The 56266-nt window shown below is 59.4% G+C and carries 60 protein-coding genes and 1 pseudogene (1 of these 61 running past the window's edge); 2 read left to right on the plus strand and 59 right to left on the minus strand.

Features of this window, described 5'->3' with window-relative positions; translation table 11 throughout:
• Positions 1–115 precede the first annotated feature (115 nt).
• From AC56DI_RS00950 to ccmA, 10 genes are read right to left on the minus strand one after another with little or no spacing between them, the layout of a single operon-like run.
• Positions 116–439: a hypothetical protein gene (locus AC56DI_RS00950; RefSeq protein ID WP_496344529.1), complete on the minus strand. Its 324-nt coding sequence runs from the start codon at positions 437–439 to the stop codon at positions 116–118.
• Positions 436–1644, minus strand: coding sequence for a c-type cytochrome biogenesis protein CcmI (gene ccmI / locus AC56DI_RS00955; protein ID WP_496344530.1), 1209 nt, complete (start codon positions 1642–1644; stop codon positions 436–438). Before ccmI ends, AC56DI_RS00950 begins: the two co-directional genes overlap by 4 nt.
• Positions 1641–2123, minus strand: a complete 483-nt coding sequence (locus AC56DI_RS00960) for a cytochrome c-type biogenesis protein (RefSeq protein ID WP_496344531.1) — start codon at positions 2121–2123, stop codon at positions 1641–1643. Before AC56DI_RS00960 ends, ccmI begins: the two co-directional genes overlap by 4 nt.
• Positions 2120–2665 (minus strand): DsbE family thiol:disulfide interchange protein, encoded by a 546-nt coding sequence (locus AC56DI_RS00965; protein WP_496344532.1) that lies wholly within the window; start codon positions 2663–2665, stop codon positions 2120–2122. Before AC56DI_RS00965 ends, AC56DI_RS00960 begins: the two co-directional genes overlap by 4 nt.
• Entirely contained in the window at positions 2662–4635 is a 1974-nt protein-coding gene (locus AC56DI_RS00970; protein WP_496344617.1) for a heme lyase CcmF/NrfE family subunit, read from the minus strand. Before AC56DI_RS00970 ends, AC56DI_RS00965 begins: the two co-directional genes overlap by 4 nt.
• Positions 4636–4652: 17 nt before the next feature.
• Entirely contained in the window at positions 4653–5123 is a 471-nt protein-coding gene (gene ccmE / locus AC56DI_RS00975; RefSeq protein WP_496344533.1) for a cytochrome c maturation protein CcmE, read from the minus strand.
• Entirely contained in the window at positions 5120–5296 is a 177-nt protein-coding gene (ccmD, locus tag AC56DI_RS00980; protein ID WP_496344534.1) for a heme exporter protein CcmD, read from the minus strand. Before ccmD ends, ccmE begins: the two co-directional genes overlap by 4 nt.
• Positions 5293–6048 carry a heme ABC transporter permease gene (locus tag AC56DI_RS00985; protein ID WP_496344535.1) on the minus strand — a complete coding sequence of 252 codons (756 nt, stop codon included), beginning with the start codon at positions 6046–6048 and terminating at the stop codon, positions 5293–5295. The genes ccmD and AC56DI_RS00985 overlap by 4 nt, the downstream gene beginning before the upstream one ends.
• A 16-nt stretch (positions 6049–6064) precedes the next feature.
• A complete protein-coding gene (ccmB, locus tag AC56DI_RS00990; protein ID WP_324519090.1) occupies positions 6065–6736 on the minus strand; it encodes a heme exporter protein CcmB in 672 nt (223 codons plus the stop codon).
• Complete coding sequence (gene ccmA, locus AC56DI_RS00995; RefSeq protein WP_496344618.1) at positions 6733–7362, minus strand: cytochrome c biogenesis heme-transporting ATPase CcmA; 630 nt, start codon at positions 7360–7362, stop codon at positions 6733–6735. The genes ccmB and ccmA overlap by 4 nt, the downstream gene beginning before the upstream one ends.
• 149 nt (positions 7363–7511) lie before the next feature.
• Here ccmA and fliK point away from each other — a divergent pair, with 149 nt between their 5' ends.
• Positions 7512–9071, plus strand: coding sequence for a flagellar hook-length control protein FliK (gene fliK, locus AC56DI_RS01000; RefSeq protein WP_496344536.1), 1560 nt, complete (start codon positions 7512–7514; stop codon positions 9069–9071).
• Positions 9068–9385 (plus strand): EscU/YscU/HrcU family type III secretion system export apparatus switch protein, encoded by a 318-nt coding sequence (locus AC56DI_RS01005; protein WP_496344537.1) that lies wholly within the window; start codon positions 9068–9070, stop codon positions 9383–9385. The genes fliK and AC56DI_RS01005 overlap by 4 nt, the downstream gene beginning before the upstream one ends.
• Positions 9386–9438: 53 nt before the next feature.
• Here the strand turns inward: AC56DI_RS01005 and AC56DI_RS01010 are convergent, their stop codons facing one another.
• From AC56DI_RS01010 to AC56DI_RS01250, 49 genes and pseudogenes are all read right to left on the minus strand, one after another.
• Entirely contained in the window at positions 9439–9843 is a 405-nt protein-coding gene (locus tag AC56DI_RS01010; protein ID WP_496344538.1) for a DUF2802 domain-containing protein, read from the minus strand.
• Positions 9844–9846: 3 nt separating this feature from the next.
• On the minus strand, positions 9847–10326 hold the full coding sequence (locus AC56DI_RS01015; protein ID WP_093985709.1) for a chemotaxis protein CheW: 480 nt from the start codon (positions 10324–10326) through the stop codon (positions 9847–9849).
• Positions 10327–10422: 96 nt separating this feature from the next.
• Positions 10423–11211: a CheW domain-containing protein gene (locus tag AC56DI_RS01020; RefSeq protein WP_496344539.1), complete on the minus strand. Its 789-nt coding sequence runs from the start codon at positions 11209–11211 to the stop codon at positions 10423–10425.
• 87 nt (positions 11212–11298) lie between these two features.
• The gene (locus tag AC56DI_RS01025) at positions 11299–12087 is read right to left on the minus strand and encodes a ParA family protein (RefSeq protein ID WP_496344540.1); all 789 of its coding nucleotides are present in this window, start codon (positions 12085–12087) and stop codon (positions 11299–11301) included.
• Between the two features lie 51 nt (positions 12088–12138).
• Positions 12139–13011, minus strand: coding sequence for a flagellar motor protein MotD (motD, locus tag AC56DI_RS01030; RefSeq protein WP_496344541.1), 873 nt, complete (start codon positions 13009–13011; stop codon positions 12139–12141).
• Between the two features lie 2 nt (positions 13012–13013).
• Complete coding sequence (locus AC56DI_RS01035) at positions 13014–13754, minus strand: flagellar motor protein (RefSeq protein ID WP_496344542.1); 741 nt, start codon at positions 13752–13754, stop codon at positions 13014–13016.
• Complete coding sequence (locus tag AC56DI_RS01040; protein WP_496344543.1) at positions 13754–14842, minus strand: protein-glutamate methylesterase/protein-glutamine glutaminase; 1089 nt, start codon at positions 14840–14842, stop codon at positions 13754–13756. The genes AC56DI_RS01035 and AC56DI_RS01040 overlap by 1 nt, the downstream gene beginning before the upstream one ends.
• Before the next feature lie 48 nt (positions 14843–14890).
• Positions 14891–17119: a chemotaxis protein CheA gene (locus AC56DI_RS01045; RefSeq protein ID WP_496344544.1), complete on the minus strand. Its 2229-nt coding sequence runs from the start codon at positions 17117–17119 to the stop codon at positions 14891–14893.
• A gap of 11 nt (positions 17120–17130) precedes the next feature.
• Complete coding sequence (locus AC56DI_RS01050; RefSeq protein WP_496344545.1) at positions 17131–17919, minus strand: protein phosphatase CheZ; 789 nt, start codon at positions 17917–17919, stop codon at positions 17131–17133.
• A 19-nt stretch (positions 17920–17938) separates the two neighbouring features.
• Positions 17939–18313: a chemotaxis response regulator CheY gene (locus AC56DI_RS01055; RefSeq protein WP_305651994.1), complete on the minus strand. Its 375-nt coding sequence runs from the start codon at positions 18311–18313 to the stop codon at positions 17939–17941.
• An 84-nt stretch (positions 18314–18397) separates the two neighbouring features.
• On the minus strand, positions 18398–19144 hold the full coding sequence (fliA, locus tag AC56DI_RS01060) for an RNA polymerase sigma factor FliA (RefSeq protein WP_496344546.1): 747 nt from the start codon (positions 19142–19144) through the stop codon (positions 18398–18400).
• Positions 19141–19977, minus strand: a complete 837-nt coding sequence (gene fleN / locus AC56DI_RS01065) for a flagellar synthesis regulator FleN (RefSeq protein ID WP_496344547.1) — start codon at positions 19975–19977, stop codon at positions 19141–19143. Before fleN ends, fliA begins: the two co-directional genes overlap by 4 nt.
• Positions 19978–20071: 94 nt before the next feature.
• Entirely contained in the window at positions 20072–21379 is a 1308-nt protein-coding gene (gene flhF / locus AC56DI_RS01070; protein WP_496344548.1) for a flagellar biosynthesis GTPase FlhF, read from the minus strand.
• Positions 21380–21390: 11 nt separating this feature from the next.
• The gene (gene flhA / locus AC56DI_RS01075) at positions 21391–23514 is read right to left on the minus strand and encodes a flagellar biosynthesis protein FlhA (RefSeq protein ID WP_496344619.1); all 2124 of its coding nucleotides are present in this window, start codon (positions 23512–23514) and stop codon (positions 21391–21393) included.
• A gap of 135 nt (positions 23515–23649) precedes the next feature.
• Positions 23650–24786: a flagellar biosynthesis protein FlhB gene (gene flhB, locus AC56DI_RS01080; RefSeq protein ID WP_496344549.1), complete on the minus strand. Its 1137-nt coding sequence runs from the start codon at positions 24784–24786 to the stop codon at positions 23650–23652.
• A 9-nt stretch (positions 24787–24795) separates the two neighbouring features.
• Positions 24796–25572 carry a flagellar biosynthetic protein FliR gene (fliR, locus tag AC56DI_RS01085; protein WP_496344550.1) on the minus strand — a complete coding sequence of 259 codons (777 nt, stop codon included), beginning with the start codon at positions 25570–25572 and terminating at the stop codon, positions 24796–24798.
• A 14-nt stretch (positions 25573–25586) separates the two neighbouring features.
• A complete protein-coding gene (fliQ, locus tag AC56DI_RS01090) occupies positions 25587–25856 on the minus strand; it encodes a flagellar biosynthesis protein FliQ (protein ID WP_324519074.1) in 270 nt (89 codons plus the stop codon).
• A 10-nt stretch (positions 25857–25866) separates the two neighbouring features.
• Positions 25867–26622 carry a flagellar type III secretion system pore protein FliP gene (gene fliP, locus AC56DI_RS01095; protein WP_496344551.1) on the minus strand — a complete coding sequence of 252 codons (756 nt, stop codon included), beginning with the start codon at positions 26620–26622 and terminating at the stop codon, positions 25867–25869.
• A complete protein-coding gene (fliO, locus tag AC56DI_RS01100; protein WP_496344552.1) occupies positions 26622–27059 on the minus strand; it encodes a flagellar biosynthetic protein FliO in 438 nt (145 codons plus the stop codon). The genes fliP and fliO overlap by 1 nt, the downstream gene beginning before the upstream one ends.
• Positions 27060–27063: 4 nt before the next feature.
• Positions 27064–27531 carry a flagellar motor switch protein FliN gene (gene fliN, locus AC56DI_RS01105; RefSeq protein WP_496344553.1) on the minus strand — a complete coding sequence of 156 codons (468 nt, stop codon included), beginning with the start codon at positions 27529–27531 and terminating at the stop codon, positions 27064–27066.
• Positions 27532–27576: 45 nt separating this feature from the next.
• Positions 27577–28548, minus strand: coding sequence for a flagellar motor switch protein FliM (fliM, locus tag AC56DI_RS01110; protein WP_496344554.1), 972 nt, complete (start codon positions 28546–28548; stop codon positions 27577–27579).
• 12 nt (positions 28549–28560) lie between these two features.
• Positions 28561–29100: a flagellar basal body-associated protein FliL gene (gene fliL, locus AC56DI_RS01115; protein WP_496344555.1), complete on the minus strand. Its 540-nt coding sequence runs from the start codon at positions 29098–29100 to the stop codon at positions 28561–28563.
• A gap of 200 nt (positions 29101–29300) precedes the next feature.
• Positions 29301–30653: a flagellar hook-length control protein FliK gene (locus AC56DI_RS01120; RefSeq protein ID WP_496344556.1), complete on the minus strand. Its 1353-nt coding sequence runs from the start codon at positions 30651–30653 to the stop codon at positions 29301–29303.
• A 92-nt stretch (positions 30654–30745) separates the two neighbouring features.
• Positions 30746–31096: an Hpt domain-containing protein gene (locus tag AC56DI_RS01125; RefSeq protein WP_496344557.1), complete on the minus strand. Its 351-nt coding sequence runs from the start codon at positions 31094–31096 to the stop codon at positions 30746–30748.
• Between the two features lie 7 nt (positions 31097–31103).
• Entirely contained in the window at positions 31104–32840 is a 1737-nt protein-coding gene (locus AC56DI_RS01130; RefSeq protein WP_496344620.1) for a SpoIIE family protein phosphatase, read from the minus strand.
• Complete coding sequence (locus tag AC56DI_RS01135) at positions 32837–33142, minus strand: STAS domain-containing protein (protein ID WP_496344558.1); 306 nt, start codon at positions 33140–33142, stop codon at positions 32837–32839. The genes AC56DI_RS01130 and AC56DI_RS01135 overlap by 4 nt, the downstream gene beginning before the upstream one ends.
• Positions 33143–33216: 74 nt before the next feature.
• Positions 33217–33666: a flagellar export protein FliJ gene (fliJ, locus tag AC56DI_RS01140; protein WP_496344559.1), complete on the minus strand. Its 450-nt coding sequence runs from the start codon at positions 33664–33666 to the stop codon at positions 33217–33219.
• A 3-nt stretch (positions 33667–33669) separates the two neighbouring features.
• Positions 33670–35031: a flagellar protein export ATPase FliI gene (gene fliI, locus AC56DI_RS01145; protein WP_496344621.1), complete on the minus strand. Its 1362-nt coding sequence runs from the start codon at positions 35029–35031 to the stop codon at positions 33670–33672.
• Positions 35021–35875: a flagellar assembly protein FliH gene (fliH, locus tag AC56DI_RS01150; RefSeq protein WP_496344560.1), complete on the minus strand. Its 855-nt coding sequence runs from the start codon at positions 35873–35875 to the stop codon at positions 35021–35023. The genes fliI and fliH overlap by 11 nt, the downstream gene beginning before the upstream one ends.
• A gap of 60 nt (positions 35876–35935) precedes the next feature.
• Positions 35936–36952, minus strand: a complete 1017-nt coding sequence (fliG, locus tag AC56DI_RS01155) for a flagellar motor switch protein FliG (RefSeq protein ID WP_496344561.1) — start codon at positions 36950–36952, stop codon at positions 35936–35938.
• Positions 36945–38744, minus strand: a complete 1800-nt coding sequence (gene fliF / locus AC56DI_RS01160) for a flagellar basal-body MS-ring/collar protein FliF (RefSeq protein ID WP_496344562.1) — start codon at positions 38742–38744, stop codon at positions 36945–36947. The genes fliG and fliF overlap by 8 nt, the downstream gene beginning before the upstream one ends.
• 15 nt (positions 38745–38759) lie before the next feature.
• Positions 38760–39089, minus strand: a complete 330-nt coding sequence (gene fliE, locus AC56DI_RS01165; protein ID WP_422588864.1) for a flagellar hook-basal body complex protein FliE — start codon at positions 39087–39089, stop codon at positions 38760–38762.
• A gap of 174 nt (positions 39090–39263) precedes the next feature.
• Complete coding sequence (locus tag AC56DI_RS01170; protein ID WP_496344563.1) at positions 39264–40673, minus strand: sigma-54-dependent transcriptional regulator; 1410 nt, start codon at positions 40671–40673, stop codon at positions 39264–39266.
• A gap of 5 nt (positions 40674–40678) precedes the next feature.
• The gene (locus AC56DI_RS01175) at positions 40679–41893 is read right to left on the minus strand and encodes a sensor histidine kinase (protein ID WP_496344564.1); all 1215 of its coding nucleotides are present in this window, start codon (positions 41891–41893) and stop codon (positions 40679–40681) included.
• Positions 41894–42012: 119 nt separating this feature from the next.
• Positions 42013–43488, minus strand: a complete 1476-nt coding sequence (locus AC56DI_RS01180; protein WP_496344565.1) for a sigma-54 dependent transcriptional regulator — start codon at positions 43486–43488, stop codon at positions 42013–42015.
• A 243-nt stretch (positions 43489–43731) separates the two neighbouring features.
• Positions 43732–44028 carry a flagellar protein FliT gene (locus AC56DI_RS01185; protein WP_496344566.1) on the minus strand — a complete coding sequence of 99 codons (297 nt, stop codon included), beginning with the start codon at positions 44026–44028 and terminating at the stop codon, positions 43732–43734.
• Between the two features lie 19 nt (positions 44029–44047).
• Positions 44048–44428, minus strand: coding sequence for a flagellar export chaperone FliS (gene fliS / locus AC56DI_RS01190; protein WP_496344567.1), 381 nt, complete (start codon positions 44426–44428; stop codon positions 44048–44050).
• Between the two features lie 71 nt (positions 44429–44499).
• Positions 44500–44889 carry a flagellar export chaperone FliS gene (gene fliS / locus AC56DI_RS01195; protein ID WP_496344568.1) on the minus strand — a complete coding sequence of 130 codons (390 nt, stop codon included), beginning with the start codon at positions 44887–44889 and terminating at the stop codon, positions 44500–44502.
• A 3-nt stretch (positions 44890–44892) separates the two neighbouring features.
• Entirely contained in the window at positions 44893–46656 is a 1764-nt protein-coding gene (gene fliD, locus AC56DI_RS01200; RefSeq protein ID WP_496344569.1) for a flagellar filament capping protein FliD, read from the minus strand.
• Between the two features lie 77 nt (positions 46657–46733).
• The gene (locus AC56DI_RS01205) at positions 46734–47108 is read right to left on the minus strand and encodes a flagellar protein FlaG (RefSeq protein ID WP_496344570.1); all 375 of its coding nucleotides are present in this window, start codon (positions 47106–47108) and stop codon (positions 46734–46736) included.
• A gap of 72 nt (positions 47109–47180) precedes the next feature.
• Positions 47181–48764, minus strand: coding sequence for a flagellin (locus AC56DI_RS01210; RefSeq protein ID WP_496344571.1), 1584 nt, complete (start codon positions 48762–48764; stop codon positions 47181–47183).
• Between the two features lie 332 nt (positions 48765–49096).
• A complete protein-coding gene (locus AC56DI_RS01215; RefSeq protein ID WP_496344622.1) occupies positions 49097–49660 on the minus strand; it encodes a flagellin in 564 nt (187 codons plus the stop codon).
• Positions 49661–49687: 27 nt separating this feature from the next.
• A pseudogene (locus AC56DI_RS01220) lies at positions 49688–50683 on the minus strand (flagellin N-terminal helical domain-containing protein); the annotation flags it as partial.
• A gap of 582 nt (positions 50684–51265) precedes the next feature.
• Positions 51266–52045 carry a cephalosporin hydroxylase family protein gene (locus AC56DI_RS01225; protein WP_496344572.1) on the minus strand — a complete coding sequence of 260 codons (780 nt, stop codon included), beginning with the start codon at positions 52043–52045 and terminating at the stop codon, positions 51266–51268.
• A gap of 154 nt (positions 52046–52199) precedes the next feature.
• The gene (locus AC56DI_RS01230) at positions 52200–53423 is read right to left on the minus strand and encodes a methyltransferase domain-containing protein (RefSeq protein WP_496344573.1); all 1224 of its coding nucleotides are present in this window, start codon (positions 53421–53423) and stop codon (positions 52200–52202) included.
• Complete coding sequence (locus AC56DI_RS01235; protein ID WP_496344574.1) at positions 53420–53971, minus strand: dTDP-4-dehydrorhamnose 3,5-epimerase family protein; 552 nt, start codon at positions 53969–53971, stop codon at positions 53420–53422. The genes AC56DI_RS01230 and AC56DI_RS01235 overlap by 4 nt, the downstream gene beginning before the upstream one ends.
• Positions 53968–55050, minus strand: a complete 1083-nt coding sequence (gene rfbG / locus AC56DI_RS01240; protein ID WP_496344575.1) for a CDP-glucose 4,6-dehydratase — start codon at positions 55048–55050, stop codon at positions 53968–53970. The genes AC56DI_RS01235 and rfbG overlap by 4 nt, the downstream gene beginning before the upstream one ends.
• Complete coding sequence (gene rfbF / locus AC56DI_RS01245) at positions 55032–55805, minus strand: glucose-1-phosphate cytidylyltransferase (protein WP_496344576.1); 774 nt, start codon at positions 55803–55805, stop codon at positions 55032–55034. The genes rfbG and rfbF overlap by 19 nt, the downstream gene beginning before the upstream one ends.
• Positions 55802–56266: the final stretch of a tetratricopeptide repeat protein gene (locus AC56DI_RS01250; protein WP_496344577.1), read on the minus strand. It continues 2361 nt past the right edge of the window; 465 of the gene's 2826 nt are visible here — the last part of the coding sequence; its start codon lies beyond the right edge, outside the window; its stop codon occupies positions 55802–55804. The genes rfbF and AC56DI_RS01250 overlap by 4 nt, the downstream gene beginning before the upstream one ends.

The following is a 56266-nucleotide window of genomic DNA, read 5'->3' on the forward strand; positions in this document are numbered from 1 at the left end:
ATGGCCCCCGCTGTTGTTGCAGGGCTTGGTAAGGGAATGCCATTACCTGCGTCCTGCGCCTAAACGGGGACCATTTCTCGCGGCAACGCAGCTCACGATGAAACGGCAACAGACCCTAATGATAGTGCCGACTCAACCCCGCCGGAACCTCGTCGCTGCCACACGCCCGCCAGGGCCCGGCCGCCTGGGTAGCCCAGCTCCAGCCCTGCTGCCAGCGGTAATAGGTCCGTTGGCGGTAATACAGCGGCGGACTGCCCTGCAACACGTACACCTGCAGTTGCGGGTCCCAGTGGCTGGGCCCATCCGGTGGTGGCGCGAAGTGGGCATGGGCCTTGACCGGCGCCTGCCCGCTTGCCACCGGTTGCGGCGGCTGCAGGCTGCACGCCGATATGCTTAGCAACAGGCCCACCAGCAGCGGCAGGCGTACGGCGGCGATCATTTATCAGGACTGTCGATGGTCAGCTGTTGCAGCTCGGTACTGCTGCTCGATACTGCCTGACCATGGGCTACCCACTCGCCGGCCGTAGCATTGCCGGCACGCGAGATGCGCGCCATCAACTGCACCTGAGGGAAGTTGGAGAGCTTCAGCTGCGGCATCATCGCGTCGCTGTCGGCCAGGGTGACCTCCACCGGCAAATCGGCCACGGTCAGACGCTTGACCGCCAACGGCATGGGCGGGCCGGCACTGGCCTTGGCAAAGATGAATACGCTGTCGCCTGGCTGCACCTGGTCTTTCAACTTGGCGGCCAGCTCGACTCGCACCTTGAGCTGCGCGCCGGTGGCGGCTGCCACGGCTACAGGCTCATCCGGCATGGTTTCGCCCTTGGCTGCCAGCTGCTCCAGCGCACGGTCGATACCGCCCTGCAGGGCGTCGCGCGACGGATCGTCGGCCGGCAGCACCGCAATCAGGCGGCGCCAGTAACTGACCGCTTCCTTGAAGCGCTGCCCCTCAAAGGCGGCAATGCCGAGCAGACCCAGACTGGTCACTTCCTGCGGATCGCGCTGCAAGGCTTCATCGGTGAGGCTCTGCAACTGCGCCGACCACTGTTTATTGCCGACAAAATACAGCGCCTGCGCCCACTGGCCGAGCAGCTCAGGCTCACGGGCTATGCCCACGGCCTTCTCGAACGCCTTGGCAGCATCAGCAGGACGGCTCTGGGCCATGTAAGTGCGGCCGAGGAAGTACCAGGCCTCGGCCGAGTCCGGCTGAACCTTGACCGCTTGTTCCAGGCGCGCGGTCATTTCCTCAACTGACTTCGGTGCCTGGGCGAACTGCTCGACCAAGGCCACCTTGTCACTGGCGCCCCAGTGCATATACAGCCCCAGGCCGAGCACCGGCACCAGCAACGCGGCGATCAACGGCAGCGCCTTGCCCAGGGAAGACACGCGCTCGACAGCGGCGCCCTCGGTATCGTCCAGCAGCTCACGGGCCGCTTCATCCTGGCCAGCTTGCAGTTGCTCGGCGGTCAGTGAGCCACTGGCGTGCTGGCCTTGCAGTTCGGCCAGGCGCTCCTGATACAGGGCAACGTTAAGTGCGGTACGGTCTTCCTCGGCCTGGGCCTTGCGTCCACGCAGCACGGGGATCAGCAGGAAAGCCAGGGCGACCAGCAACAACAGGCCGGCGGCGAGCCACAATTCGATCATTTTGAGTCCTGAGAATTTTGCTGGAGCAGCGCACTGAGGCGCTCACGCTCATTGACAGACAAGGCGGCCTGCACGGAATTGTTGGCGCCCTTGCGCCGGCGCAACACCAGCACGCCAAGGCCCAGGGCACCCAGGCCCAAGAGCACGAAGGGGCCGTACCAGAGCAGGTAGGTGCGCGCATTCACCGGCGGTTTGTAGAGCACAAAATCGCCATAGCGCAGCACCAGGAAATCGACGATCTGGGCGTTACTCTGCCCCTCTTCCAGCATGCGGAAGATCTCCCGACGCAGGTCGGTGGCAATCGGCGCATTGGAGTCGGCGATATTTTGGTTCTGGCACTTCGGGCAACGCAGCTCTTCGGTCAGGGTACGAAAACGCGCGCGCTCACCCTCGTCCTTGAACTCATAGGTGTCGATGGCAGCGTTGGCCATGCCGATCAGGCTTGCGCCAAACACGCAGGCTAGTAGTAAGCGTTTCATGGCTTCACCTCGCTCTCATCAACCAGTTGCTGGTAGATCGGCGCCAGGGTGCTGCTCCAGACCTGCTCGTCAACCACACCCACATACTTGTGGCGGATGATGCCTTTGGCATCCACGAAGAAGGTTTCCGGCGCGCCATAGACACCCAGATTCAAGCCCAGGGTTCCTGCGGCATCTTCGATATTCAACTGATAAGGATTGTGCAGATCGCGCAGCCACTTCTGTGCAGGCTCGCGCTGGTCCTTGTAGTTGACGCCGTGAATGGTCACGCCACTGGCCGCCAGCTTGTTCAGCACCGGATGCTCGGCCCGACACGAGGGGCACCAAGTGGCCCAGACGTTGACCAGCGAGGGCTTGCCCAACAGGTCAGCCTGAGTAATGGTCTTGCCGGGCTCAATGACCGACGGCAAGGAGAACGCCGGGAACGGCTTGCCGATCAGGGCCGACGGTAGCTCGGATGGGTCGAGAAACAGACCGCGGTAGAGAAACAGCGCAATACCGAGAAACAACGCCAGCGGCACCAGCAGTACGAGACGTCTCATGCTGCTACCCCATTCATACCCAGAGCATCACGCACCCGCGTTTTGACCTTGACCCGATAACGTTTGTCAAAGGCCGCCAGCAGACCGCCCAAGCCCATCATCAGGCCGCCAAACCAAATCCAGCGCACGTAAGGCTTGATGTGCACGCGCACGGCCCAGGCGCCATTTTCCAGCGGCTCGCCGAGGGCGACATACAGGTCACGGGTGACGCCGGCATCGATACCGGCCTCGGTCATTGGCATGCCCTGCACGGTGTACAGGCGTTTTTCCGGGTGCAGCACCGCCACTTCCTCGGCGCCGTCCAGCACGCGAATGGTGCCTTTATCGGAGGTGAAGTTAGGGCCTTCAAAATGCTTGGCCCCCTCGAACACGAAGCGGTAGCCGCCTAGCTCCAGGGACTCGCCCGGCGCCAGCTTGAGGTCACGCTCAGCGCTGCCCTGGCTGACCAGCACCACGCCGATGGCGCAAACGGCAATGCCCAAATGCGCCAACTGCATGCCCCAGTAGCTACCGGACAACCCAACCATGCCTTTGAGCAGGCCCTTGTGCCGAGTCTTGTCCAGCAGGTCACGGACCCCGGCCAACAGCACCCAGGCGGCCAGGCAGCAGACCGCCAGCACCGACCAATTGAAGTCGCCAAGGATCAAGGTCGCGGCCACACCCAGCGCGGCACTGCCCAGCAGTACCGGAGCCAGCATGCCGAGCAGCCATTTGACCGGCGTGTCTTTCCAGCGCACCAGCACGCCCACCGCCATCACCAGCATCAGCAGGCCCATCAGCGGTACGAACAGCGCGTTGAAATAGGGTGGACCCACCGACATCTTGGCGCCGCTGAGGGCATCCAGCACCAGCGGATACAGGGTGCCGAGCAGAATCATCGCCGCGGCCACCACCAGTACCAGGTTATTGGCCAGCAGCAGGGTTTCCCGTGACCACAGGGCAAAACCGACCCGGCTCTTAACCACCGGGGCGCGCACGGCGAACAGGGTCAGCGAGCCGCCGACCACCACCAGCAGGAAGGCGAGAATAAATACGCCGCGCTCGGGATCGGTAGCAAAGGCATGCACCGAGGTCAGCACGCCGGAACGGACCAGGAAGGTGCCGAGCAAGCTCAGGGAAAACGCGGCAATGGCCAGCAGCACAGTCCAACTCTTGAACACGCCGCGTTTCTCGGTCACTGCCAACGAATGAATCAGCGCCGTGCCCACCAGCCAGGGCATAAAGGAGGCGTTCTCCACCGGGTCCCAGAACCACCAGCCGCCCCAGCCGAGTTCGTAGTAAGCCCACCACGAGCCAAGGGCAATGCCCAGGCCGAGAAAGGCCCAGGCGATGATGGTCCACGGCCGCGACCAGCGCGCCCAGGCGGCATCCAGCTTGCCGCCAAGCAACGCAGCAATGGCGAAGGCGAAGGCCACAGAGAAGCCGACATAGCCCATATAGAGCATCGGCGGGTGGACGATCAGGCCAATGTCCTGCAGCAACGGATTAAGGTCACGGCCGTCTTGCGGCATGTCCGGCAGCAGGCGCTCAAAGGGGTTGGAGGTAACAATCAAAAACAGCAGGAAGCCGACGCTGATCATGCCCATGATCGCCAGCACGCGGGCCAGCATCACTTCCGGCAACTGCCGGGAGAAGACCGACACGGCAAAGGTCCAGCCCCCGAGAATCAGGGCCCAGAGCAACAACGAGCCTTCGTGGGCGCCCCAGACGGCACTGAACTTGTAGTACCAGGGCAAGGCACTGTTGGAGTTGCTGGCCACATAGGCGACGGAGAAATCGTCGACCATAAATGACCAGGTCAGGCACAGGAAGGCAAACAGCAAAAAGGCGAACTGCCCCCAGGCCGCCGGCACCGCCAGGCTCATCCACTGGCGGTCACCACGCCAGGCGCCAATCAGCGGCAACGTGGCCTGCACCAGTGCCAGGCACAGGGCGAGAATCATGGCCAAGTGGCCCAGCTCGGGAATGATCAGATTAAGGTTCATGTTCAACTTCCGCTCTTGCCAGGCTGCGACTGGCCGCCGCTCTGCAACTGGCCGCTCTCTTTCAGCGCTTTGGTCACTTCCGGCGGCATGTAGTTCTCGTCGTGCTTGGCCAGTACTTCATCGGCAATCAGCACGCCGTCGGCATTGAGTTTGCCAAGGGCGACAATGCCCTGGCCCTCGCGGAACAAGTCAGGAAGGATGCCGCGATAGCGGATGGTGACGTTCTTGGCGAAGTCGGTGACCACAAACTCGACGTCCAACGAATCACCCGTACGCTTCAGCGAGTCCTTGGCCACCATGCCACCAGCGCGGATGCGCGTGTCCTGCGGCGCATCGCCATTGGCGATCTGCGTCGGCGTATAGAACAGGTTGATGTTCTGCTGCAGGGCACTCAGGGCGAGGGCCACGGCGATGGCGACACCGGCGAGAATGGCCAGGATGATCAACAAACGTTTCTTGCGCAGCGGATTCACTTCAACTCCTCACGACGCAAACGACGCGCCTCGTCTTGCAGATAACGACGCCGCGCCAGGAGCGGCGCCGCCACATTGACCGCCAGCACCAGCAGGCTGATGCCATAGGCCGACCAGACATACAGGCCATGGTTGCCCATGGCGACAAACTCAGCGAAGGACGCAAAACTCATGACTGCTGCTCCACGGCACGTTTCACTTCGGCCTGCACCCAGCTGCTGCGCGACTCGCGCTTGAGCACTTCGAGGCGCATGCGCACCATCAGCACGCAGGCAAAAAAGCAGTAGAAACCGAGCACCATCACCAACAGCGGCATCCACATCTCGGCCGGCATGGCCGGGCGCTCGGTGAGTTTGAACGTGGCCACCTGGTGCAGGGAGTTCCACCACTCCACCGAGTACTTGATGATCGGGATGTTGATCACCCCAACAATCGCCAGCACGGCACAGGCCTTGGCCGAGCTGTCACGATTACTGATCGACTGGCCCAGCGCAATAATGCCGAAGTACAAGAACAGCAGGATCAGCATCGAGGTCAGGCGCGCATCCCAAACCCACCAGGTGCCCCAGGTCGGCTTGCCCCAGATGGCTCCGGTGAGCAAGGCGATAAAGGTCATCCAGGCGCCAATGGGCGCGGCGCACTGCAGGGCCACATCGGCCAGTTTCATCTTCCACACCAGCCCCACCACGCCAGCCACCGCCAGCATGATGTAGCAGGACTGAGCGAGCATGGCGGCCGGCACATGGATATAAATGATGCGAAAGCTGTTGCCCTGCTGGTAATCCGCCGGGGCGAAGGCCAGCCCCCAGACCAAGCCGGTGCCGATCAGCAATACGGCGGCCACGGCCAACCAGGGCAACCAGCGGCTGCTGATCTGGTAAAACCATTTCGGTGAGCCGAGCTTGTGAAACCAGGTCCAGTTCATAGGTCGATCAAATCCGTTATTCCGCCACGCTGATGGTCAAACCAGCAGCAATGGCAAAGGGCGTCAGGGTTATTGCCAGCGCCGTCAGGCTGGCCATCCACAGCAGGTAGCCAGCCGTCGGCAGGCCCTGCAGCGCCGCCTGCAATACGCCGCTGCCAAGAATCAGCACCGGGATATACAGCGGCAAAATCAGCAACGCGAGCAGCAAGCCGCCGCGTTTGAGGCCCACGGTCAGGGCCGCGCCCACCGCACCGAGCAAACTCAGCACTGGCGTGCCCAACAACAGGGACAGCAGCAGCGTCGGCACACAGCGCGCCGGCAAGCCGAGCATCAGCGCCAACAACGGCGAGAGCAAGACCAGCGCCAGGCCGGAAAACAGCCAGTGTGCCAGCACCTTGGCCAGCACCAGAAGCGCCAGGGGGTGCGGCGAAACGACCCACTGCTCGAGGGAGCCGTCTTCGAAGTCACTACGGAACAGGCCGTCCAGCGACAGCAACACCGCCAACAAGGCCGCCACCCAGAGCAAGCCGGGCGATAGAGTTTTCAACAATTCGGTTTCCGGGCCTACGGCCAGGGGAAACAGGGCGATGACGATGGCGAAGAACACCAGCGGGTTGGCCAGCTCCGCCGGGCGGCGAAACAGCAGGCGTGCCTCGCGGGCCAGCAGCAGGGTAAAGACGTTACTCATGCCGCCCCCAGCAACAGTTCGCGGTAGCCGGCGGGCTTGTGCGTGAGATGGTGATGGGTGGTGAGGATGACCATACCGCCCTGCTCACAATGGGCCGCCAGATGGGCCTCCAGTTCGGCCACCGCCTGTTTGTCTAGGGCGGTGAAGGGCTCATCGAGAATCCACAGCGGCGGCGCATCGAGGTGTAAGCGCGCCAGCGCGACGCGACGCTGCTGACCGGCAGACAGGGTATGGCAGGGCACATCTTCAAAGCCGCGCAGGCCAACGGCGGCCAACGCCTGCCAGATCGCCTCACGCGTCGCCGGACGTTGCAGGGCGCAGAGCCAGGCGAGGTTTTCCTCGGCGCTGAGCAGACCCTTGATCCCGGCAGCGTGGCCAATCCACAATAAATTTCGCGCCAATAGGCCACGCTGCTCGGCCAGGGGTTTACCCTGCAGCAGAATGGCGCCGGCGGTGGGCTGCATCAGGCCCGCCAATAAGCGCAGCAACGAGGTCTTGCCGCTGCCGTTGGGGCCGGCCACTTGGAGCATCTCGCCCGGAACCACCTGCACCTCGAGGCTTTCGAACAACATGCGCCAATCCCGCTCGCAGGCGAGCGCCACGGCTTGCAGAAATGGACTGGTCACGGCATGGCTACCTATAGGCACATTCAAGTCGACGCCGGGGGTGGCCGCTATACTGACGCGGGCCATGGCACAGCCGGCCCGGACGGGGCGGCATTATACATGCCCTACCCTTACCCCCGAAGCAGGCATTTTCGACAGGTTGTAACCCAATGACGGCTGAAATCAGCAGTTCCCGCCCCATCGCGCCGACCACCTCGGTGGCACGGCCGAGCGTGGCGTCCACGGAGCTGGCGATCAAGCTGCTGCAACCGCTGGCCGGCCTGCTCAGTGCCGGCGAAAGCGCCGAAGCCGAGGTGATTGCCCTCAAGGAGCAGGCACAGAGCTTTCAACTGGTGCTCAAACTGACCCTGGAAAACGGCCGGCAAACCACGCTGCTGGCCAATAGCAACCGAGCCCTGGCACAGGGGACCGCCCTGGCCGTTACCGCCCTGTCGCAAACCCGCTTGGCGGTCGCCCTTCAGGCAGCACCTACGCCGCTGAATAACCTCGACTTGGAGCAGTTACCGCTCGGCAGCCTGCTGCAGGCCAAGGTGCTGAGCAGCGAAGTCATGGCCCAAGGCAAAGCCCAGCAGACGCTCTACAAGGTAGTGGCCAGCCTGCTTAACACCCCCCTGGCAGGCCGCCAGCTGAGCTTAGAAACGCCACTGGCCCTGCCCGTCGGCAGCTTGCTTAGCGCTCAAGTCAAAGGTCAGCAGGCCCTGAGTTTTCTACCCCTGAGCGGCCGCTTGGATCAACTCGCCCTTGGCCAACAACTGCAGACTCAGCAAAGCCGTCAAGGCTCTATAGAAGGCTTGCTCAAGGCCCTGCAAGGGCTGGGCAGCAGCGCAGCGGGCCAACCCCTACCGACCGGCCTGCAAGGCAGTATCGACAAATTGCTTGGCGCCATGCCGGATGTTCGCCAGCTCGGCGACCCCAAAGCGCTGGCCAAGGCCCTGGAAGACAGCGGTTTTTTTTTCGAGGCCAAATTACTCAGCGGTCAGACCCAAGCCCTGCCACAGGACCTCAAGGCCAACCTACTGCGCCTGGTGGCACAACTCATGCCCGCCCTACCCAACGCCACCGCAGCCGCCCTCACCGGCGCCCAGAACGAAGCTGGCTTGGCTCAAGCGCTGCCACTCATGTTGCGCAACATGCTCGGTGGCGCCAGCCAGGCCAGCTCGAAACTGCAGGCGCTGAACTTTCCATTGCCGGCCCGCCTACTGCAAAACCTGGACGCCGATGCCGATCTGGAAACCCTGCTGCGCCTGGCCGCCGCCGCCGTATCGCGATTGCAAACCCACCAACTGTCGAGCCTGGCGCAAACCCAGGTCGGCCCGGAGGGCAACCTGCTAACCACCTGGCAGCTGGAAATCCCCATGCGCAACCAGCAGGAGCTAGTACCCCTGCAGGTCAAACTGCAACGCGACGAAAGCCCGAAGAAAAATCCCAAGGAAAGCGGTGAGACCCTCTGGCGCGTCGAACTGGCTTTCGATCTCTCCCCTCTGGGGCCGCTGCAAGTGCAGGCACAATTACTACGCGGCAGCCTTTCCAGCCAGCTTTGGGCGGAACGCCCAACGACCGCCGAACTGATTGATCGCGAGCTCGGCCACCTGCGTGAACGCTTGAGCGCCGCGGGCTTGGAGGTGGGTGAACTGGCCTGTCGCCAGGGCGTGCCGCCACAAGGTCAACGCACCACCCTGGAACAACGCTGGGTCGACGAAACCGCATGAAACGCCAAGCCCCACGCCAAGCCATCGCCCTCAGCTATGACGGCCAGAATGCCCCCAACCTCACCGCCAAGGGTGACGACGAACTGGCCGAAGCCATCCTCGCCATTGCTCGCGAATACAAGGTGCCGATTTACGAGAATGCCGAGCTGGTACGCCTATTGGCCAAGCTGGAATTGGGGGATGCGATCCCTGAGCCGCTTTACCGCAGCATCGCCGAGATCATTGCCTTTGCCTGGTACCTGAAAGGTAAGTGCCCAGAGGGTTTTGAAGCCAAGGATCAAGACTGGTCACCCCTTGGCCAACCGCCGCTGTAAGCAAACACAACGGCATGGGTTTACCGGCAAACCTGCGGGCTAGACGACAAGAATCAAGAGTTTGGATGTTGGGCCTGGTGCAGCTTGCTCACCAGTTCGGCTTCCGCCTTGCTCAAGCCGCAAGACTGGGTCAGGTCATCGACGCTGGCCCCCATGCCCGCCAGGCGCGCGGCCTGGGTAAAAGACAAACTACTGGGATCGCGCTGTTCGATTTGCGTCACTTTGTCCGGCAACGGCGCGACAACACGCCGCAACTCGTACAGCTCTTCACCCATGCGCACACTACCGGTCAGGTAGGTATCCAGGCGTTTGCTCAGCTCCTTGAGGCGCTGGTCGCGGACGGCATCGCGCTCGACCTGCAGCGCCGCTAAATGGCGCTGACTCAGGATCAGCCAGCCGCACGCAGCCGCCAGCAGAACCGAAAACACCGCCAACACGATGACCGCCACCTCGAGCATCAATCAGATACTCTCGAGTTCGGACCATTCTTCTTCGGACATCATCTTGTCCAACTCGACCAGAATCAGCAGTTCGCCGTTCTTGTTGCATACACCTTGGATGAACTTGGCCGACTCGTCGTTGCCAACGTTAGGCGCGGTTTCCACTTCAGACTGACGCAGATAAACCACTTCCGCCACGCTGTCGACCAATATACCGACTACTTGCTTGTCGGCTTCGATGATCACGATCCGGGTGTTATCGGTGACCGGCGCCGAGTCCAAGCCAAAGCGCTGGCGAGTGTCGATCACGGTAACCACGTTGCCGCGCAGGTTGATGATGCCCAGCACATAACTGGGAGCACCTGGCACGGGAGCAATCTCGGTGTAGCGCAGGACTTCCTGCACCTGCATCACGTTGATGCCGTAGGTTTCGTTGTCCAGGCGAAAGGTCACCCACTGCAGAATGGGATCTTCAGAACCTTGTGCGGAGCTTTTCTTCATGTTCCCAGCCTCATCAAGAACCGCCTTCGGCGGCGTACGCGGGTGCTCCCCGCTGTCATTACTATAGAGCCTCGCACGGCGAGGCGCCCCAATCTACTAATGCAGCTGGCCGCTGGCCATACGCTTGGCCGCACCACTGGCAATAAGTTCGGCCAACGCGGCCACGTCCAGCAAAGCACACATATGCTCAATCACCGTACCCGCCAGCCATGGCCGCTGAGTCCGCTGAGTGCGCCACTTGACCTCAGTGGGGTCCAGGCGAATCGAGCGACTGACCTGATGGACTGCCAGGCCCCACTCGTAGCCCTGCACCGAAATCACATATTGCAGACCCTGACGAAAATCATCGCGATAACGGTCCGGCATAACCCAGCGTGCGGTATCCAGCACCTTCAGGTTGCCGGATTGCGAAGGCAATATGCCCAGAAACCAGTCTGGCTGACCAAATAGCGGGGTCAATTCCTGATCATGCAACGGGTAGATCGTACCCAGGCAAACCAAGGGCACCGCCAGGGTCAGCCCCGCCACATCAAATAGCAAACACTCGAAAGGCTCTTCAGCCCAACTCGGCTGGCCATCGAATGCGAGTACCGCCGGTGGCGGCTCGACGGCGACGGCAGCCACAGACTCGGGAAGCGAAACCTCGGGCGCCAGAACCGGAGCGACCACCAACGGCTCCACAACCGGCCGCACCTCAACCTGGATTTCAACTTCTCGCGGCGCCAGCAAACGGGCATCGCGCACCTGCTCTTCCAGCACGGCGCTTTGAAACTCATCCAGGCTGACACTGTCGGCCAACTCGGCGGCAGCCTCCTGCAACAACGCATCCAGATAGGACTGCAAAGCCAGTTGTGGGCGTGTGGCAGTAGTGACCGTTCGACTCATAGTACGTTTCCGTGAAGACAGCCTTTACAGGCTATCGGCCAACCTAGGCTGCGACTTGAGCGCTGCTGTTGAGCATAGGCCAGCATATCAAGCTACCTGTGCCGTGGGCTGTAAGGAAAGCAGGTGTTTGAGCAGTGCGCGATAGGCCAGCACCGCTCGACAGTTCGAATCAAACTGTGACGGCGTCAGGCCAGCTCGACTGGCATCACGTAGACGCGTATCGACCGGAATATAAGCCGGCCAAAGCTGCTCGGGATAGCTATTGCGCAGAGCGCGCAAGGTGCTCATGGAGGCCTGGGTGCGGCGATCGAACAGCGTCGGCACAATCAGGTAAGGCAGCGCCTGCTTGCGCGAGCGGTTGATCATTGCCAGGGTGCTGACCATGCGTTCCAGGCCTTTAACTGCAAGAAACTCCGTTTGTACCGGAATCACCAACTGTTGGCTGGCGGCCAGGGCATTGACCATCAGAATCCCCAACAAGGGCGGACTGTCGATCACTGCATGATCAAACTCGCCCCACAGCTGCGCCAGGCTCTTGGCGATCACCAGACCCAGGCCACTCTGCCCCGGCGACTGGCGCTCCAGCGTGGCCAGCGCAGTACTTGCTGGCAGCAGTTTGATGCGTTCATGACTGGTAGGCAGCAACAAGCGCTGTGGCAACCCCTGGGGCACCGTGCCCTGATGCAGGAACAGATCGTAGGCACTGTGCTCCAGGGAATCCGGGTCCTGACCGAAATAGCTGGTCATTGACCCATGGGGATCGAGATCGACCACCACCACCCGCTTGCCGGCATCGGCCAGCAAACCGGCCAGGGCGATGGATGTGGTGGTCTTACCGACTCCACCTTTTTGATTGGCGACTGCCCAGACTCTCATGGTTTCTATCCTCCCGGCAGGCTCAAGCCACACCGAGATATGGCGCCAGCCTCATGGGGCTGGCGACTGGGAATTGACGGCATCCGACGGCGGAGCCACTGCTTCTGGCTGCGGTGCAGGTTGCATGCCAGCTCGCCGCAAAGCGCCATCGGGCTGTGCATTGGCACTGCCCACGCCACTGATACTGCGGCGCACGTCCAAGTTGCGAGAGACCACCAACACCACCCGCCGGTTGCGGGTGCGCCCTTCGGCAGTGGCGTTATCCGCCAGGGGCTGGAACTCGCCGTAGCCCACGGCTGCCAAGCGACCTGGATTAACCCCATCCATGGCCAGCATGCGCACAATACTGGCCGCCCGCGCCGTCGACAGTTCCCAATTGCTGGGGAACTGTGGGGTATTGATGGGCAAATTGTCAGTAAAGCCTTCGATATGCACCGGGTTCTCATAGGGTGCCAGAATCTTGGCGATTTTCTCGATAATGGTAAAGGCCCGGTCGGTCGGAATGGCGTCGCCACTAGGGAACAGCAAACTGGAGTTGAGCTCAATCTCGACCCACAGCTCATTGCCCCGCACCGTCATCTGATCACTCATGATCATGTCGCCGAAAGCATCACGCATCCCTTGGGCGATGTCCTGCAGCGGATCGGAGGGAGGCACAGTGGCACTGGGTTCCTCAACTTCCGACACATCTGGCGTGGTGGTGCGCGGGCGTTCTTCACCAATAGGGATGGGTTTGATTGCCCGATCGGGCTGATTGAACACCCCTGTCAGGCTGTCCGAGAGGACCTTGTACTTGCCCTCGTTGATTGAGGAAATCGAGTACATGACCACAAAAAAAGCGAACAACAGCGTAATGAAGTCGGCATAGGAAACTAGCCAACGCTCATGGTTTTCATGCTCTTCTTGATGGCGCCTGCGGGCCATGATCAGTCCATAAAGCCTTGCAGCTTCAATTCGATGGAGCGCGGGTTCTCGCCTTCGGCGATCGACAGAATGCCTTCCAGCAACATCTCCCGGTAGCGCGACTGGCGCATGGCAATGGCCTTGATCTTGTTGGCGATTGGCAGCAACAAGAGGTTGGCAAAGCCCACGCCGTAAATAGTGGCCACAAATGCCACCGCGATGCCACTGCCCAGCTTGCTGGGGTCGGCCAGATTGCCCATGACGTGAATCAGCCCCATCACGGCGCCAATAATGCCGATGGTGGGCGCATAACCACCCATGCTCTCAAACACCTTGGCCGCCTGGATATCGCGGCCCTCCTGGGTGTACAGATCCACTTCGAGAATACTGCGAATGGCTTCGGGCTCAGCGCCATCCACCAGTAGCTGCAAGCCTTTGCGCGCGTAGTTATCGGGCTCGATATCGGCCAGCGGCTCAAGGCCCAACAATCCCTCTTTGCGCGCGGTCATGCTCCAGCCAACCACACGAGCAATACCGCCGGCGAGATCAATAGCAGGCGGCATGATAATCCAGCGAATCACCACCCCCGAGCGCTTGAGCACATTCAGCGGGGCCTGCAAAAACGCTGCACCCAAGGTGCCGCCAATCACGATCAACGCCGCAGGGCCGTTAAGCAGGGCACCCGCGTGGCCGCCTTCGAGGTAGTTGCCGCCGAGAATGGCGACAAACGCAAGAATCACCCCGATAAGGCTGAGCAAATCCATCAGAGGCAGGCCTCCGCCAGATGCTTACCGATGTCATCCAGGCTGTAAACAGCGTCCGCCAAACTGGCTTTGACAATCGCCATCGGCATCCCATAGATCACACAACTGGCTTCATCCTGAGCCCACACCTGACTACCGCACTGTTTGAGCAACCGTGCGCCTTCTCGACCATCCGCCCCCATGCCGGTAAGAACCACGGCCAGGACCTTGTCGGCAAAGGATTTGGCTGCTGAACCAAACGTGATATCCACACACGGCTTGTAGTTCAGACGCTCATCACCCGGCAAGATTTTCACCATGCCGCGCGGATCGACCATCATCTGCTTTCCGCCTGGGGCCAGCAGCGCCAAGCCCGGACGCAGCATGTCACCGTCCTCAGCCTCTTTGACGGAGATGCGGCACAGCTTGTCGAGACGTTCGGCAAATGCCTTGGTGAACGCCGCTGGCATGTGCTGAATCAACACGATTGGCGCTGGAAAGTTGGCTGGTAACTGGGTCAGAACACGCTGCAGGGCGACCGGACCACCGGTGGAGGTGCCAATCGCTACCAACCGATAGGACTTGCGCTTGACCGCTGCCGCCGCGACTGCAGGACTGCTGGGTGCAGGGCTTGACGGACGAGCCAAGGTGCTGGCTGCCTGCAGAGGCGCGCTCGCCTGCACAGGTGCGACAACCGGTGCAGCACGTCGATTACTGCGCGCGATGGTGTGAACCTTCTCGCAAAGCATCTGCTTAACCTTTTCCGGGTTACGCGAGATGTCTTCAAAGTTCTTCGGCAAGAAATCAACTGCACCGGCGTCCAGCGCATCGAGTGTCACCCGAGCGCCCTCATGGGTCAGCGAGGAGAACATCAATACCGGTGTTGGGCAGCGCTGCATGATGTTTCGCACAGCTGTGATGCCATCCATCATGGGCATTTCATAGTCCATGGTGATCACATCTGGCTTCAGCGCCAGCGCCTGATCGATGGCTTCACGGCCATTGGTGGCAGTGCCCACTACTTGAATATTCGGGTCAGCGGAAAGAATTTCCGAAACACGGCGGCGGAAGAAACCGGAATCGTCCACCACCAGGACCTTAACAGCCATACACACTCCTAAGCAGGTGCGCGGTCAACTGACCAACGCACCAGAAAATCAGACGCGACGCGCGTAACGCTTGAGCATGCTCGGCACATCAAGGATCAGAGCGATACGCCCATCCCCTGTAATAGTGGCGCCGGACATGCCAGGAGTGCCCTGCAGCATTTTCCCCAAGGGTTTAATTACCACTTCTTCCTGGCCAACCAGTTGATCGACGACAAAGCCGATGCGCTGGGTACCCACGGAGAGAATCACCACATGTCCCTCGCGCTGTTCTTCATGCGCTGCCGAATGAATCAGCCAGCGCTTAAGGTAAAACAGCGGCAAGGCCTTGTCCCGCACGATAACCACTTCCTGGCCATCGACCACATTGGTACGCGAGAGATCCAAGTGGAAAATTTCATTGACGTTGACCAGCGGGAAGGCAAATGCCTGATCCCCGAGCATCACCATCAAGGTCGGCATAATCGCCAGGGTCAACGGCACCTTAATGACAATCTTGGTGCCCTGGCCCTTGGCTGAATAGATGTTGATGATGCCGTTGAGCTGGGAAATCTTGGTTTTCACCACGTCCATGCCCACACCACGACCGGACACGTCGGAAATCTCGGCTTTAGTTGAGAAGCCCGGCGCGAATATCAGGTTGTAGCATTCGGTCTCGCTTAAACGGTCTGCAGCATCTCGGTCCAGCACACCTTTCTCAACAGCCTTGGCCCGCAACACATCGGGGTCCATACCGTTGCCGTCGTCAGAGATCGACAACAAAATGTGATCGCCTTCCTGCTGGGCCGCCAGTACGATCTTGCCGCTACGGCTCTTGCCGTTGGCTTCGCGCTGCTCTGGCGACTCGATGCCATGGTCAACCGAGTTGCGCACCAAGTGCACCAACGGGTCGGCCAGGGCCTCAACCAAGTTCTTGTCGAGATCGGTTTCTTCACCGACCAGCTCCAAGTTGATTTCTTTTTTCAGGCTACGCGCCAAGTCACGTACCAATCGCGGAAAACGACCGAATACTTTCTTGATTGGCTGCATGCGGGTTTTCATTACCGCTGTTTGCAGATCCGCGGTCACCACATCCAGGTTGGATACAGCCTTGGCCATGGCCTCGTCGCCGCTATTGGAGCCCAAGCGCACCAAACGGTTACGCACCAGCACCAGCTCACCGACCATGTTCATGATTTCGTCGAGCCGCGCGGTATCCACACGTACAGTGGTTTCAGCCTCACTGGCCGCTGGTTTATCGGCAGCCGCGGCTGGTGCCGCAGACTTGGCGGGTTCAGCCTTGGCAGCGACTGGCGCTGGGGTCGGCTTGGCAACGGGTTTGCTCGGCGCTGATGCCGCTGGAGCGGGCACGGCAGCGACAGGTGCAGGTGCAGGTGCAGGTGCAGGTGCAGGTGCAGCAGGTTCAACGAACTTGCCCTTACCGTGCAACTGATCCAGCAACGCCTCAAACTCATCGTCGGTAATGTTTTCATTGGAGCTTGGCGCAACGCTGGGCGCGGCGACTGCCGCAGGCTCATCATTGCCAGCGGCAAACTGCCCCTTGCCGTGCAATTGATCAAGCAGCGCTTCAAATTCATCATCGGTGATTTCATCACCGGATGCCGGAGCAGCGGCTGGCGCCGGGGCTAGTGCAGCGGGCGCCGACTCTTCTGCCGGGGCAACAAACTGCCCCTTGCCATGCAGCTGATCCAGCAGGGCTTCGAATTCATCATCCGTAATTTCATCGCCCGACGTCGCCACCGGAGCGACCTCAGCAACCGCAGCGGGCTCAGCCAAGGCATCGAGCAACTGATCGAATTCGCTGTCGGTGATATCACCTTCGACTTCAGGCTCAGGCACGACTTCAGCCTGTGGTTCAGGAGCTGCTTCAGCAACCACCTCCACTGCTGAGGCAGGCTCAGCGAGGCGCGCCAAGGCGGCCAACAGTTGCGGAGTGGCGGGAGTCAGTTCGACGCGCTCACGCACTTCGGTAAACATGCCATTGACCGCATCCAGGGCCTCAAGCACCACATCCATGAGCTCGGAATCAACCCGACGCGAGCCTTTACGCAAAATGTCGAACACGTTTTCGGCGATATGGCAGCACTCCACCAGCTCATTGAGCTGAAGGAATCCGGCGCCGCCTTTGACGGTGTGAAACCCACGGAAAATCGCATTGAGCAAATTCATATCGTCCGGGCGGCTTTCCAGCTCAACCAACTGCTCGGACAATTGCTCAAGAATCTCGCCGGCCTCTACCAGGAAGTCCTGGAGAATCTCTTCATCGGCGCCGAAGCTCATTCGCGTGCTCCCTAAAATCCAAGGCTGGACAGCAGATCATCGACATCGACCTGACCGGATACGACGTCATCACGCTTATCGGCATGAATCTGCGGACCTTCACCCCGGGTTGGCTCTTTTTGTTGTTCTTGTTCGGCACGCAATGCGTCGTGATCGTGCTGAATGCCGGTATAGCGATCGATCTGCGAGGCCATGCACACCAGTTTGACCAGGTTGCGCTCGACCTCTGTTACCAGACTAGTGACCCGTTTGATCACCTGCCCAGTTAGATCCTGAAAATCTTGCGCCAGCAAAATGTCGTTGAGGTTGCCGGACAATTTGCTGCTGTCGCGCTCGCTACGCTCAAGGAACAACTCGATACGTTTAGCCAGTTCGCGAAACTCATCGGCACCGACCTCGCGACGCATAAAGCGCGCCCAATCAACCCCCAATGATCGCGACTCGCTGCTCAAATCATTGACCAGCGGCGCGCTCTCCTCCACCAGATCCATAGTGCGGTTAGCTGCTTTCTCGGTCATGCGCACAACGTAGTTGAGACGTTCGGTGGCATCACTGATCTGCGACACCTCCTCCGCATGGGAGCCGTGCAAATCGATTTGAAAGTTGACGATGGAGTTGTGCAGCTCACGAGTTAGCTTACCGACCTCGAAATACAGGCCTTGATCGCGTGCTTTGTTTAAATCGTGAATGACTTGTACAGCGTCGCCGAAATTGCCTCGTTCGAGGCTGTCCAGCAAATCTCGGGCGTGAGTTTTAAGGCTCGTTTCTAGATCGCCCATCTGCGGTTTTTCGTGCTCCATAGCGCCCTCGCGGCAGACATCAGCCGTTAACCCGCTCAAAGATCTTGTCGATCTTCTCTTTCAGCACTTGAGCAGTGAACGGCTTGACTACATAGCCATTCACCCCCGCCTGCGCCGCTTCAATAATCTGGTCGCGCTTGGCTTCTGCGGTCACCATCAACACCGGCAACTGCTTCAGGCGCTCGTCGGCACGCACCGCACGCAACAGGTCGATACCCGTCATGCCCGGCATGTTCCAGTCAGTGACCAGAAAGTCGAAACTGCCACTCTGCAACATCGGCAGTGCTGTAACGCCGTCATCGGCCTCGGCGGTATTGGTAAAACCCAAGTCACGCAAGAGGTTCTTGATGATCCGGCGCATCGTCGAGAAGTCATCGACGATGAGGATTTTCATATTCTTGTCCAAATCGACCTCCGTACAGTCCTAAACATGCCCAGCGCCTGGACATGCCGTGCAATCGTGAAACCAGCGTTGTGCTTAGTGCTCACGCCATTCGCCTAGCCGGGCCCGCAAACGTGCGGCGCACTGGCTGTGTAACTGGCTGACGCGAGATTCACTGACCCCCAGCACTTCGCCAATTTCCTTCAGATTCAGCTCTTCATCGTAATACAGGGCCAGGATCAAGCGCTCGCGCTCTGGCAAGTTGGCGATGGCATCAGCCAACGCCGCCTGGAAGCGTTCCTCTTCCAGATCACCAGAGGGCTCAAGCTGGGTAGTGCCCCTTTCTTCATGACTACCGCCCGGCTCGTTTTCCTGTAACAGGTCATCGAAGCTGAACAAACGGCTGCCCAAAGTGTCGCTCAGAATGCCGTAGTAATCCTCGAGACTCAATTGGAGTTCGGCCGCAACCTCTTGATCTTTAGCGTCTCGACCCGTTCTAGCCTCAACTTTTCGAATTGCATCGCTAACCATGCGACTGTTTCGATGCACCGAACGCGGTGCCCAATCGCCTTTACGCACGTCATCAAGCATGGCACCGCGGATGCGAATACCTGCGTAAGTTTCAAAACTGGCGCCCTTGGTGGCATCGTATTTGGTGGAAGCTTCGAGCAAGCCAATCATGCCCGCCTGGATCAAATCGTCCACCTGCACGTTAGCGGGTAACCGCGCCAACAGGTGATAAGCAATGCGTTTGACCAGAGGCGCATAGCGCTCGATCAACTGGTGCCGGGAGTCCTGCGCCTGCGCTTTGCTGTACATACGAAGTCCAGTGGCTGCTGTCATACGCCGATGTCCGCACTCGACTGCTGCTGCACCAGGCGCTCAACGAAAAACTCCAGATGTCCACGCGGGTTGGCCGGTAAAGGCCAGGCATCAACTTTCTGGGCGATTGCCTTGAATGCCAGCGCGCATTTCGAGCGCGGGAACGCTTCATACACCGCACGTTGCTTCTGCACGGCCTTGCGTACCGATTCGTCGTAGGGAATGGCCCCTACGTACTGCAAGGCCACGTCGAGGAAACGATCAGTGACCTTAGTCAGCTTAGCAAACAGATTGCGTCCTTCTTGCGGACTGTGGGCCATGTTGGCCAGCACCCGGAAACGACTCATGCCGTGATCGCGATTGAGCAGTTTGATCAGCGCGTAGGCGTCGGTGATCGAGGTGGGCTCATCGCACACCACCAGCAGGACTTCCTGGGCGGCGCGCACAAAACTCACCACGCCATCGCCAATGCCGGCGGCGGTATCGATGATCAACACATCAAGGTTGTCGCTGATCTCGCTGAACGCCTGAATCAAACCGGCGTGCTGCATCGGCGTCAGCTGCACCATGCTCTGGGTACCGGATGCGGCAGGCACAATGCGGATGCCGCCCGGCCCTTGCAGCAGCACGTCACGCAGTTCGCACTCACCACTGATCACGTCTTCCAGCGTACGTTTGGCGGTCAGCCCCAGCAGCACGTCGACGTTAGCCAACCCCAGGTCGGCGTCCATCAACATGACCCGCCGACCAAGGTCGGCCAGGGCCAGGGACAGGTTCACCGACACATTGGTCTTGCCGACGCCGCCCTTGCCGCCGGTCACCGCAATCACCTGAACGGGATGCATACTACCCATGTTCTCTACACACCTTGTCTTGCTTCAACTGGGATCGCCTGCCTGAGTTAACTCAGGAACGTCAGGCGATGCAAGGTACACACCTTCTCACAGGCTAGCCGACGCGCTGGGAGGGGTGCTGATATAAATCCGCAAACATATCGGCCATGGCATCTTCACTGGGCTCTTCGGGCGCCTGCAGACTCACGGCGCGACTGACCAGTTGATGGCTGCGCGGCACCTGCAAATCATCAGGAATCTTAGGCCCATCAGCCAGATAGGCTACCGGTAGGTGCTGGCTGATAGCCAGCCCTAAAACCTCACCGAGGCTGGTGGCTTCATCCAGTTTGGTCAAGATACAGCCGGACAATCCACAACGCTTGTAACTATGGTACGCCGCCTTGAGCACTTGGCTCTGGCTGGTGGCAGCTAAAACCAGATAATTCTTTGCCTTGACGCCACGGCTCGCCAGGGCCTCCAGCTGCATGCGCAGCTCAGGTGCGCTACCCGGCAGCCCGGCGGTATCGATCAACACCACACGCTTACGCACCAGCGGCGCCAGAGCCTGAGTCAAGGATTGGCCAGGATCAACCTGGGTCACCGAGACATTGAGAATGCGCCCCAGGGTTTTGAGCTGCTCCTGGGCGCCAATGCGATAGCTGTCCATGCTCACCAAGGCGATATTTTGCGCGCCGTACTTGAGCACATAGCGCGCGGCCAGCTTAGCCAAGGTGGTGGTTTTACCCATGCCCGCAGGCCCTACCAAGGCAATCACTCCGCCCTCTTCCAGCGGTTCAACCTGCGGCGTACGAATGGCGTGGGCCAGATGAGCCAGCAGCATGCGCCAGGCCTGGCGCGGCTCGGTCACCTTGGCAACCCGCTCCAGCAATGCCCGCGACAAATCGGCCGACAAGCCCATGCGCTGTAGCCGCCGCCACAGATTGGCTTGCTGCGGTTTGCGGGTTTGCAGCTGACCCCAGGCGATCGAGCCCAGCTGCACTTCGATCAATTCACGCAGGCCATGCAATTCAAAACGCATGGCATCCAGGGCGCTTTGCTCGGTGCCGGCAGAGGCTGCAGCGGCACTGCGTGGCAAGGCCGGACGAGGCGCCAGCGGTTTGGCAGCTGCCGCTGCAGCCGGGCCGAACAACTGGCCGTTCTGGCCGTTGTCCGCCTCCACCCGCGTGGTCAGTTCGGCATGGGCACTGGCGATCCGCGATTGGGTCTTGCGCAACTCAGCTTCCAGAGCCGGGTTGGCCTGACGCGCCGGCGCAGCAGGTACCTGATAGTCCAGGGCGGCCGTCAGCTCCACACCGCCAGCAACCCGGCGATTGGCGATGATCGAGGCGTCAGCGCCCAGCTCATCACGCACCAGTTTCATGGCTTGACGCATATCGGCGGCGAAAAAGCGTTTGACTTGCATGGCCTAGGACCTCAGTTCTGTCCCACCGTCGCAACGATGGTGACCTGCTTGTTATCCGGGATTTCCTGGTACGCCAGCACGTGCATATTCGGCACGGCCAGTCGAGCAAAGCGCGAGAGCATCGCCCGGACCGGACCGGCTACCAGCAGAATCGCTGGCTTGCCGAGCATTTCCTGGCGCTGCGCCGCATCCACCAGGGAACGCTGCAGCTTCTCGGCCATGCCAGGTTCAAGGAGGATGCCCTCCTCTGAGCCCTGACCGGCCTTCTGCAAGCTATTGAGCAAGATCTGTTCCAACCTTGGCTCAAGGGTGATCACAGGCAGCTCCGGCTCTAGTCCCACAACGCTTTGCACGATTGCGCGGGCCAAGGCCACACGGACCGCCACCACCATGGCGGCGGGATCTTGACTCTTGGTCGCGGTGTTGGCGATGGTCTCGGCGATGGTGCGGATGTCACGTACTGGCACCTGCTCCTGCAACAAGGCCTGCAACACCTTAAGCAGGGTCGACAGCGATACCGTGCCCGGCACCAGCTCTTCTGCCAGCTTGGGCGAGCTCTTGGCCAGCAACTGCAAGAGCTGCTGAACCTCTTCATGGCCCAGCAGCTCATGGGAATGCTTGTGCAGCACTTGGTTGAGGTGGGTAGCGACTACGGTACTGGCATCCACCACCGTATAACCCAGTGACTGCGCCTGATCACGCTGATTAACATCAATCCACACCGCTTCCAGGCCAAACGCCGGATCCTTGGCGGCAATGCCGTTGAGCGGGCCGAACACCTGGCCAGGGTTGATCGCCAGTTCGCGATCCGGATACACCTCGGCCTCGGCGACGCTGACACCCATTAGGGTCAGGCGATAGGCATTCGGCAACAGGTCCAGGTTGTCGCGGATATGCACCGACGGCATCAGAAAGCCCATTTCCTGGGACAGCTTCTTGCGTACACCCTTGATCCGCGCCAGTAACTGGCCGCCCTGGTTACGGTCCACCAGAGGAATCAAGCGATAGCCAACTTCCAGGCCAACCATGTCCACGGGCATCACATCATCCCAGCCCAACTCCTTGGTTTCCTGGGCACGCTGGGCCGGCAGCAGTTCCTGTTGGCGCTGGACTTCCTGCACCGCCTCTTCGCTGACCAGACGCTGCTTGTTGGCAATCCAATAAGCACCGCCTGCTGCCACCAGACCGAGGCTGATGAAGGAGAAGTGCGGCATGCCTGGCACCAGCCCCATGGCAATCATGATCGCCGCCGCCACGGCGAGCGCACGCGGCGAGGCAAACATCTGCCGATTGACCTGGGTGCCCATGTCTTCCGAACTGGAAACTCGCGTCACCATGATCGCCGCCGCCGTGGACAGCAACAGTGACGGAATCTGCGCCACCAGACCGTCACCAATGGTCAGCAGGGTGTAGATCTTCCCAGCCTCAGCAAACGCCAGGTCGTGCTGAAACACACCAATAGCGATGCCACCAATCAGGTTAATGAACAGAATCATCAGGCCGGCGATCGCATCGCCGCGTACAAACTTGCTGGCACCGTCCATGGAGCCGTAGAAGTCAGCTTCTTGGGACACTTCAGAGCGACGACGCTTAGCCTCCGCCTGCTCAATCAATCCAGCATTCAGGTCGGCATCAATCGCCATCTGTTTGCCCGGCATGGCATCCAGGGTGAAACGCGCACTGACCTCGGAAATTCGCCCAGCACCCTTGGTGACCACCACAAAGTTGATGATCATCAGGATCGCAAACACCACGATACCGACGACGTAGTTGCCGCCGATCACCACCTCACCAAACGCCTGAATCACCTGCCCTGCGGCCGCATGGCCATCCTGCCCGTGCAACAGCACCACCCGCGTGGACGCCACGTTGAGCGCAAGACGCAACAAGGTAGCCGCCAGCAGAATGGTGGGGAACACGGCAAAGTCGAGGGGGCGTAGGGCGTAGATGCTGACCAGCAAGACCACGATCGACAGGGCAATGCTGAAGGTAAACAACACATCGAGGAGAAACGGCGGAATCGGCAACATGACCATGCCGAGCATGATCAACAACATCAGCGGAATGCCGAGATTGCCCTCGCGCAGACCCGAAAGGTTGCTGCGCACGTTGCCGATCATTTGCGTGCGGTCCACTGCCACTGCCCTACTCCAGCCAATTCAATCTTTTGACGCGCGAAGCGTCGATGAACTGGCTAGTGCAAGAACCCGTCCAACTTGCCCAAGCGGTTGAGGACAAAGACAAAATAACCGCGCACGGGGCTGTTGCCGTTACTCATCACGGCGCAAGTCCGGCGGAATTGGCAAGTCAGGCAACGGTCCTGGTCGCTTACCCTTACCGGAGCGGAATTGCTTGAGCTGATAGACATAGGCCAGTACCTGAGCCACGGCCAAATACAAACCAGCAGGGATTTCCTGATCCAGCTCGGTGGAGAAATACACCGCCCGCGCCAACCCGGGCGACTCCAACACCATGACCTTGTGCTGCTGGGCGATCTCGCGAATCTTCAGCGCCATAAAGTCGCCACCCTTGGCCAACAACACGGGCGCCGTGCCTTTGGCTGGGTCGTACTTGAGCGCCACGGCAAAGTGGGTCGGGTTGGTGATAACCACGTCGGCAGTGGGGATCGCCGCCATCATCCGCCGCTCGGCCATCTCGCGCTGCATCTGCCGAATCCGCGACTTGACCTCGGGCTTGCCCTCGCTGTCCTTGTATTCGTCGCGCACTTCCTGCTTGGTCATCATCAGCTTCTGCTTGTGATCCCAGAGCTGGAACGGCACGTCCACGGCAGCAATCAGAATCAGCCCGCAGGCCATCCACAGCATGCTCCACCCCACCAGCTCGGCACTGTTGATGATCGCGGCTTCTAGAGGCTGATTGGCGATGGCCAGCAGATCGTCCTGGTCAGCCGAGAGCACCGCCAACGCCACCAGCAAAATTACCGTGAACTTGGCCAGAGCCTTGAGCAACTCCACCAAGGCGTGGGTGGAAAACATACGCTTGAGCCCGGAAGCCGGGTTCATCCGGCTGGCCTTGGGCGCCATGGCCTCGGGCGAAAACAGCCAACCGCCGAGGGCAATCGGGCCAAGAACGGCGGCGATCAGCAGGATCACCAGCAGCGGCATAATCGCTTCCAGGGCCATCTTGCCGGAGGCCAGCAGGTACAAGGCCATAGAGCGATCATCCAGCAATACATCGCGCGACAAGGCAAAGTTGCCGCGCATCAGTTCCAGCAAGGCCTGACCGAAATCCCCGCCGTACACCAATAGGCCGCCGATCCCGGCCATGGTCACCACCACGGTATTCAGCTCGCGGGAGCGGGCGATCTGGCCTTTCTTGCGCGACTCTTCGAGCCGCTTACTGGTGGGTTCCTCGCTTTTGTCGGCGCCACTTTCGCTTTCAGCCATGTCGCCTCCTCAGCGCGCCTGCGCCAGTTCGCGCAACAACTGCAGGCCTTCGCTGGCCAGCAATTGGTACTGAGCGAGAAAGTCCGCCAAGCCCAACCAGAAAATCACCAGGCCGATGACCAGGGTCATCGGAAAACCGATGGAGATGATGTTCAGCTGCGGCGCGGCGCGGGTCATGATGCCAAACGCCAGATTGACCACCAGCAACGCGGTGATCGCCGGCAGCACCAGCAGCAGCCCGGCGCCCAGTACCCAGCCCAGCTTGCCGGCCAGCTCCCAGTAATGATTAGTCGACAGACCAGTGCCCACGGGCAGGGTAATAAAACTCTCGGCCAGCACCTCGAACACCACCAGGTGGCCGTTCATGGCGAGAAACAGCAGGGTCACCAGCATCAGCAGCATCTGCGCCAGCACCGGCACGGAAACGCCGTTGGCCGGGTCGATCATGGAGGCAAAGCCCAGGCCCATCTGCACGGCAATGATCTGCCCTGCCACCGAAAACAGATGGAAGAACAGCTGTAGGGTAAAACCTAGCATCACCCCGATCAGCACTTCCTGAGTGATCAGCATGAGCGAGCGCACCGTCAGGGCATCGATCACCGGCATCGGCGGTAAGGTCGGCACCAACACTAGGGCGATGGCCATGGCCAGGTACAGACGCACCCGTACCGGCACCAGCTGGGTGCCGATGATCGGCATCACCATCAACAGCGACGCGATGCGAAACAGCGGCAAGAGAAAGCTACCGACCCAGGCGCCAATCTGCTCATTGCTCAGCTCCAGCATCAGACGAGCACCGGCTAGCCGATCAACAAGGGGATGTTCTGAATCAGGTTCTGGGTGTACTCCATCAGCTCGCGCACCAACCAGGGCCCTGCCCAGATCAACGTCAGCAGCATCACCAGCAAGCGCGGCACAAAGCTAAGGGTCTGTTCGTTGATCTGGGTGGCGGCCTGAAACATGGCCACGATGAGCCCCACCACCAGGCTGGGCAACACCACCAGGCCCACAATCACCGCAGTCAGCCAGAGCGCATCACGAATCAGGTCTACCGCCACTTCAGGAGTCATCAGCGTCGCTCTATAAAGTGCCGAAGCTGCCGGCCAGGGTGCCGATCACCAGGGCCCATCCATCAATCAGGACAAACAGCATGATCTTGAACGGCAGGGAAATGATCAGCGGCGAGAGCATCATCATGCCCATGGCCATGAGGATACTGGCCACCACCATGTCGATGATCAGGAACGGAATAAAGATCATGAAACCAATCTGGAACGCGGTTTTCAGCTCGGAAGTGACGAACGCCGGGACCAGAATGGTCAGCGGTGCCTGATCCGGCGACGCGATATCGGTGCGCTTGGACAGGCGCATAAACAGTTCGAGATCGGACGCCCGCGTCTGCGCCAGCATAAAGTTCTTCAGCGGCACCTCGGCCTTGAGGATCGCCTCCTGAGCCGGTAGCTGATTACTCAGGTACGGCTGCAGGGCCTCGCGGTTTATCTGATCGAAGACCGGCGCCATGATGAACAGCGTGAGGAACATCGCCAGGCCGATAAGTATCTGATTGGACGGCGTCTGCTGCAGGCCCAAGGCCTGACGCAAAATGGAAAAGACGATGATGATGCGGGTGAAGCTGGTCATCAGCATGACGAACGCTGGAATAAAACTCAGCGCCGTCATGATCAGCAGAATCTGCAGGCTGACCGAATACTCCTGCTGCCCGGCCGCATTGGTGGCCAGGGTAATGGCCGAAATCTTCAGCGGATCATCCGCACCCAGCGCCAGAGGTGCCACCAGCGCCAGTAATACGGCGAACACTATACGCAACGCGCCCATCAGGGTTTGTCCTTCTGATCCTTGCCCAGCAACTCCATCAGGCGTTGCGCAAATTCCGGCGTGGCCGGCTCGCCGTCTGCCAGGTGTACTGGCTCTTTCAGTGTGTGTAATGGGGTAATGCGCCCGGCACTCAGGCCCAGCAAAACCTGTTCGTTACCCACCTGCACCAGCACCAGACGCTCGCGCGGCCCAAGGGCCTGACTCGCAAGCAACTTGATCACCTGATTGCCACGCGGGCCGATCTGCTGCACGCGGCGCAGCAACCAGGCGAGGACGAAAATCAAGCCGATCACCAGCAGCAGGCCCAGCAACATCTGCCCCAGTTGCGCGCTCAGGTTGCCACTGCTGGCCAGCACCGGCGTAACGGCTGTGGTCGCCGGCTCGGCCGCCATGGCCGTCAGCGGCAACGCCAAGAAAACCCCAAGGAGTCGGCGCATGGATTCAGCGCAACTTCTTGATGCGTTCGCTCGGACTGATCACATCCGTCAGACGAATGCCGAACTTTTCGTTCACCACCACCACCTCGCCATGGGCGATCAGGGTGCCGTTGACCAATACATCCAGCGGCTCACCCGCCAGTCGATCCAGCTCGATCACCGAGCCCTGGTTGAGCTGCAAGAGGTTGCGGATGGTGATGTCGGTATTGCCCACTTCCATGGAGATCGACACGGGAATATCGAGAATCACGTCCAGGTTTGGCCCATCCAGACTCACCGGCCCGGTGGAGCGCGGCACACCGTCAAACTCCTGCATCATCGCCCGCGGTGCGGCCGGTTCAGCGGGAGCGCTTTGCGCCATCATCGCGTCGATATCGTCCTGACTGGCATCACCGGCCTCCGAGAGTGCCGCGGCCCATTCATCGGCCAGTGCCTGCTCCTCAGGGGAGGTGCCTTCTTCTTCGTCTGCCATCGGTTGTCCTCGGCGGGCTCTGTAGCAATAGTTTAAAAATGCGTACTAACGACTGCGTTCGATCGGGTCCAGCACCTGGAAGGCCAGCTTGCCTTTGTGTGCACCGAGCTTGACGCTGAACGCCGGTACACCGTTGGCGCGCATCACCACCTGGTCGGGCAGGTCCACCGGAATCACGTCACCCGGTTGCATGTGCAGAATGTCGCGCAAGCGCAACTGGCGGCTGGCCACGGTGGCACCCAAGGGCACACTGACATCCAGGATGTCTTCACGCAGGGCCTTGATCCAGCGTTCGTCCTGATCGTCAACATCAGACTGAAAACCGGCGTCGAGCATGTCGCGAATCGGCTCAATCATCGAATAAGGCATGGTGATGTGCAGATCGCCGCCACCGCCATCCAGTTCGATATGGAAGGTCGACACCACAATCACTTCGCTGGGGCTGACGATGTTGGCCAGGGCCGGGTTCACTTCCGAGTTGATGTACTCGAAATTGATGTCCATGACCGCATGCCAGGCCTCTTTTAAATCGACAAAGGCCTGGTCGATCACCATGCGCACCACGCGCAACTCGGTCGGGGTGAATTCACGGCCTTCAATCTTGGCATGGCGGCCGTCGCCGCCGAAAAAGTTGTCCACCAGCTTGAACACCAGTTTGGCGTCGAGAATGAACAGGCCGGTGCCACGCAGCGGCTTCATCTTCACCAGATTGAGGCTGGTGGGCACATACAGCGAGTGCACGTACTCGCCAAATTTCATCACCTGCACACCGCCCACGGCCACATCGGCGGAGCGGCGCAACAAGTTGAACATGCTGATGCGGGTGTAGCGGGCAAAACGCTCGTTGATCATTTCCAGGGTGGGCATGCGCCCACGGACGATACGGTCCTGGCTGGACAGATCGTAACTTTTGACCGTACCGGGCTCGGCGGCCTCTTCGGTTTCGACCGCGCCGTCATCGACCCCATGCAGCAGGGCATCGATTTCGTCTTGTGACAGCAGGTCTTGCACAGCCATTAGCGCACGCTCCTACTGCAACACAATATTGGTAAACAGCACTTGCTCGACCGCCATCTTGCCGGTCTCCTTCTGCGCCAGAGCCTGCACGCTGGCGGTGGTCTGCTGACGGAGCATTTCCTTGCCCACCGGCGTGCTCAAGGCTTCGAAGTCCTGACCAGAGAACAGCATGACCAGGTTATTGCGCAGCACCGGCATGTGCTCGTGCAGCGCATCCAGCTCAGCCTTATCGCGCCCCATCAGGGCCACGCTGACCTGCATGTAACGCTGGCGACCCTTGAAGTTGTAATTGACCACAAACGCGGGCGCCAACACCTCATAAATTGCCTGTTTCTTTACCGGTTTGCCGGCATCTTCAGTCTTGGCGTGCTCTTCGCTTTTGGCTTCTTCCTTCTTGTCGCCCTTGAGGAAGAACAAGGTCGCGCCCACCGACAGGCCGATGGCCAGCAACAGACCAACAACAATCAGGATGATCAGCTTCAACTTGCTCTTGCCAGCGGGTTTGCCGTCAGCATCTGCCGCTGGAGCTTTTGCTTCTTCTTTCTTAGCCATGCCAATAATCCGTCACTGATCGAAGTTCTGTCAGCGTTCAAGGGGTTGAGAGCAAGTGTTATGCCAGCTTGTGAAAAATCAGGCCTACGCAATGCTCGATGTGCGCAGCGGATATACCAGTATGACCGCGCCCTGTCACCCAAAAACGGCTTCGCCCGGCAAGCCGGGCGAAATCCAGTTTAGATCAATGCAGCAACGGCTTAGGCGTAGTAGTCCACCAGGCGCCTGGCGTTGCTCAGCGTAGTGCTGCGCACTTCACCGAGACTCTGGGGCTTTTCCTCTTCACTCAACGCCAAACCGGACGCCGACTCACCACGCCGCTGACTCTCGCCATCTTGCCCTTGACCCTGCCCCTGCCAACCACGGCTCAAGGACTGATCAGAGACATTCACATCCAGCAGGTTCATACCCTGCTGGGTGAACAGGTCACGCAGGCGCTGCATCTGCCCTTCGAGGGTATCGCGTACCCCGGCATTGGGGCTGGCGAACGTCACCTGGGTCTGGTCCTTGCTGATATCCACCCGCACTTCAAGACGTCCGAGCTCGGCCGGATCAAGCTGGATTTCCGCCGATTTGAGGTTCTGGCTGGACAGCCACATGACTTTGTCCACGACCGCCTCACTCCAACCGCCCTGCTGCATCGCCACCGGCTGTCCCGGCACCAGCACCGAACGGGCACTGGCCGAGGTCTGCTGAGCGATAGCCTGACTCAAGGCACTGAGGCGCCCGGCCAAGTTGTCACTGCGTAATTCAGTCGTGCCCTCGGCTAGCCCCTCCCCCTCCAGCGCAGACACATCCAACTCACCCAGTTCAAGGGCATTGTCAGCTTCACCCGCGCCCTCAGCCAGGACCGCCAGCGTACCGGCAAAAGCCTGGGCGCCATCACCACTAATAGCCGCCGTAACGGCGCCCGCTGTCGGGCCAGCCTGTTGCGCCGCTGTCTGGGCCTGGGCCTGGGCCTGGGCGCCAATTTCCAGCGCCAGGCGCACGCCAGGCAAGGTATTGAGTGCATCCAGGGTTGGGTCATGACTGGCATCGGTCATGGCAGCGGCCGAATTGCTAACCAGCCCCGCCACCGCAACTGCAGGCGCATTCAACAGGCTTGACTGCGCGTCTGCGGCGGCCTCCTCGGCTTGCGCAGCCGCGCCTTCCAGCGTTAGAGCCGTCTCTTCAGGCGTGAGCGGGACCTGGCCAGTCATGCCAAATAGCAACAGCGGATCAAGCTCGGCTTCTAAGGTTTCCGCGCCCTGCGTTGCAACCTCAGAGTCAACCGGCAAGTCATTGCCGCTATCGGCAACCACCGCAGCCTCAGCGCCTGGCAAGGCCTCAGCAGGCACCGCGTCGCTCGCAGCGTCAGACTTGTTCCGCGCGCTCTTGGCAGCAGCCTCATGACGCTCCACAGCGTTGGTTTGGCGCTCTTTGGCATACACCTGAGCAAAGCTGGAAGCCTCATTCTTGCGCGGTGGCTGCGCGTCCGCCGGTGGCTTGGGCGCGCTTTTACGCGGTTTGACCTCAGGGGCAGATTGCAGGAGTAGATCGGGGGCAACGGCCATGGGCACTCTCCGTTCAGGTGATTCGTAACGGAGCTATAGCAAAGCCCAGGCCAACTTCCAAAGCAGCGCTCGGACGGCGCTGCCGACACGGCTCAGCGGTGACGCTGCCGCTCGCCCTTGAACAGGATGCGCACTATGGCGAACTCGCGCTCGATATGCCCAAGTAAGGGAGCCACGCCATCGAGTTGCTCGCGGCGGGCGAGGTCTTCCAGCTCTTTGCATAAGCTGGCCAGCAACACTGCGCCCATATTGCTGCAACTGCCCTTGAAACTATGGGCAGCCATGCGCATAGCAACGGCATCCCCCTCCACCTCGGCCTGGCGCAACAGGCGAAGACGTTCATCCGAGTCGGTCAGAAACGTGTCCAACAAGAGGGCAAACTCATCCTCCATCACCTCGCGCAGGGTAGCCAGAACCTGGCCGTCTACATGCACGTCAGACACGTGATCATCAGCCAAAATACAGGCCCCCTTCGATTTGAGTCGTCCAGCAAAACTCCACGCAAACACCACGCCCATCGACCGTATAACTGCAGCGTTCGGCCAACTGGCGAACCAACTCCAGACCGCGACCACTAAGCCTGCCGGGGGTTTGCGCCTGAGCCATCACCACGTGCGGGTCAAAACCGGCGCCGCTGTCTTCAACCCGTACCAACAGACGCCCACCGGCCGGCTCAGGTTGCACCTGCAAATGAAAACGCACATAGCCATCCTCCAATTCCGCCAAGCGCTGACTGCGCTCAGTGTAGTAGCGGGTAAACCCTGCAGCATCGCGCTTAAGTGACGAGTCCAAGCCCATCACGCCGTGCTCCAGGGCATTTGAATAGAGCTCGGCCAGCACCGTGTAGAGGGCTCCCGCCTGGGCTCGCAACTCCTGCACTTCCAACAGCAACTGCAGCAAAAACGGCAGCGGATTGAAATGACGCAAGGTCTGCGCCCGAAACTCGAAGCTGGCCGACCAATCATTGGGGCTAATCGGGCCTTGCGCGCTGTACGCCAACGGCGGGCGATTGAGCACAGCCTCGTCGACCAGCACCACCTCGACCATGCTGACATCGTCTTGGGCCTCAGCGGAGAAATCACTCAGGCTCTGCTGGATTGCGCCAAACAGCAGGTCAGCCTGCTTATTAGCGGCAAATACCGCCAGCAAACGTTCCTCGCCAAAGGTCTGCGCCTGATCGTTGCAGGTTTCCAGTAAGCCGTCGGAGAGCAGAAACAGGCGGTCACCCAACTCCAGCGGATAGACCTCGCAGTGGTTGTCAAAGCTGGCGGCATCGCGCACCCCCAGAGGCAAGTGCCGCGACACCAACGGCACCCGCTCGGCGCTGGCCGCACGGTACAGATAACCGTCCGGCAACCCACCATTCCAGACCTCGACCACCCGCCGCTGAAAGCTGAGATTGAGCATGGTGGCGCAGCAGAACACCCCGACCGGCAGGATGCGCTTGAGCTTGCTGTTCATCTCCGGAAGGATTTCCGCCATGGAGTACCCCTTGGCCGTCATCCCGTAAAACACTTCGGCCAACGGCATCGCACCGATCGCTGCTGGCAAGCCATGGCCGGTGAAGTCACCCAAAAACACATGCATGCCACCCGATGGCTTGAACGCCGCCAGCAGCAAATCACCATTGAACAGGGCATACGGCGACTGCATGTAACGGATGTTGGCCGCACTCAGGCAACCTGAGTGGGCAACCTTGTCGAATACCGCCTTGGCCACCCGCTGCTCGTTGAGCAGATGCTCGTTGTGCTTGGCAATCAGGTCGCGCTGCTGCAGCACCGTAGTCTGCAGGCGGCGCAGGCGATCCATGGCCTTGATCTTGGCTTCGAGGATGACCCGGTTGTAAGGCTTGGCGAGAAAGTCGTCGCCGCCGGCCTCCAGGCAGCGCACCAGCGCCTCACCCTCGGTCAGCGAGGTAAGAAAAATGATGGGCACCAGGGCTTCGCCTGCGCACTCCTTGATCCGGCGGGCGGCCTCGAAACCGTCCATCACCGGCATCATGGCGTCCATCAGCACCAGATGCGGGCGCTCCTGCTGGAACAACGCCAGAGCCTCAAGACCGTTACTGGCCGACAGCACCCGATGGCCCTGACGACTGACGATAGTGCTCAGCAGCATGCGGTCTGCAGCGCTGTCTTCGGCAATCAGGATGGTCAGGCGCGCTGTGAGCATGCCGAGCGGCTTCAGGCGATCTGAAACAGTTGTTCGAAGTTGGAGATAGCGAGAATCTTGCGCACATCGCCATTGCAGTTGAGCAGACGAATTTGTGCATGATCACCACCCGCGTGATCACGCAGCAGCAGCAACATGCCGAGGGCGGAGCTGTCGAGGTAGGTGGTGCCTTGCAGGTCGACCTGGTAGCGCTTGGGCGTACCCTCTACGCGCTCATAGGCGTCGCGAAACTCTTGATGGGCACCAAAATCAAAACGCCCCTGAATGGCAATGGTCAGTTCCTGCCCGTCGGCGGAAAGTTGCGTACTGATGGCCATACGGCACTCCTCTTATTGTTATAGGCGTCTGAGGTTTTTAGCACTCGGCTGCCAGCACGGCAAGCACCGGCCTCTCAGCGGGGGGAGATGGTGCTCAGACGTTGGGCAAACTCGTCGAGCATCTTCTGCTCACGCTTGTCTTCGGCCTGGCGTGCCTCCTGCTGATAGCGCTGCACCAGCTTACGCAACCCCTCCAGACGCGCATAGCGCTGCTGCCAGAGCTCACGCGCCTTGTTGACGTTCTCTTGCTGCCAGGCGGCCGCCTGGCGCTGCTGGCCAATGGCGGTTTCCAGCTGGGTGAGAAAGCGCTGGTAGTTCATCAGCCATTGCCCGGAGACGCCCTGCTGACCTTGGTTGATCCATTGTTGCTGGTAATCGCCACGGTAGCGTTCCAGTTCACCGAGTTTGCCCTGGGCCTGGCTCAGCTGCTGCTGGCAACGTCCCAGTGCCAGGGCCGCCTCACGCTCATCACGCTCAGCCATATCGATGACCGGCGCCAAACGCGCCGCGCGGCTAACGGCCACCGATTAGCCTGCCGGCCCAACGGGACCCAGCACCTGAGCAAGCAAGCCGGTGCTTTCGTCCAGCCCTTCACTTTCCAGCAACCCCTGACGCAGATAGCGCGCCATTATCGGCTGGCGAGCGATGGCCAGGTCGGTGTCAGCATCGCCACCCGGCACATAGGCGCCGACGCTGATCAAGTCGCGGCTCTGCTGATAGCGCGACCACAGCTGCTTGAAGCGCTGGGCATTGCGCAGGTGCTCGGGACTGACTACCTGCGGCATCACCCGACTGATAGACGCCTCAATGTCGATGGCCGGGTAATGCCCCTCCTCGGCCAGGCGCCGGGACAGCACGAAGTGGCCATCCAGCACACCACGAGCGGCATCGGCGATCGGGTCCTGCTGGTCATCGCCTTCGCTCAACACGGTGTAGAAGGCAGTAATCGAGCCGCCCCCCTCTTCGGCATTGCCGGCGCGTTCCACCAGTTTGGGTAACTTGGCAAACACCGACGGCGGATAACCTTTGGTCGCCGGCGGCTCGCCAATGGCCAGGGCAATCTCGCGCTGGGCCTGGGCAAAACGGGTTAGGGAATCCATCAGCAGCAGGACATTCTTGCCCTTGTCGCGAAAGTATTCAGCGATGCGCGTGCAATACATGGCGGCGCGCAGGCGCATCAGGGGCGCCTCATCGGCAGGCGAAGCGACCACCACCGAGCGTTTGAGGCCTTCGGCGCCGAGAATCTCGTCGATGAATTCCTTCACCTCGCGACCCCGTTCGCCGATCAGGCCGACGACGATGATGTCGGCCTCGGTAAAGCGCGTCATCATCCCCAGCAGCACCGACTTACCCACGCCCGTACCGGCAAACAGACCGAGACGCTGGCCGCGGCCAACGGTGAGCAGGCCGTTGATTGAGCGAATGCCCACATCCAGCGGCTGGCTGATGGGATGGCGCTTAAGCGGGTTGATGACCGGGCCGTCCATCGGCACCCAGTCCTCAGCCTTCATCCCGCCCTTGCCATCCAGGGCTCGGCCGGCGCCATCCAGCACGCGGCCCAGCATCGACATACCCATCGGCAGCCGCCCAGTGTCCGCCAACGGCACCACCCGGGCGCCAGGGGCGATACCGGTGAGACTGCCCACCGGCATCAGGTAGAACTTGCCGGCGGAGAAGCCCATGACCTCAGCCTCGACCTGCACCGGGTGATAGCTGTCATCGTTAATCACCAGGCAACGGCTGCCCAACGAGGCGCGCAACCCTTCGGCCTCCAGGGTCAGGCCGACCATGCGCAGTAAGCGCCCTTCCACCACCGGCTGGGTCGGCAGGTTCACCGCGCCCATGTAGCCACTCAGGCGCTTAGCAAAGCTGGTGCGTTCAAGGCGCATCGGCAGGTTCATCGTCAACCGCCACGACTTCAGCGCTGTCGGCGGGCTCGCCACTGAGGTCGAGCACCTGATCAGCCGCCGGCGGGTTACTGATCTGTTCGCGCTGCTGCTCAAATAATTGCTTGAGGGCCAGATCCAGGCGGGTCTCGATGCTGGCATCGATCAGGCTGTGCTCGCTTTCAACCCGACAACCACCGGGTTGCAGCTGCTCGTCCTCGAGAATCCGCCAGCTTTCTTCATGGCGCTCACGCAGGGCTTTGACCAGTTCAAAATCTTGCGGATTGATATGGATGCGCACATTGCCGGCGCCCATTGGCAGCAGCTTCAACGCCTCGCGCAAAACCTGGGTCAACTGGCTGGAATCGGCCAGCAATTCACGGCGAATCACTTCGCGGCTCATCTGGCTGACCAACTGCACCAATGCTCGTTCCAACGCCTGGTCCTGCTCGGCAATCGGCTCGAACAGCTGGGTCATCAGGTGTTCAAGCACCGCCACCTTGCCCTGCAGCACAACGTCGGCCTCCTGCTTGGCTTTCAGTTGGCCAGCATGGAAGCCGTCTTTCTCACCGGTGCTGAAGCCTTCGTTGTAGGCGTCCTGGCGAATGGCTTCGAGTTCGTCGAGGGTCAGGGGCTTGACTGTCTCCAGCTCAACGTCCTGCATCTGCGGTGTTTCGGCTGCCAATGCCGCCTCGGCAGCGGCGGTTGCCGCTTGCTCCGCGGCGCTGGGTTCAGCCCGGTACACCGGCTCGCTGTCCAGTGCCTCGAAGCTTGGCAAGTCCCAACGATCGAAGGCGCTAACATCTTTGGCGCGAATGAGTTCGCTGGGGACTTCCTTGCTGACCATGCCTGTACTCCCGGCTGACTTTCTGTGCTGAATTCATAGAAAAACCGCAACCGCTGGCGGTTAAATCATCGCCTCGCCGCCAGCGCCACCCAGGACGATTTCGCCGGCATCGGCCATGCGCCGGGCGATGGTCAGCACTTCTTTCTGCGCTGTCTCGACATCGCTGACGCGCACCGGACCGCGGGCTTCCAGGTCGTCGCGCAGCAGTTCGGCGGCACGCTTGGACATGTTCTTGAAGACTTTTTCCTTGATGCCATCGTCGGCGCCTTTCAGGGCCAGCACCAGCACGTCCGAGGACACTTCGCGCAGCAGCGCCTGAATGCCCTTGTCGTCGACATCGGCCAGGTTGTCGAAGACAAACATCAGGTCTTCGATCTGCCCAGAAAGGTCGGCATCCACTTCGCGGATCGAGTCCATCAACTGGCCTTCGATCGAGCTGTCGAGGAAGTTCATGATGTCTGCAGCGCGCTTCACCCCACCCATGGCCGCACGGCTGGTGCTGGCACTGCCGGAGAACTGCTTCTCCAGAATCAGGTTGAGTTCTTTCAACGCCGCCGGCTGCACGGTGTTCAGCGACGACACGCGCAGGACGATGTCCAGACGTACCTTGTGATCGAAATGACCGAGCACTTCACCGGCCTGATCAGGATCGAGGTAAGCCACCACAATGGCCTGAATCTGCGGGTGCTCGTAGCGGATTACATCGGCTACGGCGCGCGGCTCCATCCACTTCAGGCTGTCCAGGCCGCTGGTGCTGCCACCCAGCAGGATGCGATCGATCAGGTTGCCAGCTTTGTCTTCGCCCAAGGCCTGGGTCAGCATCTTGCGGATGTAACCGTCGGCACCGACGCCGAGGCTGGTCTGGTCGCCGACGGTGGAAACGAACTCCCCCATCACCCCTTCAACCTGTTCGCGCTGGATGTTGCGCATCTGCGACATGGCCACACCGACGCGCTGCACTTCCTTGGGCCCCAGATGGCGCAACACCTGCGCGGCATCGGTTTCGCCGAGGGACAGCAGGAGGATCGCGGCCTTGTCGACCTTGTTCAGTTTCGCCGGGGCTTTGGCATCACTCATCAGCGTTAATCCACTCTTTCACGACCTGGGCCACACGGCCTGGGTCTTCTGCCACCAGGCTCTTGATGGCGTTCAATTGTGCATCATACCCTTCCGAGGGGCTTGGCAGCAGGATGCTCTGCGGCCCGCCGAGGCTGACGCGATCCTCGGCCAGGTCGCCGTTCAGGCCGCCCATTTCGCCCAGGTCTACATCGCCACCACGACCACCATGACCACCGGCGCCATGACCCTTGCCGGCATTGGTGATGTTATTGAGCACCGGACGCAGCACGCCGAACACCAGCACCAGGATAAACAGCACACCCAGCACTTGCTTGACGATGTCCCAGAACCAGGGCTGGGTGTAGAACGGAATGCTCAGCTCTTCGTCGCCATTTTGCGCCGCGAACGGGGTGTTGATCACGCTGACACTGTCACCCCGGCTGGCATCGAAGCCCACCGCGTCCTGTACCAGGCGAGTAAAGCGCGCCAGTTCAGCGGCGGTCCAAGGCACGGTGCTGACTTCGCCGGTCTTGGCATCGATTTTGGCTTGGTCATCCAGCACCACCGCTACCGACAGACGTTTCAGCCGGCCTTGCTGCTGCTTGGTGTAGCTGACCGAGCGATCCAGCTCGAAGTTACGAGTCGACTGCTCACGTTTGTCCGCTGGATAAGGCGCCAGCATCGGCTGACCGGTGGCCGGGTCGATGACCTGCGCGCCATTGGCGTCCAGCAGCGGCTGACCTGCAGCGATGGCCGCAGCCGGGCCCGCTGCAGCGGCGCCACCGGCTTGCTGTGGGGCGGCCGCGGGGCCTGGTGGCTGATTGCTCAGGGCGCCCGGCACGCCTTGCGGACCGAGGCTGCTCTGACGCTGCTCGTTGACTTTTTGCTCACTGCGCAGCGCCGGCTGGTCCGGGTTGAACATCTCCGAGGTGGACTCCACCGCGCTGAAATCCACATCGGCCGAGACCTCGGCCTTGTAGCGACCCGCGCCCAGCACCGGCTGCAGAATATTGTGCACGCGCTGGGTAAACATCCCCTCCATGCGCCGGCTGTAGTCGTATTGCTTGCCGGCCATGCTCAGTTCAGAGTTTTCCGACTGATCGGACAGCAGCTGGCCTTTTTGATCGACCACCGTCACCTGCGACTTGTCCAGTTCGGGCACGCTGGTGGCCACCAGATTGACGATCGCCATCACCTGCCCGGCCTCCAGGCCGCGACCGGGATACAGCTCAACCAACACCGAGGCGGTCGGCTTGCGCTCGTCACGCACGAACACCGAGCTTTTCGGAATCGCCAGGTGCACACGGGCCGCCTTGACGTTATTGAGGCTGGAGATGGTGCGGGCCAGTTCGCCTTCGAGGCCGCGACGATAGCGGGTGGCCTCCATAAACTGGCTGGTGCCCAGGCCCTGCTCCTGATCGAGGATTTCAAAACCGAGGTTGCCGTCACCCGGATTGACGCCAGCGGTCGCCAGCTTCAAGCGCGCCCGCGCCAGGTCCTCGGCCTTGACCAGCAAGGCGCCGGAGTTGGGTTCCAGGGTGTAAGTGATGTCGGCAGCGGCCAGGGTTTCGGTGACCTGATTGGCATCCATCCCCGCCAGGCTGCCATACAGCGGCCGATAATCCGGCTGCTGCGACCACAGCACCACGGCAAAGCCGATGGCCACACTGGCGGCCAGGCCCACGAGCAAACCAACCTGACGCAGCATCGGCATGTCGGCGAGGTTTTCCAGAAAGCTCAAACCAAACAGCGGCGGCTTCGACTCCGCACCGGTGGTGGTTGGCAAGTTATCCAAGGCAGCTTCGGCCATGATTCAATCTCACTCTTAAACCGGCATCTGCATGATGTCTTGATAGGCCTGAACCAGCTTGTTGCGCACCTGGGTCATGGCCTGGAACGACACGCTGGCTTTCTGCGACGCGATCATCACGTCGGTCAGGTCAATCCCGCTCTGTCCCACCTCAAATGCGCTGGCCAATTGGCTGGAGGCCTGCTGGGTTTCATTCACCTTGCCGACGGCCTGGCCGAGCATATCGGAGAAACTCGGCGCGCCGACTTCCTGCGCACTGGCGGCCGGCTTGGCACGGGCCATCGCCTCCGTTTGCATGGAGCGCATTTCCAACATCAGGCGATTGAATTCGATACCTTGGCTCATGACCTTCCTCCATTGGCCGCGTTTTTTTGACGCTTCGCGGCGCGATATGCAGGTGATTGCAAGAAGAGGGCCAGAGCGCCAAAAAACCTTATTCGCCGCTCAGCAAGGCTTCTGAATGAAAAAGCCCGGAGGCGCATAACGCCTCCGGGCCTCGGCCTACCATGCAAGGACGCCCTAGCTGGCGAACAGAAAGGCTTCCACATCCATGCCGGCATCGCGCATCTGCGCCAGCTTGTAACGCAGGGTGCGTGGGCTGATGCCCAGACGCTCGGCCGCCTCTTTGCGGCGGCCACGCTCAGCGCGCAGGGTGTCGATGATCAGCTCGAACTCACGACGGCGCAGGTCATCACCCAAGGCTCCAGCCACGACCACAGACTCAACGGGCAACGGCAGGCTCGTCGTCGGCACCGCCAGCAAAACCGGCGCCAAAGACTGCGGCGCAATGGCCTGGCCAATGGGCGTGCCCAGGCACAGGTCCTGGGGCTGGATCAAACCACCTTGCTGCAGGATCAGCGCGCGCTGAATGGCGTTATCCAGCTCACGCACATTGCCCGGCCACGGGTGACCGATCAGGCACGCTTGCGCCTGGGACGAGAAGCGTACCGGCGCGTGATTCATTTTTTTGACGTGTTTGCCCAGCAGTCGCTCGGCCAGCGGCAGAATGTCGGCAGTGCGCTCACGCAAAGGCCGCCAGGCCAGCGGGAACACCGACAAGCGATAGTAAAGGTCTTCACGGAAGCGCCCGGCCGCCACTTCGGCTGCCAGGTCACGGTTGGTGGTAGCGATCACGCGGATATCCAGAATGATCGGCTTGCGCGCGCCTACCCGCTCCACTTCGCGCTCCTGCAACACCCGCAGCAACTTGGCCTGCAGCGCCAGGGGCATCTCGGAAATTTCGTCGAGGAGGATGCTGCCGCCTTCGGCCAGCTCAAATTTGCCCGGCTGCGCCGCCACCGCGCCGGTGAAGGCACCCTTCTCGTGACCGAACAAAGTGGCTTCCAGCATGTTGTCGGGAATCGCCGCACAGTTGATCGCCACAAACGGCTTGCTGGCCCGCGGTGATTGCTGGTGGATATAGCGCGCCAGCACCTCCTTACCGGTGCCCGACTCGCCGGAAATCAACACCGTGGAATCGCTCTGCGCCACGCGGGAGGCCAGCTCCAACAGCTGCTGGCTGGCGGGCTCATTGGCTACCGGCCCCTCACCATCGGCGACCGACGCTTGACCCAGGGCATGCCGGGCCACCAGATCCAGCAGGGCCTTGGGCTCGAAGGGTTTGACCAGGTAATCCGCTGCGCCCTGACGCATGGCGTCTACCGCCCGCTCCACCGCGCCAAAGGCAGTCATCAGCAGCACCGGCAATTGCGGGTAACGCTGACGCACCAGAGCCAGCAACTGATGGCCATCCATACCCGGCATATTGACGTCGCTGACCACCAGGCTAAAGGGTTCCTGCGCCAGGGCCAGCAAGGCCGACTCGGCGCAATCCACCGCCCGATAGGCATGCCCGCCCAACTGCAGGGTATCGGCCAGCGCCTCACGCAGGGCGCGGTCATCCTCAACCAACAGCACTTTGGCAACCATGACCATTACTCCTGGGTAACCGGTTGGGCCGCGGCAATCAGCGGCAGAGTGAGAATGGCGCAGGTGCCACGGCCCGGACGCGAGCGCAGCAGCAAATCGCCTTGATGGGCACGGGCAACAGCCTTGACCACGGCAACGCCAAGGCCGGTGCCGGTGGTCTTGGTGGTAAAGAACGGCTCGCCCAGGCGTTCCAGGGTGGCACTGTCGATACCTTCACCGTTATCACTGATGCACAGGCGTAGCTGCTGGCCGCGACTGTACAGATGCACCTTCAAACGCACCTGCGGGCCGGCAGCCTGCAGCGCATTCTCGACCAGATTGAGCACCGCACCGACCAAGGTGTCGCGATTGCACAGCAACTCACCTGTATGACTGTCGCACTGCCAGCGCACCGCATGCCCCTGCACATGGGGCTCGGCCGCGGCACGCAAGGCCGCGAAAAAGGTTTTGGGCGCCAGACGATCAGGCAAAGGCAAATCACCACGGGCGAACACCAACATGTCGCGCACCTGATGCTCCAGCTCATGCAGTCGCTCTTTTAGGCGCCCGGCAAACCGCTGCTGCTGGTCCACCGGCAATACCTGCTCAGTCAAATGACTGGCATACAGCAGCGCTGCGGACAGTGGGGTACGAATTTGATGGGCCAACGAGGCAACCATTCGGCCCAGTGCCGACAAACGCTCGTGCCGAGACAGTTGGTCCTGCAGGCGCCGGGTTTCTGTCAGGTCGGTGAGCAAAATCAGTTGACCCGGCTCAGCACTCAGCGAGCGCGTCGCCAGGGACAGTCGCCGACCATCCTTGAGGGAGATTTCATGACCGTCGTCTTTGCGCGGGGCGAAGTTACGGGCAATCACCTGGCGCCAGAGCATGCCCGCCAGCGGCTTACCCAACAAACCGCAAGCCGCCGGGTTGGCTTCGCGCACCACACCCTGCCCGTCCAGCACCACCACCCCACCGGGCAGCAGGTCCAGCAGGCTCTGCAGGCGATGGGCCAGGCGTTCCTTCTCGGCGAGCTCCTGCATGCGCTGGGCACTGACCAGGGCCAACTGCCCTTTCAGCTCGGCGACCCGCGCCTCCATCATGGTGTAGGACTCGCTCAGCTGCGTGGACATCTGATTGAACAGCGCAAACGTCTGTTCCAGATCGGCGCGCACGGCCGGTTCAGCAGCAACCGGCAGTGGCGATTCAGCGACGGAGGGGGGGCGGACGACTGGGTTCATACTCATCTCTCGCACGGCGAGCCGTCATTTGACGGTCTAGTACAAGAGGATTAGCAAAACCCGTGCCTAAAAAAATATCGTTTAAAATCAATAATATAAGAAAAATCTAAAACGACGCGTCAATCATCCGACTGTTCATCATCGTCCCGGCGATTCATCCCGTACTTGCGCATCTTCTCCACCAGGGTGGTGCGGCGAATGCGCAGACGCTCAGCGGCACGGGCAACCACACCGCCGGCCTCATCCAGCGCCTGTTGAATCAGGCCCTGTTCGAGATTGCCCAGATAGTCCTTCAGATCCAGGCCTTCCGCCGGCAAGCTGGCGGGGGTGTGCACACCCGGCAAGCCGACATTCAGCGCCGCGCGTTCTTCCAACTCCTCGCGCAAGCTGGTGGCCATCTGCTCGTCTTCATCATCGACATAGCGGAACTTCTTCGGCAGCTCCATCACCCCAATCACGCCATAGGGATGCATGATCGCCATGCGCTCTACCAGGTTGGCCAGCTCACGCACGTTGCCCGGCCAGTCGTGCTGACAGAGCGACATGATGGCGGCGGAGTTGAAGCGAATCGAACCGCGCTTTTCGATCTCCATGCGCGAGATCAATTCATTCATCAGCAGCGGAATGTCCTCGACCCGCTCACGCAGGGGCGCCATTTCAATGGGGAAGACGTTCAGACGGTAGAACAGATCCTCACGAAAACTGCCCGTCTCGATCATCTGCTCCAGATTCTTGTGGGTAGCGGCAATGATGCGCACGTCGGCGTTCTGGGTCTTGTTGCTGCCCACCCGCTCGAAGGTCCGCTCCTGCAGAACCCGCAGCAGCTTGACCTGCATCGGCAGCGGCATGTCGCCGATCTCGTCGAGAAATAACGTACCTCCATTGGCCAACTCAAAGCGTCCGGCACGGCTGGTAATGGCGCCGGTAAACGCGCCTTTCTCATGACCGAACAACTCGCTTTCCAGCAACTCCGCCGGAATGGCGCCGCAGTTGACCGGCACAAAAGGCCCTTCGCGACGTTTGGAGTGATAATGCAGGTTACGCGCAACCACCTCTTTGCCGGTGCCAGACTCGCCAAGAATCAATACGCTGGCCTCGGTATCGGCCACCTGCTGCATCATTTGTCGAACCTGGCCAATAGCGCGACTGGTCCCCACCAGGCTGCGGAACAGGTTGGTCTCGCGCTGCCGACCGCGCTCACGCGCCTGGTCATACATCTCGCGATAGACCTGGGCGCGATGCAGAGAGTCGAGCAGTTTGTTGTAGCTGGGCGGCATCTCCAGGCTGGCCAACACGCGCCGACGCATCTCCTCAGACCATTCGAGAGGTGCCTGCTCATCAATCAACAGCAGCGGCAGAAACTCATCCCACACCGCCAACTGCTTGAGCAACTCAAGCGCACCGCCCTTGGACTCCACGTCGCCCAGCAGCACAGTCAGCACTTCACGACTGGAGGTCAAACCGTCAACAGCCTCACGCCAGGTCTGACTGGTACAGACGAGATGCTCTTCGCCGAGGAAACTGAGAATGACCGCCAGATCTCGACGGCGCTCGGTATTGTCGTCAATCAGAAGAATCTTGGTTTCACGCCACATCTTGTTTTTCTAACTCGACGGTTTGGAGGGAGGCTGCGCGAGAAATTTGCTCACTGGCGCCAGTACTTGGCCACTAGTAAAGTCAAAAGCCACACCATAGTCAATTTTATGGCGTGATTATTTTGCCAAGGCTATTAATACATCGATTACAGGAGGGGCAGCGCCAGAGAACTCGCTGCAAAGACACAAGCCCAGACGGGCTCCACACAGACAGGACAAGGCAAGTGCTTTAATTGAAAGCGCTTAGCCAAACAGCTGATAAACCTTGGCACCCTGCTGGGAGTGGTTTAGCTGACGTAATTCATCTGCCAGTCGCTGCTGCTCGCTTTGGCAGACAGCCACCAGCTCACGGTACAGCGCCAACAAACCTTCCATGTGCTCACGCAACATAGCCTCATCTTGACGAGGCTCTACCATGGCGTCTTCAACAGCCAAACGACATTTCTGGTCAAGCTCAGCAATCACAGTCCAATCCCGCCGCGCCAATGCCTCACGCAAGGCTTCATTGGTCGCTTCAATAAGCTGCATAGATGGACTCATAGGATTCTCCTGCACTCAACTACTGGGCAATGCCATCCCAGCCGCTTTTAACATTGCGCAGCAAGGCAGTAACTTCATCAAGTATCTGTATGTTGTCTTTCAGATTGGCCTCCAACAAACGCGAAGCCATATAGTCGTAAAGCTGATCAAGACTTACAGCCACATCACCACCGCGCTGAAAATCCAAAGCTTCACGCAAACCACCAATAATGGAGATGGCGTGCCCAATGAGCTCGCCCTTGAGCCCAATCTGACCACGCTCCATTGCGCCGCGAGCCTTGGCCAGCTTGGACAAACCGCCTTCCATTAGCATTTGAATCAGCCGATGAGGACTGGCCTCTGCCACTTGGGCACCCAGACCAACTGTCTGATACTGCTTTAGAGCCGCCACTGCATTCATTTTGACTCTCGCTAAGTGATTGCCTCGATACTGGGTTTATCGGCGCTCCTTAGCAAAGCTTTAGTACAAAATCAGCCCAAAGACAAAGCGCTCGCTTCGGGATCAATAGCATCCCAACCTTGCTTAATTTGCAGCAACAAGGCTTCGACTTCATCGAGCGGTAGCGGCGAATTATCCACTGCGACACTGGAAAGACGACGCGTCATGTAGTCGTAAAGCGCGTCAAGGTTATCGGCAATTTCACCGCCCAACTGCTTGTCGAGACTGGCCTGCAAAACACCCAGGATTGTCATCGTCGTTCCTACGGCTACGCCACGCACTTCGACATTGCCATCCTGCAAGGCATCGCGTGCCAGTGACACTTGCTCAAGAGCACCTTGCAGCAGCAACTGAACCGCACGGTAAGGGCTTACTTCTGGAGTGTTTTTCACAGCTGGGGCAGCCTCAAAAAAAGTGTTCATTGGTTATTTCTTCTGCACAAAGCCTGGCAGATTTGCCAGCATACCGGTCAGACTCTCACTGGTTTTTTTCAACTGCGCAACCAACGAATCCATCGCGTTGTACTGGCTGAGCAAGCGCTCTTGAACTTTCTCGATACGTAGATCTAGGGCCGCCTGTTGCTTATCCACACTGGTCAACGTTGACTGCAAGCCTTTCTGGCGCTGATCCAACACCCCATCTGCAGTTGAGTACGGCTTGACCACCGCGGAGAGCCGCGCCATCAGACCATCGGTACCAGTCAGATAAGTAGCAACCTTGTCATAGTTGCTCGCCAAGGCCGTATCCAGCTTGGCCGAATCCAGGCTCAGCGTACCGTCCTTCTTGGTGGTGATACCCAAATCCGCCAGCGAACGCACACCCGCAGCATCAGCCAAGGTCGACAATTCCTTGCGCATGCCAGTCAACAAATTACGAATCGAGCTATCCCCCAGCATCGGCCCGACAACCGGCGCCTTGCCTTCGCCAACCTGCACTACAGCGGTCAATTGGCTGGTTGTGCTGACGAGCTTGTTGTAGGCGTCGACAAATTTTTTCAGGTTAGCGCTAACAGTGCCCTTGTCCTGACTGATATTCACATCAACCGTCTTGCCGGCGGCAATATCATCCGCCGACTGGGCACTGAGCAAATTAATGGTCAAGCCACTGATCACGTCATCAACTGTATTGGTCAGTTTGGTGACCTGCAGGCCATCGACACTGAACTTGGCCGACTGCGCGGTATTGATGACTCCGGCAGCACCGGAGACAGCACTGGGAGCGGAATATTTTGCGACACTACCGCTCGCGGGATTCAGTGCCGTGAGCGTATTGGCACCAACATCCGTGCCCACGCCAGCAGAGGTCGCCGTTACGCCAACAGTCGCGCCATTGGTAGAATTAATCACCAGGCGCGAGCCTGCCGAATCAGTTTCAATAGACGCCGAAATGCCCTGCCCGGTACCCGCAGCATTAACAGCATCGCGTATAGAAGTCAGATCATCGCCATCAGCGATGTTCAAATTGAGGCTGACAGAGCCGGCAACGATATCCAGCGTACCGCTCTTGAACGTGCTGGCAGTGCCTCCGGCAATAACCGGCAACGACAGACTTGCAGTAGGTTTAAATGCCTGCGTCGTCAGCGAATTGGTGCCGGTAGTTACGCCATCCTCGCTCGCCACAACTTGAATATCGTTTCCTTCGCCCGTCTTGGTAGAACTCAAGACCAGGCGCGAACCCGATGCATCAGAGACGATACTGGCACTGATACCTTTGGACACGCCAGCCGTATTGATAGCGTCACGAATGTCCGTCAGCTTATTTTTGCCCGCCGTGACATCCACATCCAGAGTACTGCTACCCGCAGAGATGGTCAGGGTACCGCTATTAAATGTTGAGCTTGTACCACCGGCCACAGACTGCAGAGCGACCTTGCTGCTGGAAGCCAGTTGCTGCACCTGCAAATTGAACCGCGCCACTGGCAAGGTGCCAGAAGCCGTAGCGGTTAGTATCGACGAGTTGGTGGAGAAGACCGTCTGCTTCTGAAAAGCAGAAAGGGTGTTTAGCCCCTCAAGAGTCGAATTCAACTCGCTAACTGCCGAGCGCAGCGTACCAACGGCCGAAATCCGCTCGGTGGTGGTTTTCTCCAGACGATCCAGCTGCCCCTGTTTAGGCGCACGCTCAGCATTCACCAGGGCGGTGACAATGCTGTCGATATCGATTCCAGAGCCAATACCTGTGATGCCGGCCATGCTACACCTCGTCAAAACAATGACTGTTTATGCCTGATCAGCAATAACAGTCAAAAGCCGTGCCAGGATTGCAGAACTCAGGCTTCGGCCTTGAACAATAGACTGCGAACCTCCGAAAGATTCTCTGCCAACTGCAAAGCTTCTTCCGACGGGATTTGTCGAATGATATCGCCCGAACTGGAGTCGGTGACTTTCACCACCACCTGCCCGGAACCATCATCCACAGTAAAATTGAGATCGCGTTTTACCGACTGTGCAAATTCTTGCAGGGTCGAAACTGCTTTTTCGATCTGCTCACGAGCAACAGGAGAATCCGCCTCAACCTGAGGGCCGGAGACTTCTGCCTGGGCTGAAGGAGCCTGTGCGCTGCTGTTTTTTGCAACAGGCACCGAACGCTTCATCCCGTCACCAGCATCAAGAGCGACTGGCTTTTGTGTTGAGCTAATGTTCATACAATCCTCCTCACAATGAGGTTGTGGGAGAAAGAGCGCAGCCCTTTCCCCCACAGCTTACCGCTCTTTCTTTTACTGCAGGAGACTAAGAACCGACTGCGGCAGCTGGTTAGCCTGCGCCAAGATCGCGGTACCGGCCTGCTGCAGGATCTGATTTTTGGTCAGTTCCGACGTTTCAGCAGCATAGTCAGTGTCACGAATCCGGCTACGGGCAGCCGAGGCGTTTTCCGAGATGTTTTGCAGGTTCGAGATGGTGTTCTCGAAACGGTTCTGCACCGCACCCAGTTGCGCACGCTGCGTATCGATGTTGGAGATCGCGCCGCTGATGATGCCCAGAGCATTCTGAGCGCCGATGGCCGAACCAATATCAACAGTGGCCACTGTATCAAAGGTACTGAAGACGCTGGCAGGCTGAACACCACCATCAATGGTGCTGAAGTTCTGCACCTCAAAGGCGTCTGCCGACTCCATGCGCAGCTGACCGATAGCCACAAAGCCATCGCCATCAGCTACTGCAACGGCCGCACCGACCTCATCGCTCTGATCAACGTCAGTGCCATTATCGCCAGTGAATGCCAGCGTTTGTGCACTGAAACCAACGTTACCCGAGGACGAGGTAAAGTCAGTCACCAAGATATCGTCGCCGCGCTCGCTGGTTAGCTCCAGAGAACCTTCACGGGTGACCTTGGCGGAGACACCTGTAGTGCCCGTTTCTTTGTTGATCGCATCCGCCACGCTAGACAGATCAGACCAATCCGTCACGGTGGCCGAGATGGCTACGCCATCGCCTTCCAGGCCGTTATTGGCGCCATAAAGACTAAAGCTGATGGTATCTGTTGCCGTGGTAGTACCTGTAAATGCTTCTAAACGTACGCCGGTACGTGCAGTTGCAGTCACGCCAGTACTGTCGGAAACGTTATTAACTGCTGCCACCACCTGCCGCGCCGAAGAACCGGAGCTGAGCGCAACCGAAGCCTCACCCAACTTACCGACAACAGTCAGACCAGCACTGGTAGCCGGCGAAGACGCATAACCAATACCGGTAGCGACACCAGCATCATAGTCAGCGACTACAGCCGCAGCGATACCGCCTTGCGAGGCAGTCACAGCAGCAGGATCCAGCTCACTGCTGGTGAAACGACTTACACCAATACGCGAAGCAGAGGCTGCACCGATTGATACGCTGATGGTTTCAAACGCGTTAGCGCCCACCTGGAAACTTTGCGAACCAAAGGTGCCGTCCAGGATCTTGCGCCCACCAAAGCTGGTAGTTTCGGCAATCCGGTTCAGTTCCTGCTGGAGCTGAGACACTTCACCTTGCAGCGCAGCTCGCTCACTTGCACCGTTAGAGCCGTTAGCCGACTGCAATGCCAGGTCACGCATACGCTGCAAAATGCCGGTGGACTGCTGCAATGCACCTTCAGCAGTTTGCGACAGGGAAATGCCGTCGTTGGAGTTACGTACCGCCACGTTCAGGCCATTGATCTGGCTGGTCAGGCGGTTGGAAATCTGCAGACCTGCAGCATCATCTTTAGCGCTGTTGATCCGAAAGCCGGTCGACAGGCGCTGCAACGAAGTGTCCAGACCTTTAGAAGATGTATTGAGGTTACGCTGAGTATTCAGCGACGCTACGTTCGTATTGACTGTCAGGGCCATGGTATTTGCCTCCAAAGGACCGTACTTATTTGCCTGAGCGCGCGAGCCTTGGGTCTGCTTTGCTCAGACATCCAACAAAGTTCGCATTCGGTCTTTGTATCGGCGCTACCCGACCTAACTTTAGGCAAATTCAAAACGAAAGCTGCTGCTTAATCATCTTCCAGAAAAATCAATCGGTTAGGCAAACACAATCGACCACATACACACCCCCTTTCGCGGGTATGTGCGACCGAAATGAGCGACGCCATACAACACGCAACAAACTCGAAAGCTTACAGGCCACGGGAGGAGCATGGTATTGCATGCTCTCCCGCAAGCCGCGAAGCCACGCCTTACTGTTGCAGAAGGCTAAGTACGGCCTGCGGCAGCTGATTGGCCTGGGCCAGAATCGAAGTACCAGCCTGCTGCAGGATCTGATTTTTGGTCAGCTCCGAGGTTTCCGCAGCAAAATCGGTATCACGAATCCGGCTACGGGCAGCTGAGGCGTTTTCCGAAATGTTCTGCAGGTTGGCGATGGTGTTCTCGAAGCGATTCTGTACCGCACCCAACTGGGCTCGTTGTGCATCGATATTAGCGATAGCGCCACTGATGATGCCCAAGGCATTTTGCGCCCCGATAGCAGTCCCCACATCGACTTCGGTCACGCTATTGAGCGCACTGAACACGCTGTTCGGCTGAATGGCGCCATCAATGGTGCCGAAGTTTTCAACCTCGAAGGTATCGGGCGACTCAAGACGCATCTGCCCAACAGCAACAAAGCTATCGCCATCGGCAACGACAAGCGCGGCACCAATTTCATCACTCTGATCGTCGTCAGTACCATTGTCGCCGGTAAAGGCCAGCGTCTGCGCACTGAAACCAACCGCTGCTGAGGAGGACGTGAAGTCCGTAATCATGATGTCATCACCACGATCACTGGTTAGCTCGATATTGCCTTCACGAGTAACCCGGGCAGAAATACCTGTAGTACCGGTTTCTTTGTTGATGGCGTCAGCGACACTCGACAGGTCAGACCAATCGGTCACCGTGGCAGATACCGCCACACCATCACCCTCGGTTGCATTGTTGGAGCCGTACAAATTGAAACTTACGGTATCAGTGCTCGTGGTCGTGCCGGTAAAGGCTTCAAGTCGAACGCCTGTACGCGCCGTTGCAGTAACGCCCGTGGACTCCACAACATTATTAATGCCAGCCGCGACCTGACGCGCCGAAGAGCCCGAGGCCAGACTGATCGAAGCCTCACCTAACTTGCCGACAATGGTCAGGCCGGCGGTAGTAGCCGGAGAGGATGCATAGCCAATACCGCTGGCGACACCTGCGGCATAGTCCGCCACGTTAACGGCCGCAATACCACCTTGAGAAGCCGTTACTGCTGCCGGGTCGAGCTCGCTGCTGCTGAAACGGTTAACCCCGATACGCGAAGACGATGCAGAACCCACAGAAACGCTGATGGTTTCAAATGCGTTCGCGCCCACCTGAAAGCTCTGCGAGCCGAAGGTGCCATCAAGAATTTTACGTCCACCAAAGGTCGTGGTTTCAGCAATACGGTTCAGCTCCTGCTTGAGCTGGCCAACCTCGGCCTGTAACGCAGCACGCTCACTGGCGCCGTTGGAACCGTTAGCTGACTGCAGAGCCAAATCACGCATACGCTGCAAGATACCGGTGGACTGCTGCAATGCACCTTCCGCTGTTTGCGATAGCGAAATACCGTCATTGGAGTTACGTACTGCTACGTTCAGGCCATTGATCTGGCTGGTCAGGCGGTTGGATATCTGCAGGCCAGCGGCATCGTCCTTCGCGCTATTAATCCGGAAACCTGTCGACAGACGCTGCAGGGAGCTGTCCAGGCCTTTAGTAGTGCTACTGAGATTACGTTGAGTATTGAGTGACGCTACGTTCGTATTGACTGTCAGGGCCATGGTCTCTTCCTCCAGAGTTTTTGCTAAGTCCGCCTGAGTCAGGCGCTCCGGGCATTCATCCTCAACAGGAGAGCCACGGGCACTGAATGTGCTGACGCAACCCTATATGCGACATCCATGCCAATCTTTACTTTTACAAAAAAGCCCTTTTAAAACAGCACATTAAAAAAACAAATTCATCAGAGCGGCAAACCATTGCCGGTTTATTGCCGCGTATCAAAGGCAATGACTCAACCCTGACAGGCAAGGCTATGCCGCCTTATTGGCGCAGAAGTGAATACAGGATGGGCCTCTCGGCGCCCTGCAATAAGGGCTGAGGCCGGACTAAGTAGCATCATTGAAGGCGGCAACACCAAGCCGAGCACCTGGGCTTGAGTGTTACGCAGAAACGACGCCTGATGAACAGCACAGAAGAGGCCGTATATCCCCCAAGCAAGAACGATACATCCCGGCAAAAAAACGCCGTGACAGATCATCAGCAATGGTTGAAAGCGGCTCGGAGTAGCAGGCAGGACGCAGCACACACATAGAGTTCAAACATGCGCACCATTAAAAAATGGCGGCATGTTTGAACAAGACATATCAGCGCACGCGCTTGAGAAAACCATCGGGGGCAACGGTAATTAGCAATTTGTTTTGCAGCGCGCGGTCAATTTCAAAAACCTGGCCTGCAGGGCTAGCGAGGTATTCGTGCACAGCTGTTTTCGGATTATTTCCAGGCCCCCAAGGGCGATCAGGAAAGAACTCAGCCGGCATGTGCTCGACCACCGTATCAAAGACCACACAATAACTACCGACTGAAGCCAGCGGACCGTAGAGCTCAAGCTCACGCAGCACATGTTCATGAGTGTGGTTGGAGTCGAGAATCACCAGAACGCGCTCAGCAGTGGCCGCTTCGCGACGGACCTGCTCGATGATTTCGTCCGCAACGGATGAGCCCTGGATCAAACTGATACGGGAAGACAATGGATGCTCTTCAATCGCAGCACGGTTGTGCGGGCGGATATCGATGTCGACCCCAACAACACGACGCGGGTCAGCCGTTCGGCCTTCGCACAAGTCCAGCAGCGCCAACAACGAAGCATTGAGAATCAGCGATCCACCGTGGGCGATACCGGTTTCGATGATCAAGTCAGGTTTGATCGTCCAAACAAGCTCCTGCAAAGCCATCACATCCTGCGGGTACTGGATGATTGGCCGGCCGAGCCAGGTGAAGTTGTAGGAATACTGATGACGAAAGCTATGTGCTAGCCACGCGTCCGATTTAGCCTGCAACTCAGCATCTGCACCCGCCGCCGCAACACGCTGGGCTGACTCGTCAGCAAACGCTTGGTGTATTGCTGCAAACTCCTGATTAGCCATGCAATTATTCCTTATTAAATCAATTCATCGCGAAAGATAAGGGCAGGACTGCCCACCTAATTACCCAACCTCAACCACCCGAATCACATCACTTTCAGCAGCAATCATGCCCACACTTGGACTGACTGCCGATAAACCCTCTGCAAGATTCCGCTCAAAACAGCTGCAAGTGGGGAACGGCGACGACAAAAAGCCCTCCCCAATTACGGACGTGAGCTAACTGTTGCGTCACCTCCTCACGCAAATTCCAAGGCAGCAGCAACACATAGTCCGGCTGTTCCTCAGCAATGCGCTCAGGCGCCACAACTGGAATTCGACTACCCGGTAAGAACTTGCCTTGTTTGTGCGGATTGGCATCAGCCACCCATGCCAACAAATCGCTGCGCACGCCGGCGTAATTCAACAGCGTATTGCCTTTGGCCGCTGCGCCATACCCCACTACGCGCTTGCCCTCAGCTTTAGCCTGCAACAGGAAACGCAGCAAGTCGTGCTTGATGCCTTCAGCCGCCGGCGCCAGGCTGGCGTAATAATCCGCCGTGCACACACCGACCTCCTGCTCGCGCCCGAGCAGATCAGCCACGCTGGCTTGCAACGGCCGGCTGCCATCTGCACGCTGCACATAAACCCGCAGAGAGCCGCCATGCGTTGGCAATTCATCGACCGCGAAAACCGCCAGACCATTGCGCGTGCAGAGCGTATCCACCGCTGACAGCGACAGGTAGGAATAGTGTTCGTGATAAAGGGTGTCGAACTGATTGTCAGCCATCAAACGCAACAGATGCGGAAACTCAAAAGTAGCCACACCGTCGATTTTCAGTAATGCAGCAAAGCCACGGAGAAAGTCGTTGATATCCGGCACATGAGCCAGAACGTTGTTGGCCACCATCAGATCGGCTGACCAGCCCTCCTCTGCCAAGAATCTGGCGCTATTTTCCGAGAAGAACAGCTCTCGAATCTCTAGGCCCTTTTCCCTGGCTGCACGAGCGGTGCTAGCAGTGGGCTCAATGCCCAAACAAGGAATGCCCCGCTGCGCCATGTACTGCAGCAGATAGCCATCATTGGCCGCGACCTCAACCACTCGACTCTGCGCCGACAACGCAAAGCGCTCAATCATCTGCTCGACATAGCGCTCGGCATGGCTAAGCCAGGAGCTGGAGTACGAACTGAAATACGCGTATTCCGCATCAAACAGGCTTTCGGCGGCACGGTAGTCTTCGGTCTGCACCAGCCAGCAGTGCTGGCAAACCATAACTTTGAGGGGCACCCATTGTTCGGCCTGGACCAACTGTTCGGCACGCAAATAGGCATTCGACGGCGGCGCCGTACCCAGGTCGATTAGCGGCAAGGACAGCGGTGTGGCGCAACCGCGACAATTCATCGACTCACTCCTTGAAAGTGGTGGTCCAGCAACGGATGGGAAGCATCGCGCGTCGACAGATTAATAATCGGCAACGGCCAAGTGATAGCCAGCCGGGGATCGTCCACAGCCAAACCACCTTCATATTCGGGGTCATAATCAGCACTGTGCAAGTAGAGCAATTGCGCATCGTCGCTGAGTGCCTGGAAACCGTGAGCAAACCCTGGTGGCAGGAGCAAACTGCGGCCGTCACCGGCGACGAGATGCTCAGCATGCCAATGCAAAAATGTTGGCGAGCCTTTACGAATATCCACCGCCACGTCCCACACCGCGCCTTGCATGCACGTGATCAACTTGGCCTCACCCTGCTGGTAATGCAAACCGCGTACGCTGCCTTTTTCACGGGTTACCGAATGATTGATCTGACGGACATGAAATGGCCGGCCAGCCACCTCCAGACTGCCCTCGCAAAACAGTCGGGAAAACCGCCCGCGCGCATCTTCATGCACCTTATGCTGCAAGCAAATTAAACCGAGCAAAGGCAACTCAGTCAGCGCCAACGCACTCATAAAGCACTCCGGTAATCAGTCAACTGCTGCAGCGTCTTGGCCTGCATGTCATCACCGCGCTGCCAGGCCAGGTGCCAGTCAAGGGTGTGCTGCAAACACTGCTCCAGTGACCAACGCGGCTGCCAGCCCAACAATTGGTGAGCGCGACTACTGTCCAGACGAAGCAAACCCGCCTCATGCAGTTCACTGGCCTGAATACGCAGGCCTGGGGCTTGAGGCCAGCGCGCCGCCATGCGCTCCACCACGGAACCGACGCTGCACATATCGCTGTCAGCCGGGCCAAAGTTCCACGGACCGCCTACGACGGGGCCTTGCTGATACAACCCTTGGGCCAACTGCAGATAACCGGCCAAGGGCTCCAGGGCGTGCTGCCAAGGGCGCACCGCCTGCGGGTAACGCAAGGTCACAGGCTCCCCTCGCGTCCAAGAAGACAGTACATCGGGGATCAAACGGTCGGCAGCAAAATCACCACCGCCCAACACATTGCCCGCGCGCGCCGTGGCAATCGCAGTACCGTGTTCGGCATAACGCTGCGGGGCAAAATAGGACGCCGCAAAAGATTGCGCGACCAGTTCGCAGCAAGCCTTGCTGCTGCTGTACGGATCATGACCGCCCAAGGCCTCATTTTCCCGATAGGGCCAGGACCACTCCTGATTGGCGTAAACCTTATCGGTGGTCACCAACACGCACGCACGGACACCGCCCACTTGGCGAGCGGCCTCCAGCACGTGCAGCGTCCCCATCACATTACTGGCATAGGTACCCACAGGATCGCGATAGCCCTCTCGCACCAGAGGTTGCGCCGCCAAATGCAGAATGATTTCCGGACGCACCTCGGCGACCAGCGCCAGCAGCGCAGGGAGATCACGCAAGTCACCTATTCGGCTGTCGATACCGTCGCCGACCCGGGACAACTCGAACAAGCTCGGCGTGGTACTGGGCGGCAAAGCAAAGCCCGTCACCTGAGCGCCCCAACTACGCAACCAGAGTGCCAGCCACCCGCCCTTAAAGCCGGTATGACCGGTCAAGAGCACACGTTTGCCAGCCCAGAACTGCGGATCTAGGACCACGTTTTCCATGGGGCCTCTCCACTTTGCCAGAGCTGCTCGAGATAGTTCATGTCACGCAAGGTATCCATTGGGTGCCAGAACCCTTCGTGTTGAAAAGCATGCAACTGCCCCTCAGCAGCCAGCTGAGCCAATGGCTCCGCCTCCCACGAAGTAGCGTCATCACGAATGTACGGCAGCACTTTGGACGACAAGACAAAGAAGCCGCCATTGATCCAGCCGCCATCGCCACGGGGTTTCTCGGTGAAGCCCAAAACGGCATCGCCATCACGATCCAGGGCGCCATATCGGCCTGGGGGCTGAACCGCCGTCACCGTTGCCAGGCGGCCATGCCGTTCATGGAAGGCGACCAGCGCAGCGATATCCAGGTCTGACACACCATCGCCATAGGTAAAACAAAATGTCTCGTCGTTTTCCAGATAACGGCCTGCACGCTTCAGGCGCCCACCCGTCATGGTCTCTTCGCCGGTATCCACCAGCGTGACCCGCCACGGTTCACTGTAGTTCTGGTGTACTTCCATCTTGTTGTTGCGCATGTCGAAGGTGACATCGGAGGTGTGCAGGAAGTAGTTGGCGAAGAAGTCTTTGATCGCATAGCCCTTGTAGCCCAGGCAAATGACGAAATCCTGGATACCGTGGGCAGAGTACTGCTTCATGATGTGCCAGAGGATTGGCTTGCCACCGATTTCGATCATTGGCTTAGGCTTACGGTGCGACTCCTCGCTAATTCGTGTCCCAAGACCACCCGCCAGAATAATTGCTTTCATTGTTGTTCTCCTTGTTCGCAATAACGCTGCCACATCTGCCGGTAAGTTTGCTCCATACGCCGGGCGAAACCCGCGCCATCGCACAGAGGCGAGCTCCGCATCTGCTCGCGCAATCCCGCTCGGGTCTCCGCCAACGCTGGCACATCCGTTGCCAACGCTACCAGTTTGTCTAGATATTCCTGTTCGCTGTCGGCAATCCATTCATCGCACCCAGCACCGTGTAAAACAGTCGCCCCGACACGCCCCATGGACGGCCGATCACGCAGTGAAATAAACGGCAAACCCATCCATAAGCTCTCGAACAAGGTCGTTCCTGAGTTATGTGGAAAGCAGTCCAGGGCAATATCCATGGCGGCCAACACATCCCATACCGGAGAAGTAAAACCGATCGACAAGCGCGCTGGATCGATACCGTGGGCCACGAATTGCTGTCGGTAGTAGTCGCTGATACTCGCATCCTT

This window comes from Pseudomonas sp. BGA-UO-ETr-WB11 (assembly GCF_059567785.1).

Excerpts from the sequence above, each read along its gene's own strand:
- AC56DI_RS00950 (WP_496344529.1), bottom strand. The coding sequence starts at position 439 with ATGATCGCCGCCGTACGCCTGCCGCTGCTGGTGGGCCTGTTGCTAAGC.
- ccmD (WP_496344534.1), bottom strand. The coding sequence starts at position 5,296 with ATGAGTTTTGCGTCCTTCGCTGAGTTTGTCGCCATGGGCAACCATGGC.
- AC56DI_RS01010 (WP_496344538.1), bottom strand. The coding sequence starts at position 9,843 with ATGCTCGAGGTGGCGGTCATCGTGTTGGCGGTGTTTTCGGTTCTGCTG.
- AC56DI_RS01040 (WP_496344543.1), bottom strand. The coding sequence starts at position 14,842 with ATGGCTGTTAAGGTCCTGGTGGTGGACGATTCCGGTTTCTTCCGCCGC.
- fliQ (WP_324519074.1), bottom strand. The coding sequence starts at position 25,856 with ATGACTCCTGAAGTGGCGGTAGACCTGATTCGTGATGCGCTCTGGCTG.
- AC56DI_RS01225 (WP_496344572.1), bottom strand. The coding sequence starts at position 52,045 with ATGGCTAATCAGGAGTTTGCAGCAATACACCAAGCGTTTGCTGACGAG.
- AC56DI_RS01035 (WP_496344542.1), bottom strand. The coding sequence starts at position 13,754 with ATGGATTTGCTCAGCCTTATCGGGGTGATTCTTGCGTTTGTCGCCATT.
- fleN (WP_496344547.1), bottom strand. The coding sequence starts at position 19,977 with ATGGGTAGTATGCATCCCGTTCAGGTGATTGCGGTGACCGGCGGCAAG.
- AC56DI_RS01210 (WP_496344571.1), bottom strand. The coding sequence starts at position 48,764 with ATGGCCCTGACAGTCAATACGAACGTAGCGTCGCTGAATACTCAGCGT.
- AC56DI_RS01180 (WP_496344565.1), bottom strand. The coding sequence starts at position 43,488 with ATGTGGCGTGAAACCAAGATTCTTCTGATTGACGACAATACCGAGCGC.
- AC56DI_RS00965 (WP_496344532.1), bottom strand. The coding sequence starts at position 2,665 with ATGAGACGTCTCGTACTGCTGGTGCCGCTGGCGTTGTTTCTCGGTATT.
- fliE (WP_422588864.1), bottom strand. The coding sequence starts at position 39,089 with ATGAGCCAAGGTATCGAATTCAATCGCCTGATGTTGGAAATGCGCTCC.
- fliR (WP_496344550.1), bottom strand. The coding sequence starts at position 25,572 with ATGCTGGAGCTGAGCAATGAGCAGATTGGCGCCTGGGTCGGTAGCTTT.
- ccmI (WP_496344530.1), bottom strand. The coding sequence starts at position 1,644 with ATGATCGAATTGTGGCTCGCCGCCGGCCTGTTGTTGCTGGTCGCCCTG.
- fliL (WP_496344555.1), bottom strand. The coding sequence starts at position 29,100 with ATGGCTAAGAAAGAAGAAGCAAAAGCTCCAGCGGCAGATGCTGACGGC.
- fliA (WP_496344546.1), bottom strand. The coding sequence starts at position 19,144 with ATGACAGCAGCCACTGGACTTCGTATGTACAGCAAAGCGCAGGCGCAG.
- AC56DI_RS01020 (WP_496344539.1), bottom strand. The coding sequence starts at position 11,211 with ATGAGTCGAACGGTCACTACTGCCACACGCCCACAACTGGCTTTGCAG.
- AC56DI_RS01230 (WP_496344573.1), bottom strand. The coding sequence starts at position 53,423 with ATGAATTGTCGCGGTTGCGCCACACCGCTGTCCTTGCCGCTAATCGAC.
- rfbG (WP_496344575.1), bottom strand. The coding sequence starts at position 55,050 with ATGGAAAACGTGGTCCTAGATCCGCAGTTCTGGGCTGGCAAACGTGTG.
- AC56DI_RS01170 (WP_496344563.1), bottom strand. The coding sequence starts at position 40,673 with ATGGTTGCCAAAGTGCTGTTGGTTGAGGATGACCGCGCCCTGCGTGAG.
- fliI (WP_496344621.1), bottom strand. The coding sequence starts at position 35,031 with ATGCGCCTTGAACGCACCAGCTTTGCTAAGCGCCTGAGTGGCTACATG.
- AC56DI_RS01135 (WP_496344558.1), bottom strand. The coding sequence starts at position 33,142 with ATGGCCATCAGTACGCAACTTTCCGCCGACGGGCAGGAACTGACCATT.
- flhF (WP_496344548.1), bottom strand. The coding sequence starts at position 21,379 with ATGCAAGTCAAACGCTTTTTCGCCGCCGATATGCGTCAAGCCATGAAA.
- AC56DI_RS01005 (WP_496344537.1), top strand. The coding sequence starts at position 9,068 with ATGAAACGCCAAGCCCCACGCCAAGCCATCGCCCTCAGCTATGACGGC.
- ccmB (WP_324519090.1), bottom strand. The coding sequence starts at position 6,736 with ATGAGTAACGTCTTTACCCTGCTGCTGGCCCGCGAGGCACGCCTGCTG.
- AC56DI_RS01015 (WP_093985709.1), bottom strand. The coding sequence starts at position 10,326 with ATGAAGAAAAGCTCCGCACAAGGTTCTGAAGATCCCATTCTGCAGTGG.
- AC56DI_RS01055 (WP_305651994.1), bottom strand. The coding sequence starts at position 18,313 with ATGAAAATCCTCATCGTCGATGACTTCTCGACGATGCGCCGGATCATC.
- flhB (WP_496344549.1), bottom strand. The coding sequence starts at position 24,786 with ATGGCTGAAAGCGAAAGTGGCGCCGACAAAAGCGAGGAACCCACCAGT.
- fliP (WP_496344551.1), bottom strand. The coding sequence starts at position 26,622 with ATGGGCGCGTTGCGTATAGTGTTCGCCGTATTACTGGCGCTGGTGGCA.
- AC56DI_RS01120 (WP_496344556.1), bottom strand. The coding sequence starts at position 30,653 with ATGGCCGTTGCCCCCGATCTACTCCTGCAATCTGCCCCTGAGGTCAAA.
- fliS (WP_496344567.1), bottom strand. The coding sequence starts at position 44,428 with ATGAATGCAGTGGCGGCTCTAAAGCAGTATCAGACAGTTGGTCTGGGT.
- AC56DI_RS01050 (WP_496344545.1), bottom strand. The coding sequence starts at position 17,919 with ATGGAGCACGAAAAACCGCAGATGGGCGATCTAGAAACGAGCCTTAAA.
- fliS (WP_496344568.1), bottom strand. The coding sequence starts at position 44,889 with ATGAACACTTTTTTTGAGGCTGCCCCAGCTGTGAAAAACACTCCAGAA.
- fliM (WP_496344554.1), bottom strand. The coding sequence starts at position 28,548 with ATGGCTGTGCAAGACCTGCTGTCACAAGACGAAATCGATGCCCTGCTG.
- fliG (WP_496344561.1), bottom strand. The coding sequence starts at position 36,952 with ATGAGTGATGCCAAAGCCCCGGCGAAACTGAACAAGGTCGACAAGGCC.
- AC56DI_RS01215 (WP_496344622.1), bottom strand. The coding sequence starts at position 49,660 with ATGATTACGGACTTCACGTCCTCCTCAGCAGCGGTTGGTTTCAGTGCG.
- fliN (WP_496344553.1), bottom strand. The coding sequence starts at position 27,531 with ATGGCAGACGAAGAAGAAGGCACCTCCCCTGAGGAGCAGGCACTGGCC.
- fliF (WP_496344562.1), bottom strand. The coding sequence starts at position 38,744 with ATGGCCGAAGCTGCCTTGGATAACTTGCCAACCACCACCGGTGCGGAG.
- fliH (WP_496344560.1), bottom strand. The coding sequence starts at position 35,875 with ATGGTCAGCAAGGAAGTCCCCAGCGAACTCATTCGCGCCAAAGATGTT.
- AC56DI_RS01045 (WP_496344544.1), bottom strand. The coding sequence starts at position 17,119 with ATGAGCTTCGGCGCCGATGAAGAGATTCTCCAGGACTTCCTGGTAGAG.
- rfbF (WP_496344576.1), bottom strand. The coding sequence starts at position 55,805 with ATGAAAGCAATTATTCTGGCGGGTGGTCTTGGGACACGAATTAGCGAG.
- AC56DI_RS01025 (WP_496344540.1), bottom strand. The coding sequence starts at position 12,087 with ATGAGAGTCTGGGCAGTCGCCAATCAAAAAGGTGGAGTCGGTAAGACC.
- fliO (WP_496344552.1), bottom strand. The coding sequence starts at position 27,059 with ATGCGCCGACTCCTTGGGGTTTTCTTGGCGTTGCCGCTGACGGCCATG.
- AC56DI_RS01175 (WP_496344564.1), bottom strand. The coding sequence starts at position 41,893 with ATGAACCCAGTCGTCCGCCCCCCCTCCGTCGCTGAATCGCCACTGCCG.
- motD (WP_496344541.1), bottom strand. The coding sequence starts at position 13,011 with ATGGCCCGCAGGCGCCATCAAGAAGAGCATGAAAACCATGAGCGTTGG.
- AC56DI_RS01185 (WP_496344566.1), bottom strand. The coding sequence starts at position 44,028 with ATGAGTCCATCTATGCAGCTTATTGAAGCGACCAATGAAGCCTTGCGT.
- AC56DI_RS01235 (WP_496344574.1), bottom strand. The coding sequence starts at position 53,971 with ATGAGTGCGTTGGCGCTGACTGAGTTGCCTTTGCTCGGTTTAATTTGC.
- fliK (WP_496344536.1), top strand. The coding sequence starts at position 7,512 with ATGACGGCTGAAATCAGCAGTTCCCGCCCCATCGCGCCGACCACCTCG.
- AC56DI_RS00960 (WP_496344531.1), bottom strand. The coding sequence starts at position 2,123 with ATGAAACGCTTACTACTAGCCTGCGTGTTTGGCGCAAGCCTGATCGGC.
- fliD (WP_496344569.1), bottom strand. The coding sequence starts at position 46,656 with ATGGCCGGCATCACAGGTATTGGCTCTGGAATCGATATCGACAGCATT.
- AC56DI_RS00985 (WP_496344535.1), bottom strand. The coding sequence starts at position 6,048 with ATGAACTGGACCTGGTTTCACAAGCTCGGCTCACCGAAATGGTTTTAC.
- AC56DI_RS01205 (WP_496344570.1), bottom strand. The coding sequence starts at position 47,108 with ATGAACATTAGCTCAACACAAAAGCCAGTCGCTCTTGATGCTGGTGAC.